Source organism: Brucella sp. MAB-22 (assembly GCF_025908475.1).
Lineage (GTDB): Bacteria > Pseudomonadota > Alphaproteobacteria > Rhizobiales > Rhizobiaceae > Brucella > Brucella anthropi.
The window spans coordinates 343,617-397,870 of sequence record NZ_CP109781.1 but is presented as its reverse complement, the minus strand read 5'-3'; the positions used below and the strand labels follow the sequence as shown (position 1 = coordinate 397,870).

Here is a 54,254-nt window from a genome sequence, read left to right as displayed (position 1 = left end):
TATCGGGTCCAGGACACCGAATGGCACCGCATCACCTGCTTCAACGGCCTCGGCAAGACGGTCCAGCAGCATTGCGACAAGGGCATGAAGGTTCTGGTTCGCGGCCGCATCCACTACACGAAATGGACCGATGCCGCCGGGGTCGATCGCTACGGCTGCGAGATCATCGCCGAGACGGTCGATTTCCTGAGCCGGGCGAAGCAGACCCAGAACGACGACGGCAAGTTCATCGACGACGATGACATTCCGTTCTGATCGGGAACCCGAGGCCCGGCGGCGCAAGCCGCCGGGTTTCCCTCCTGCTTCACCGGATCGCGCCCGCCGCTTCTGGCAAGGTCCGGCGACCGAATCAGACGGGCATGGACGGGAGCGTCGTCTCTCTATCCTTGATAATTGCACCTGAATTTCGGCTGGTGCTCACAGCGAGAACGACTATTATAGTCGTAGTTCTGGAGTGCGTGCGTATCCCGGTGGGAGGTGATCATGTATGATCACCGCTCGCCAATCTCGGGCTGCGCGCGCGTTACTGGGATGGACACAGGAGACGCTCGCCGACAAGGCCCAGGTCGCATTGACCGCACTCAAACGCCTCGAATCCCAAAGCGGGCTCGAGGTGTTCGAGTCCACCCGCGACCAGGTGCGCCGCGCTCTCGAAGCGGCCGGGATCGTTTTCTTGTCGACGGATAAGGGCGAGGGCGTGTTGCTGCAACACGATACGGTCAACACCGACAAACGGTGAAACAGCGGCCAGCGTGATGTCAGGTTCTCGTCAAAAGGAATGGCTATCTTCCGCCGAAGATGGTTAACAAATACGTTACCCGAACGTGAGCGAATGATGGGCCGCGCGACACAGACATATCTCGACACACCACCGTCCAGCCAGACGCTGACGTCTTATGATCGCGAGCATATGAAACTCTACATGCGCCTTCTCGATGCCGAGCGTGATGGCGCCGATTGGCGCGAAGCTGTGCAGGTTCTCTTTGGCCTCGATCCAGAGTGCGATCCCGACCGCTGCCGCTCCATCCATGATACTCATCTCGCTCGCGCGCATTGGATGACCGAACACGGCTACCGCGAACTGGTCCGCGAAAGCCAGCGCAATTCCTGACGCGTGATGCGTGCCGCGCATCACCTGTTGACCATCGCCTGACTTCCTCAATTCAACGCGTGCGGGAATCCTGACCCTTCTCAATTCGTTTGAGTAGACCCGGGAGGCCGCGATGACCCCTGACGCATCGACTTGGCGTTCGTCGGCGCAATACGACCATCTGGATGAACTGACGGCATCCGATCTGGCCTGGGAATGGCTGCGCCGCAATGACGATTATGACGCAGATTTTGAAGCCTCAATTGCCGACCATGGAGACCCCCAACCGCTGACCGAACGGATCCGGCAGCGCTGGGGGTTGCGATTTCCCTGTCGATCCGCTGGTCCCGCCACCCGATGCGCCGGTCTTCTGGCTCCCAGCGGAGGACACAAGTGTGGTGGTGCTGACCGAAGCCCCTTCGGAACTTGACGACAGCACTGACGGCGCTCCGCCGAACTGGCGCCTCGACTTCTCGGTCGAGAACGCTGGCGCGGAGTTCCATGTCCCGCTTGGCAATGGGCGGAAGCTCCAGATCTTCGACGGCGCCATTATGGGGGACGCGATCGCGGTCGCCGTCGTCCCTCTCAGCCTCGCCGGTTTCGACCGGATCGAGGCCATTCAACGCTTCCTTTCGGCCCTGCATGGTCGCGCGATCCCGCCGGATACGCGCCTGACACGCCAGCAACGCGCGCGCCTCCGACGGATGCTGCGGGCCTTCGATGGCCATCGGGCCGGCGCGACGCAGCAGGAGATCGCGCGGGTTCTTCTGAACACCGGCCGGCTTGAGCGGGACGAATGGCAGGCGTCCTCGGCCCGTCATGCCATCAAGGCACTCCTGCGCGACGCCCGTTCCATGGTCGCCGGCGGTTATCGGAAACTCCTGCGTCATCGCCGCCCACGATAACGCGATCCTTTGCCCTGATGGTGGGCGATTTCGATACCCCCCAACTTCGCCCTGCAACTCGCCGCTCTTCCTGCGCCACCGTGGTCATTGCCCGCCGCTGATCCGCAGCGGCCGCTTGCAACCCCACGGAGGCCCGATCATGCCACATGAACCCGTCGTCCTGCCGCCGCGTTTTCTACGGACCAAGGAGGCCGCGACCTTTCTCAGCCTCTCGGCCCGGACCCTCGAAAAGCACCGCACCTACGGAACCGGGCCAGCCTATCGCAAGCTTGGCGGCCGTGTGGTCTATGCCATCGACGATCTTGAGGCCTGGACCGAGCGCGGCGCGGTGACCTCCACCTCCGATCCGCGCGGCTCCGTGCTGCCCGCCAAGCGTCATGCGTTTCCGTCCGGCCCGCAGGCCGGTCGTTACGCCCGCTGATCGCAGCCGGTTCCCTTCATGACGGTGCGACGCCGATCCCTTTCTGAGCGCGGGCAGCTCGACCTGTTCCGGGCGCTCCCCGGCGATTTCGCGCCACGAGACGCGCAGGATCTCATGGCCTATCCCTTCTTCTCCCTCGCCAAGTCGAAGCGCATCGCGCCCATCGACTTCGCCGCCGGCAATGTCTCCATCCGGGTCGAGGCTGTTCCCGATCACGGCATGGCCACGATCTGGGACGCCGATATTCTGATCTGGGCGGCGAGCCAGATCGTCGAAGCCCGCGACAGCGGCCTTCGCACCTCCCGGCTGATGGCCGCCACGCCCTACGAGATTCTCACCTATGTCGGGCGCGGCACCGGCTTGCGCGACTATCAGCGCCTGAAGGCGGCGCTCGACCGGCTGCAATCGACCACGATTTCCACCTCGATCCGCCAGCCGGTCGAAGGGCGCCGGCATCGCTTCTCCTGGATCAACGAATGGCAGGAACGCACCGACCATAGCGGCAGACCCGATGGCATCGAGATGATCGTGCCGGACTGGTTCTACCAGGCCGTCCTCGACGATGCGCTCGTGCTGACCATCGACCGGACCTATTTCGATCTCACCGGCGGCCTCGACCGCTGGCTCTACCGCCTGGTGCGCAAGCACGGCGGCCGCCAGCGCGATGGCTGGCGGTTCGATTTCCGTCACCTTCACCAGAAATCCGGCAGCCTGTCGCCGTTCAAGCGCTTCGCCTTCGAGTTGCGCGACATCATCCGGCGCCAGCCGCTGCCGGGCTATTCGCTGTTTCTCGAGGCCGAGGTCGGCGGGCGAATGCTGCTGGCCTTCGAGCCGCTCGCGCCCTGTGGAAAACCTGTGGATGGCCTCGTGCTATCGGGAACCCGGACTATCGTGCTATCGGGAACCGGAGGCTCGTGCTATCAGGAACCGAAACCGGGCTTAACACCCGGAACCCATTCAGGAAATCGCGCCCTTAACTTAGAGTCTAACAAAGAGTCTAACTTTGAAGAGCGCGCGCGCGATGTGGAAAACCTCATCCGCGACACCGCCAGAAGCCTTGGTAGAGCCGCTAAGAAGAGGGCATCCGACGCCCCGGCATCGCCTCGACCGGCATCTGATCGAGGCGCAACCGAGGCTCCTGAATCTGCAGAAAGACCCCGCCTGCCTCTCGATCTGCCGGGGGGGTGCAAATGATCATCGCGCTCCTCAACCAGAAGGGCGGTGTCGGCAAGACGACGCTGGCGCTGCATCTTGCCGGTGAACTGGCTCAGGGTGGCAAGCGCGTCACCCTGATCGACGCCGATCCGCAAGGCTCCGCCCTCGACTGGTCGCAACAACGCGCGCGTGAGGGCCTGCCACGCGCCTTCGGCACCGTTGGCCTGGCCCGCGACACGCTGCATCGCGAAGCGCCCGAACTCGCCCGCGATGTCGATCGCATCGTCATCGACGGGCCACCGCGCGTCGCCGGCCTCATGCGCTCCGCGCTGCTCGCCGCCGATCTCGTGCTGATCCCGGTGCAGCCATCGCCGTTCGACGGCTGGGCTTCGGCGGAGATGCTCGCCCTCCTGGCGGAGGCGCGCATCTACCGGCCCCAGCTCGTTGCCCGCTTCGTGCTCAACCGCTGCGGTGCCCGCACCGTCATCGCCCGCGAGACCGCCGAGACGCTGGCGGACCACGATCCTCCCGTGCTCACCAGCGCCATCGGCCAGCGCGTCGTCTTCGCCGACGCCGCGCAGACCGGGCGGCTCGTCCGCGAGATCGGGCGCCGATCACCCGCCGCGCGCGAGATTGCCGCCCTGGCCGCCGAGATCGGCCTGCTGGGGATCGGGAGGGTATCGGCATGACGATCCTTACCGGCGACTGCCGCGAAGAAATGCCCTGGCACGCACCCTACGACATGATCATCGCCGATCCGCCCTATGGCGACACTTCGCTCGCCTGGGATCGGCGCGTCGAGGGCTGGGTCGTGCTGGCGCGCGCCGCCCTCAGGCCGACCGGCTCGCTCTGGGTCTTCGGCTCGCTGCGCAGCTTCATGGCGACCGCCGACCGCTTCACTGACGCCGGCTTGCGGATCGCGCAGGAGATCGTCTGGGAAAAGCAGAACGGCACCGGCTTTCATGCCGACCGCTTCAAGCGGGTGCATGAACTGGCCGTCCAGTTCTATCCCGCCGAGACCGCTTGGCGTGACATCTACAACGACGTCCAGACCACGCCCGACGCGACGGCCCGCACGGTGCGGCGCAAGCAGCGCCCGCCCCATACCGGCCAGATCGACGCCGGCCATTATGTCAGCCATGACGGCGGGCCGCGCCTCATGCGCTCGGTCATCTACCTGCGCAACTGCCACGGCCGCGCCATCCATCCGACCGAAAAGCCGTCGGCGCTCCTGGAGATCCTGATCCGCACGAGCTGCCCCGAAGGCGGCCTGGTCGGCGACTGGTTCGCCGGTTCCGGCGCGGCCGGGGAAGCCTGCCGGCTTTCCGGCCGGCGCTATCTCGGCTGCGAGATCGACCCCGACATGGCCGAGTGCGCGCGGGCGCGCATCGCCACCGTGCTGCCATTCCATGACGGAATTTCGTCATGACGGCGCGCACCGAGAAGCGCTGCTTCGCTACGCGCCCGGCCGATCCCGATAGCTGGATCAAGGCCGGCGACGCGCCGCCAAAGCGCACGGATACCGCCGACGCCTATTCGGCGCGGCTGACCGTGGACATCACGCCGGCGCTGCGCGGCCGCATCAAGATCGCGGCCTTCCAGCGCGGCATCACCGTCGCCGACATGCTGCGCGACCTGCTGGCGCGCGAGTTTCCCGACATAGGGGGAGACCGCCCATGATCGGCATCGACGCCCATGACGGCGATCTGACCCGCGCGGAACTGACCTGGGTGGAAGGCAAGACCGAATACTGGATCAGATTCGGCCATGCGACTGGTGAGCAGATCCTCGATCGCAACCGGCGTGTTGTATTCTTCCATCCCGGCACGGTGTTTGCGTTCGTCCGCTGGGCGGCGAACGACCACGGCACGATCATTTCGCGCCTCGACATCCTGCGCGCGGTTGCGCCGGGCCAGTCCTATCAGACGCTGCCCTTCGTCCGTCCAGGCGGCGAAATCCTGCTGAAGATCGAAGGCTGGCCGAAGGTCGAGGCTGTCCTTCGCCATGTCGACGGGATCGAGGCCATAGGTGTCGATCCGGCCCAAGTCGATCCCGATCATTGGCGGCACGTCTCCCACTGGATAAACGCAGGCGAAGCGCCGCGTCCCTACACCGCGGAGCGTCATCAGGCATGGCTCTGGCGGCGGGAGATCGCCCCATGACGCGCTTTCGCTATGTCATGGTGACGACGGTTGCCACGCTCGGGATCGCCTTTGCCGGATTCGTTCCGACTGCGCCAAGGCTGGTCTGGAACGCATCGGCCAGCGTGCCGATCGGGTTCTATACTGTCGCACCCGACGACCGGATCGCGGTGCCCGATCTGGTCGCCGTCATCCCACCCGAACCCTTCGCCTCGTTTATGGTCGAGCGCGGCTACGTCGCACGCGACGTGCCGCTTCTGAAGCACGTTCTCGGCCTGCCCGGACAGCGCCTGTGCCGCGATGGCCGCGCCATTATCGTCGACGGCGTTCCGCTCGGCGAGGCGCGCGACCACGACAGCTTCGGCCGAGACCTGCCGGTCTGGCAGGGCTGTCGCGTCATCGCCGAGGGCGAAGTGTTCCTGATGAACCCGGACGTCGGCGACAGCCTCGACGGCCGCTATTTCGGCCCGTTCCCCGCCTCGGCGGTGATCGGCCACGCGATCCCGCTTTTCACCGACGAAGACGGCGAGGGCCGCTTTGTCTGGCGCGCGCCGATGCGGTGACAGCGCGTCCAGAGCGGGGCCGTTGAGCCGTCCCGCGTCTTCTCCACCGCATAGGAAAGGAGCCTTCCATGGCACAGATCGGCCAGTTTACCCGCACCCCGTCCGGCTATTCCGGGCGACTCCGCACGCTCTCGCTGGACGTCGAGCTGACCTTTACGCCGTCGGAAAATGCGGACGCCGACAAGGCGCCTGCCTATCGCATCCATCTCGGCGATGAGTATGGGCCGGAAGTCGGCGCAGGCTGGAAACATTCCGGCGAGCGCGCGGGACCGTTCGTCTCCGTGCTTCTCGACGATCCAGTTTTCCAGCAGCCGATCCGCGCCCGCCTGTTCCAGTCGGACGAAGACGGCCGCGACTGGGGCTTGCACTGGACCCGCCAAAAGAAGCGCGACGAGCAGGAGTGATCATGGTCACGTCCTGCATCCGTCCCGCCTCGGGGAGATGTGGCGCCCGCCGCCGCATCCTCCTCCTTCTTCTTTCCGGCCTGTTCGTCACAGCCATTGCCCCGCTGCCCGGCCTGGCGCAGATCGCCGTGATGGGTCGTGCCGTCGCCGTGCATCCGCACGGCGCCCATATCGAAGAGGCTTCGCAGCGGTTCGGCATCCCGGCGGCATGGATCATCGCCGTGATGCAGGTCGAAAGCGCGGGCAATATGCACGCCATATCGTCTGCCGGCGCGATGGGGCTGATGCAGGTCATGCCCTCGACTTGGGCGGAGCTGCGCATCCGCCATGCTCTCGGCCGCGACCCCTTCGAGCCGCGCGACAACATCCTCGCGGGCACCGCCTACCTACGCGAGATGTGGGATCGCTACGGCAATGTTGCCGCGATGCTCGCGGCCTACAATGCCGGTCCCGGTCGCTACGATGAATACCGCGCGACGGCTCGTCCGCTGCCTGCCGAGACGCGCGCCTATGTCGCTGCTTTGACGCCGATCCTGCTCGGCGAGCGGCCTTCCGGCAGCGGCTCGACGGTCGCTCCGCCGCCCGACTGGCGCGAGGCGGCGCTCTTCGTCGCGCGTGAAATCGGCGCTTCCGCTGCCGATCCCGCGTCCCCCGACCGCACGCCGGACGATGCCCCTTCGCTCGTCCCGGCGGCACCGGACGCACTCACCGCCTTGCAGTCGGAGGGGCTGTTCGTCGCCCGCGATGCCGGTGGGGACCGGCCATGAGCAGCGGCACCGCAATTCGCATCCCATCGGGCGCTGGCGTGTCATGGAGGGCGCAGAGGGTGGCGGCAGGCACCACGACCGAAAGATGGCGAGATAAAAGGCCGCACGGTGCGGCTGTGGCGGGCGGTTGTTTTTGTTCAGGTTTCCGGCGCGTCCCGCACCGTGCGGCGCTGGCGCGCACCGTGCGCTGCGCGCTCCTCTTCCTGATTTTCCTTGATGATTTGCACCGTGCGGGGGCGCCCCATGTCCGATGACAACGAGTTCCGCATCCGTCCGGGCCGTATCCGCTCGACCCGCGCGCAACAGGCGAGGCCCTTTGTCGCCCAGGCGCTCGCCGCCGCCCAGAAAGCCGGCGGACGCGTCTCGCGCTCCGGCAAGATCACCTCGGGCAACCGCTCACGCTTCGGGCGCGGTCAGCGCGCCAGCATCCAGGCCAACCGGCTTCTCACCGGACGCTCGCGCATCGCCGTCATCAAGACCCGCGTGGTTCGCCAAACGGCACGCTCGGCTCCGCTCGGCGCACACCTTAATTATCTGCGCCGCGATGGCGTGACCCGCGACGGGGAAAAGGCGCGGATGTTCGGCCCGGAAAGGGACGACATGGATGTCGGCGCTTTCGCGGAAAAGTGCCAGGACGACAGGCATCATTTCCGCTTCATCGTCTCGCCCGAAGACGCGGTGGACATGGCCAATCTGAAGGATCACGCCCGCGAGCTGATGGGGCAGATGGAGAAGGATCTCGGCACGCGCCTCGATTGGGTCGCCGTCGATCACTGGAACACCGACAATCCCCATATCCATATCATCCTGCGCGGCCGCACCGACGATGGCCAGGACCTGGTGATTTCCCGCGACTACCTCAAGGAGGGCATGCGCGCCCGTGCGCAGGATCTGGTCACGCAGGAACTCGGGCCCCGCACCGATCTGGAGATCCACCGCAATCTGGAGCGGCAGGTCGAGGCGGAACGCTGGACGCAGCTCGACCGGCAGCTTGTGCGCGACGCCGGCAAGTCCGGCATCATCGACCTTGCCCCGCTTCCCGACCGCCAGCCGGACGAGTTTCATACTCTGAAGGTGGGGCGGCTGCGAACCCTTGAAATCCGCGGGCTTGCCGAAGAGATCGGCCTCTCGCAATGGTTCATCAAGCCCGAAGCCGAAGCGGTCCTGCGTGAACTGGGCGAGCGCGGCGACATCATCAAGCGCATGCACCGTGCCCTGACCGAACGCGGCATCGAACGCGGCTCGGCCAGCTATGTCCTCGCCGGCGAAAGCCTTGACGTTCCCGTCATCGGCCGCCTGGTCGAGCGCGGCCTCGACGACGAGTTGAAGGGCACCGCTTATGCCGTGGTCGACGGCACCGACGGGCGGACCCATCACATCAAGCTGCCGCATCTCGACGCCGCCGGCGACAGTCCGCCCGGTTCCATCGTCGAGTTGCGATCCTGGGAGGACCCGCAGGGGCAGCGCCGCGTCGCGCTCGCCGTCCGCGCCGATCTCGATCTTGGTGCGCAAGTCGGCGCCTCGGGCGCGACCTGGCTCGACCGGCAGGCCATCGCCCGCGATCCGATCGCGCTGTCGGACAGCGGTTTCGGCGCTGAGGTCCGTCAGGCTCTGGACGAACGCGCTGAACATCTGATCGGCGAGGGCTTTGCCGAGCGGCAGGGCGGTCGCGTCGTCTTCGCGCGCCGGCTGCTCAGCACCTTGCGCCAACGCGAACTCGACAACCTCGGCGAGAAGCTCGCAACCGAGACCGGCATGTCCTTCGAGCGCGCAGCCAGCGGCGAATATGTCGCCGGCTCCTATCGCCAGCGTTTCGCGCTCGCCTCCGGCCGCTTCGCCATGATCGACGACGGCCTCGGCTTCCAGCTCGTGCCCTGGTCGCCCTCTCTCGAAAAACAGATCGGCCGTCACGTCTCCGGCGTAGCCCGCGATGATGGCGGCGTAGATTGGGACTTCGGGCGCAAGCGCTCCCTCGGCCTTTAGCCTCAACCAGAAAGGACCATCGCAATGTCCGCGACCAAGATCCTCTGGGGACAGATCACCATCGTCTTCCTCATCATCCTCGCCACCACCTGGGGCGCGACCCAGTATGTCGCCTCGAGCCTCGGTTATCAGGCGCAACTCGGGCCGCCCTGGTTCGTGATGTTCGGCGTGCCGATCTATTATCCGCCCGCGATCTTCTGGTGGTGGTATTTCTACGAAGCCTATGCGCCGCCGATCTTCGCCAAGGGCGGGATCATCGCGGCATCGGGCGGCTTCATCGCCATTGCCGTCGCCATCGGCATGTCGGTCTGGCGGGCGCGCGAGGCGAAAAACGTCGCCACCTATGGCTCGGCGCGATGGGCCGGGAAAGGAGAGATCAAGGCGGCGGGCCTGCTCGATCCCGATGGTGTTGTTCTCGGCCGTTACGAGAAGGACTATCTACGCCATGACGGGCCGGAGCATGTCCTGTGCTTTGCCCCGACACGTTCGGGCAAAGGCGTCGGCCTCGTCGTCCCGTCGCTGCTGACCTGGCCGGGGTCGGCCATCGTCCACGACATCAAGGGTGAGAACTGGCAGCTCACCTCCGGCTTCCGCTCGCAGCACGGCCGCGTGCTGCTCTTCGACCCGACCAACCCGAAATCCTCGGCCTACAATCCGCTGCTGGAAGTGCGCCGCGGCGAGTGGGAGGTGCGCGACGTCCAGAACATCGCCGACATCCTCGTCGATCCGGAAGGCAGTCTCGACAAGCGCAACCATTGGGAAAAGACCAGCCATTCGCTGCTGGTGGGCGCCATCCTGCATGTGCTTTACGCCGAACCCGACAAGACCCTGGCAGGTGTGGCCAAATTCCTGTCCGATCCGAAGCGCCCGGTGGATTCCACGTTGCGCGCCATGATGAAGACCGCGCATCTGGGCGAAGCGGGGCCGCACCCGGTCGTTGCCAGCGCCGCGCGCGAGCTGCGCAACAAGTCCGAGAACGAGCGCAGCGGCGTGTTGTCGACGGCGATGTCGTTTCTCGGCCTGTATCGCGATCCGGTCGTGGCCGAAGTCACACGCCGCTCCGACTGGCGCATCAGCGATATTGTGGGAGGCGATCAGCCGGTCACGCTTTACCTCGTCGTGCCGCCCTCCGACATCAACCGCACCAAGCCGCTGATGCGATTGCTGCTCAATCAGATCGGCCGTCGCCTGACCGAAGACCTGCAGGCGAACGCCGGGCGGCATCGGCTCCTTCTGATGCTGGACGAGTTTCCGGCGCTGGGCAGGCTCGATTTCTTCGAGACCGCGCTGGCTTTCATGGCCGGCTACGGTCTGAAATCATTCCTGATCGCGCAGTCGCTGAACCAGATCGAGAAAGCCTACGGGCCGAACAACTCGATCCTCGACAACTGCCATGTCCGCGTCAGCTTCGCCACCAACGACGAGCGCACGGCGAAACGGGTGTCGGATGCGCTCGGCACCGCCACCGAGATGAAGGCGATGAAGAACTATGCCGGCCATCGCCTGTCGCCCTGGCTCGGGCACCTTATGGTCTCGCGCTCGGAAACCGCGCGCCAGTTGCTGACGCCGGGCGAGATCATGCAGCTTCCCCCACATGAGGAGATCGTCATGGTGGCGGGCATCCCCCCGATCCGGGCGACGAAGGCGCGCTATTACGAGGACGCCCGGTTTCGCGAGCGCGTTCTGTCACCGCCTGAATTGAAAGGTCCCGAAGAAACGCGGCCCGACGACTGGACCAAGCTTCCGATCCCGGCGCGACCGGAAGGCGCCACGGATCACGGCGACCAGAGAACCAATGACGAAGATCCGACCGAATCCGAACGCCGATTGCAGCCTGAACTCAGCCGCGTAAAGCCCGTGGAGAAGAAAAAGCCCCTCGAGAACGAATTCGAGATCGCGCCGCCCGATGAAGTTGAGGAAGAGGCCATGCAAAATCGGCGCATGATCCGCCAGGTGCAGGGCATTGCCCGGCAGGTTGCCATGGACCCGAACGACGGCATGGAGCTGTAGCGCCATGGCCAATCTCCGGAAGAAGAAAAAACTCACCGTCTATCTGGACCCCGATGTCGAAAAAGCCCTGACCGAGTTTGCCGCGCGGCGGGACCGGTCGCAGTCGATGATCGGCGAGGCGGCCATCGCCTCATTCCTGTCTCCCGACGATGCCGAACGCCGAGAGGCGATAATCGCCAAGCGCCTCGATCGACTCGATCGCCGCATGGACCGGCTTGAACGAGACGTCGGCATCGCCGTCGAAAGCCTGGCGGTCTTCATCCGCTTCTGGGTCAACACCACACCGGCCTTGCCTGAGCCGGCGGCAAAGGCCGCGAAGGCCAAATCAGCGGAGCGATACGAGGCGTTCATCACCGCGCTCGGTCGCCGCCTCGCACAGGGACCGAAGCTGCGGCAGGAGGTGTCGGAGGATGTGACGGATCAGAGAGTTGAATTTGGCCGCCTTAGTCGTTGACACGAGTTCCCGCTCCCGGTTGGCTGAGCAGTAACAAGGATCCGCCGGAAGCGGCCTTCGCGACTGTCGCGGTCTTTGGGATTTTCGCGAATTATCCTAAGGTGATGGCTGTATATTCACTCGACTTTGGAGGAACAGCCTTGAGACTTGCCATTGCCAGCCTGTTCGCCATCGGTCTCGCCGTCCCTGCCTTCGCCCAGACGGAACCGCCCGCAGATTTTGACGAAGCCGCATGGCAGGCCGAATGGGACGCGGGCGACACGGATGGCGACGGCAAGCTGAGCCGGGAAGAGGCGAAAGCCGGGAATCCGAACATGACCGATGAAGTCTTCGACCAGATCGACACCGATGGCGACGGTTTCATCAGCCCCGCGGAAGACAAGGCCGCGCTCTTCGAAGCACGCGGCAAAACCACAAATGAATAGGGTATGGGCGGGGGCTTTTGGCGCAACGGTGTTTGTCGCGGCAGCATCCGTGGCAGGCGCGGAGGCGCCCACGTCCGCCAGACCGGCCGGGTTGCCTGAGAACTATGTTCCTGAAATCCCCTCGCATGAGATGGAGCCGGACACCGGCCCGCTTTCGGCCGCCCTACAGGAGCGTTTCCGCGACCGTATCGCCGGTATCTTCATCGAGCGCGAGCCCGATTTCCATGTCGTCGTCAGGCTAACGGGAGACCGGGATGCGGGCACGCTTCAGTACCAATTGGGCGAAGATCGGGTGCGTGTCGAAGTCCTGACAGGCGCATCCCATACCGTCGATCAACTGGTCGCCGCGTTGGATGACCGCCAGATGATTACGCGCGTTCTTCCCGATGGCTACGGCGGATATGTCGATGAGCGCACCGGATATGTGGTTCTTACGGTTCTCCCCGGAACAGAGCTTGCCGGTGGCAGCGAAGCATCCCTTTCGGCTGCTTTGGGCGTGCCGATCCGCATCATCGAAGGGGAACCCGCTACAATCGGTCCAGCACCACAGCAGCGGGAAGAGCGGTAATCCATTGCGGCCCGGATTCCGGGCCGCGACGTGTCGCAAAAATCAGTCGCACAATTTTGACTTTCGCACGCGACATTTGCGACAGAAATTCCCCTGAAAATTCAACGTTGGCCTGACCTGCTACAAAAATCAGGGATCTTCGTGACGGCTTCTCAAAACTTATCGTTGCTTCCCGCTTCTCCTTTGATCGGCCCCCATAACAGCGCGACGAGGGCGAGATTGGCGATGGCGAGAGCTGCCAGCGCCACAAGAGTTTGATCGGTGCCCCCGACCGAAAGCAGGATCGCACCCACGGTTGGGCCGGCAGCTTGGGCGACGAGACTGGGCCGGGCAAGCCGCCCCATGATCGGCGCATAGCGGGAAGGTCCGAACAGGGCGAGCGGGAGCGCACCCTTGGCGATCGAGAAGATGCCATTGCCGGCCCCGTAGAGGATGAGCGACAGGCCGATGATGAGAAAACCTGCCGCGAGCATCGTCACCCCTGCCGCGCTCAGGACGGAGGCGGCCGCGAGTGTCCAGAAGGGATGATGCCTCCCCCCGCTCGCCATTTCGCCAATTCGGCCGGCGACTTGGGCCGGGCCTATCAGCGCGCCGAGGGCTACAGCTTCGCCCAGCGACAGCCCGCGTTGCTGCAACAGGGTCAGCAGATGCACCGATATGATGGTGACGCCCAATCCGGCCAGCACCACGATCGCCATCATGATCAGATAGGCCCGGCGCTCATGGTCGCGCAGCTTGATCGCAGGAGCTTGGTCTTTGCCACCGATCGGCCTGGGCTTGCCGTTGCTCGGAAGGACCAGCAGCACGAGCGGCAGGCAGATCGCGAGATGAATGCCGGCATAGGCCATGCAGGCCCCGCGCCATCCCAGATGCTCCAGAAACAAGGCCGAGAGCGGCCAGCAGACCGTGCTTGCGAAGCCGCCCCACAAGGTCAGTGTAGTGATGGCGGATCGCGCGGAACGGCCATAATAGCCCCCGAGCGTGGCAAATGCCGCATCATAAAGGCCGGCCCCCATGCCGATACCGAGCACGATCCATCCGGCGACGAATACCCATAGGGACGGCGCAGCCGCAAGGATGACGAGGCCGGCAGCGAACAGCAGGCAAGCCAGAGCAAGGATGGGACGCCCGCCGTGCTGGCCAATGGCGTCACCCACGCGCGGGGAAACGACGCCGGCCGCGAGCAGGCCAATGGAGAGAGCGCCGACGATCCATGAAAGCGGCCAACCCGTATCGGCCGCGATCGGGGCGGCGAGAACGGCGAGCAGGTAATAGGAGCTGCCCCATGCAAATATCTGTACGATGCCGAGCGCGGAGATGACGGGCCACCTTCTCGCGTCGGGAGACAGGCCCGTTTGAGCCGGCAGGTTTGTCGTCACCGGACGCGCTTGAGCGCCATACGCTCTTCCAGCTTTTGGGCGGTTTCCTTGCGCTCGCTGTAGCGGTCGGTGAGGTAAGGAGCGACGTCGCGGGTCAGAAGCGTGAACTTCACCAGTTCCTCCATCACATCGACCACCCGGTCGTAATAGGATGAAGGCTTCATTCGACCCGCTTCGTCGAACTCCTGATATGCCTTGGCGACCGAGGACTGGTTGGGGATGGTGATCATCCGCATCCAGCGGCCGAGGACGCGAAGTTGGTTGACGGCGTTGAAACTCTGCGAGCCGCCAGAGACTTGCATCACGGCCAATGTGCGGCCCTGGGTGGGGCGAACTGCGCCAACCGCGAGCGGTATCCAGTCGATTTGCGCCTTGAGGACTCCGCTCATGGCACCGTGACGTTCGGGGCTGGTCCAGACCTGCCCTTCGGACCATTCCGAAAGTTTCCGAAGCTCCTGCACCTTCGGATGATCAACGGGCGCACCATCAGGCAGCGGCAGGCCGTGCGGATCGAACACACGGGTTTCCGCGCCGAAGTGGTTGAGGAGCCGTTCGGCTTCGAGCGTGAGCAGCTTGCTATAGGAGCGTTCACGCAACGAGCCGTAGAGCAGGAGAATGCGCGGCGGATGAGCAGAGGGCGTCGTTCGTAGGCGTTCAGCCGATGGGCTGTCGAGCACCGCGCGGACCACATTAGGAAGGTCGGAAACCGTCATGGCTTGGCCTCGGCCGGAACGGCAACGGGCGTCCCTTTCTCGGGAAACCACTTCGCGCCGAGCCTGAGCGCGACATGAACGAGCAGGATCAGTGCGGGCACTTCCACGAGCGGGCCGATGACGGCGGCGAAGGCCACCGGCGATGCGAGACCGAATGCCGCGATGGCGACCGCGATGGCCAACTCGAAATTATTGCCGGCAGCGGTGAAGGCGATGGCCGTGGTGCGCGGATAATCCGCCTCGATCAGCCGGCCCATCGCGAAGCTGATGAGGAACTGGATGACGAAATAAAGCGCCAGGGGAATGGCTATGCGCAGGACATCGAGAGGCAGCGACACCACGTCCGCGCCCTTGAGGCTGAACATGGCGACAATGGTGAACAGCAGCGCGGCTAGCGTTATGGGGCTGATGCGCGGCAGAAATTCGTGCTCATACCAGCCCGCGCCTTTGCGAGCGATGAGGATGCGGCGCGTCAGGAACCCGGCGAGGAAGGGAATGCCGAGATAGATCAGCACCGCTTCGGTAATGGTCCAGAAGCTCACGTCTATGACGCTGCCCTCAAGGCCGAAGAGGGGTGGCAAGACGGAAAGGAAAAACCACGCATAGGTGGAGAAGAACAGAATCTGGAATATCGAGTTGAAGGCAACCAGACCGGCGACATATTGATTGTCGCCGCGCGCGAGTTGGTTCCAGACCAGCACCATAGCGATGCAGCGGGCGAGTCCGATCAGGATCAGTCCTGTCATGTATTCCGGGTGGTCGCGCAGGAAGATCACGGCCAGCGCGAACATCAGCGTCGGGCCGATGATCCAGTTTTGTACCAGCGAAAGGATCAGCACTCGCTTGTCGGAAAAGACCCGGTGCAGTTCTTCGTAGCGCACCTTGGCGAGCGGCGGATACATCATCAGGATCAGGCCGATGGCGATCGGTATGTTGGTGGTGCCGACCGACATGGCGTTGAGAGCTTCCGGCAAGCCGGTGAATATCGTGCCCAGCACGACGCCGAGTGCCATCGCGGCGAAAATCCACACCGTCAGATAGCGGTCGAGGAAACCAAGGCGGGAAGCTGGCTTGAGGGAAGCCATCAGTATTCTCCAATCGCAGGCTGAAAGTCAGGCGGAAGCAACGCGCCGTCCATGTTCGTCAATGATCCGCTCGCCATCCTCTTTGACGAACTCGCCCCGTTGTGGGGGCAGCAGATCAAGAACGGCTTCGGACGGTCGGCAGAGCTTGACCCCTTGGGGGGTGACGACGAGGGGGCGATTGATGAGGATCGGGTGCGCCATCATGGCGTCGAGCAATGCGTCATCGCTCAATTCTGGATCGCCAAGGCCGAGGTCGGCATAGGGCGTTCCTTTCTCCCGCAAGATCGAGCGGGCCGTCAGGCTGGCGCGCTCGATGAGTTGCGCGAGCAGCGCCCGTGAGGGCGGGGTTTTCAGATATTCGATGATATGCGGCTCGACGCCGGAATTGCGGATCAGGCCGAGCGTATTGCGCGAGGTGCCGCAATCGGGATTGTGGTAGACAATGACATCCATGGATTGCCTCACGCCGCGCCAGAGCGGGGCGAGGCTGCCCCTTCGGATTGACCGATTTCGTTGAGCTTCATATTGAGCGACGATTTATCGAGGCTGGCGACGGGCAAGGCCACGAAGACCGAAATCCGGGTTTTCATGTAGCGAAACGCCGTGACAAAAGCCGCCATGCGCTGAATCTCGGTGCCCTCGACGGTGGCGGGGTCTTCGATACCCCAATGCGCGGTCATCGGCTGGCCCGGCCAGACCGGACAGGCTTCGCCGGCCGCGTTGTCGCAGACGGTGAACACGAAATCCATCACCGGCGCGTCGGGGCCGGAGAATTCTTCCCATCCTTTCGATCGGAAGCCTTCAGCCGGGTAGTCGTAGCTTTCGAGTACCTTCAGGGCGAGCGGGTTCACTTCGCCTTTGGGCTGGCTTCCAGCCGAATAGGCCCGGAAGCGACCCGCACCATCCTTGTTCAAGATGCTTTCGGCAAGGATCGAGCGGGCGGAATTTCCGGTGCAAAGAAACAGCACGTTGAAGATTCTATCGGAGTGATTGGCCATAGGCTCAGGCATGGGTGACGCCTTTCGTCGGTTTGCAGCAGGACAGCGCGGCGACTGCCGGGTTGCACACGTCCGGGTGGCCTTGGCAGCAATCGCGCATGAGAAATTCGAGCAGGCCGGACAGCGCCGGATAGGAGGCGCTGTAGATGATCGAGCGCCCGTCGCGCCGCGACTCGATGAGGTCGGCTTGTTCAAGGTGGCTCAGGTGGAAGGACATGCGCGACGACGATGCGCCGTCCATCGCTTCCCCGATCGCGCCGGCCGGCATCCCTTCCGGGCCGGCCGTCACCAGCAGGCGCACGATGCGCAGCCGGGTTTCCTGCGAGAGCGCCGCGAAGGCAGAGAGGGCTTGCTTTTCGTTCATGTATGCCTCAACATCTCAAGAGTAGTTGAATCATGGATACACGGACATGAACGCTTACGCCAGCCCCTTAATCACAGAATTTCCTGATGTTGCCTCGCTCGGGGCGATCCTCGATATTTTGGAGGGCCATGCCGACAAGGTTCTTGTGCTCGCCTATGGCGACGGGCAGCAGGTGCAGGCCGGCTATCACATCACGGAGGTCAAGGCCGGTTCCTTCGTCACGCTCGATTGCGGCGGCAATCCCGATGCGTGGCGGGAGACGGTCTTGCAGGTCGAGGATATTCCCCCGACCGAAGGCAGCATGCCGATGACCGTCGCCAAGTTCCGGTCAATCTTGGGAAAGGTCGGCAGCAGGGTCCAGCTTGACACGGACGCGCGGTTGACATGGGAGGTGAGCCGGCCCGGTGAGCCGATGCAGGTCTATGACGGGGCCGGAATCGAGATCGAGAAAGACCGGACGATTGTGCGTCTCAGCCCGCGCCCCGCAATCTGCAAGCCGAGGCATCGCGCGCAGCAGACGAGAGCGTCTGCCTGCTGCGGCTAAGCCCGCCCGAGCCATTGCCATGTCGCACTACTTCTAAATCCCGCTACGTTGCAGGTTCCGGGAATTTTGCGGCGATAGTTTCGGATAGCTGGCGAGGACTTCTGTTCATGCAGCCTTTGTTTTGCCTCGTGCCAGAACGCTCTCCACCAGCAAAAGCCCGACCCCACAGACAATCGCCACGTCGGCAAGGTTGAAGGCGGGCCAATGATAGCTGCCAATGTAAAAATCCAGGAAATCCGCCACCGCACCCTGCCGCAGCCGGTCGAGCAGATTGCCGAGCGCCCCCCCAACCACGAGCCCGAGGGCGGATGCCGTCAGGCGGCTGTCGCTTCGATGGATCCAGACAAGGAGGCCAGCGACTATAGCGAGCGTGAACGCCATCAGGAGCCAAGCCGGCGCCTGGCCGAACAATCCGAAGCTCACGCCGGTATTGAAGCCGAGCACGAGATTAAAGAAGCCGGTGACGGGGATGACCTGAGGCGGGTTCATAACATGGTTCAGGACCCACCACTTCGTCGCCTGATCAAGGAAAAATCCGCCAAGGGCGATGGGAAGGCCGAGCCTGAGCATGTCCAAATGTCCTTTAAACTCCGGCTTAGCCGATCCGGCCGAGGGCCGGGAAAGTCTGGAGCAGCCATATCGCAAAGCTGGTTAGATGGCCGGTGATCATGGCGATGCCCATCACCACCATCACCCCACCAGCGACGATTTTGAGCACCCGGCCAGTACGGCGCATCGACATCATCCGCGCCATGAACCCGCGCATGAACAAAGCGGCCAAGATGAAAGGGAGGCCAAGGCCGAGCGAGTAGACGGCGAGCAGCGTCGTTCCGCTTGCGACCGTGGCGTTGGCGGCGGACAGGGTCAGAATCGCGCCCAGCACTGGTCCGATGCAGGGAGTCCAGCCGAACGCGAAAGCGAGACCGAGGAGATAAGCCGCGCCGGCGCTTCCGCTGCCCGGATTGGCATGGAACCGCGCTTCACGATTGAGCCAGGGCATTGGTACGAGGCCTGTCGTGAACAGACCGAAGAGGACGACGATTACGCCTCCGATCAGGTTCGCTTCGAAAAGATACATGCGCAGGAGCCGGCTCAACACGGTTGCGCTGGCCCCAAGGAGGACGAACACGGTCGTAAAGCCGAGCACGAAGCAGAGGCTGAGGCCGAGAGTTCGGCTTGCCGCCTTGAATTCGGCATCGGCCGCAGTGCCATCCGGGCTAATCGTGCGGCCTGCGACGTAGGAGATATAGCCCGGCACCAGCGGAAGGACGCAGGGCGACAGGAAGGATACGACACCTGCGGCGAAAGCCGTCGCTATTCCGATACTGGAGAACTCCATCAGCCAATCTCGCCCGCCAGGCGGCGGAGCTTCTGCAATCGAATCTCACGCGGCTCGTGCATGTCGAGCGTGCCGACGAATTGGCTCTCGGCATCCATTAGGTAAACGCCGGCGGTATGATCCATTGTGTATTCGCCCCCTTCCAGAGGCACTTTTCGCGCATAGGCCGCAAAGGCCTTCACCACAGCGTCCGTTTCCTGTCGATTTCCCCGCAGTGCGAGGATGCGGTTATCAAAGGCTGTCATGTACTGAGCCAGCAATTCTTGTGTGTCCCGTTCGGGATCGACGGTGAAGAACAGGACGTTGAACTGGTCGGCCACCGGCCCGAGCTCGTTCATGAGATCGCTCAGTTCATAGAGCGTCGTCGGGCACACATCGGGACAATGGGTGAAGCCGAAGAAGGCGAGATAAGGCTTTCCGGCCAGCGCAGCATTGTCGATCGTTTCGCCTCGATGGGATGTGAGCTGGAACGGGCCGCCGATGGCTGCCGTGCCTGTCGAGGACGCGACCGCCACGGTTTGCTGTTGCCAAGGCTTGGATACGGACAGGCCGATGAAAAGCCCGCCGACAGCGGCGACGGCAACCCATGCAACAAGGCGGAAAAGTTTGACGCCGCTCATTGGACAGCCTCTCCGTGTCCGTCATGTTCGTTCGCAGATTCCGGACGAGCGCCCATGTTCTGCACAACGAACTCAACGTCGATCGCAGCGGCCTGCTCGAACACAAGAGTCGCGGCAAACCGCTCCCCATCCTTCAAAGGGCGCGATGGCTTCAAGAACATGATGTGCATACCGCCAGGTTGAAGCTCGACGGTCTCGCCAGCTCCAATTTCGATGCCATTTTGCACAGGCCTCATGCTGGCAACCCCATCGCTCACGGTCGACTCATGGATTTCCACCCGGTCTGACAGAGGTGATGAGATTGAAACCAGGCGATCGGCCATATCGCCATCGTTTGTCAGCGTCAGATAGCCGCCGGCTACCGGCGTGACCGGCGGAGTCGCGCGTGACCACGGGTGATTGATGGTGATCGAACCAGCTTGGAAGTCGTGACCCACAGCAGGAGAGATCGACACTGCAAGGGCAAGGAAGGCGGCGGATAGGGCTCGCAAACTAGTCATGTTCCTTTTCTCCTTTTCCAGCTTCGCCGGCCTTCTCAAGGATTTCGAAGCCGCTTCTGACAACGACTACAACCACACCCAAGCCAATGATCAGATCCGGATAAGGCGAATTGAAAAGAATTACTGCAAGACCAGAAACAGCGATCGCCGAGTTCACGAGCATATCGTTTGTCGTGAATATCCATGAGGCTTGCAGATGCACGCCACTTTCCCGATGTGATTTCAGGAACCACATGCAGATCATATTCGTAAGCGCGCTCGCGATTGCCACGGCGATCATGACCGGCCCGATCGGATCGGAGCCAGTGAAGAAGCGTCGGCCAACCTCAAACAGAAGCAAACCGGCGAATACTATCAGGAGCATACCCGACAGCCGCGCAACGCGAACCTTCGCCGCCAAACCGCGACCTACGACGAAAAGGCTGATGGCGTAGACACCGGCATCGCCAAGATTATCGAGTGCAGAGCCCATCAATCCTGTTGACTGAGCCCACCAACCTAATCCTCCCACAATGGCTGCCTGGGCAGTATTAATCGCAAGTACCCATGCGAGCGCCCATTGTTCGCTCTTCTCGGATGAATTGGCACTGCCCTGGGACTGATTACTCATAAATTATACCTCGGCTTTCTTGGCGAGAAGTGGAAGCCGCGACCTGCATGTGCGCACTGTTCAAGCTCATTTGTCGCGGGTGCCGCGCCAGGTCAGCAGGCGCAGCGCATTGGCCGTAACGAGGACAGTAGCGCCCGTATCGGCGAGGATGGCCATCCAGAGCGTGGTAATGCCGAATAGAGTCGTCACGAGGAAGACAGCCTTCAGACCAAGCGCTATTGCGATGTTCTGCCAGATATTGCCGAGCGTCGCCTGCGACAATCCGATGAGATCAGCGATACCCGTCACCCGGTTTCTGAGCAGCGCGGCATCAGCGGTTTCCAGCGCGACGTCGGTGCCCGCACCCATGGCAACGCCAACGGAGGCAGCAGCGAGCGCCGGAGCGTCGTTGATACCGTCTCCCACCATGGCAATCGGTCCATCAGCCCTGAGGCGGCCGATCTCGGCGAGCTTGGCGTCGGGCAGAAGTTCGGCGCTCGCCTCAAGGCCGAGATGAGCCGCAATGGCGTCGGCCGTGCGCTTGTTGTCGCCGGTCAGCATCAGAGGGCGCACGCCGCGATCTGTCAGCCGCTTCACACCTTCGATAGCGTCGTCGCGCGGCTCGTCGCGCAAGGCGATCAATCCCTCGATGGTCTTGCCCTTGATGAGCACGACGACCGTCTTGCCCTGGCTCTCCAGCCCGGTGATCGTGTCAACGATGCTCTCTTCGAGGCCCGTTTGTTCGGCGGCGTGACGGGGAGACCCGACCGAAGCGAAGCCGTCCTTCAACCGCGCTGTGACCGCTTTGCCGGGTGTGGCAACGCCGCCCCCGAAGGTGGCGGGCAGTTCGAGCCCCCGCACCTTTGCCGCCTCCACGATTGCAATCCCGAGAGGATGGCTGGTGCTGCGCTCGACGGCCGCCGCGATGGCAAGGACGGAGTTCTCATCACCATTGATCGGCACAATGTCCGTCACCTGGGGGTGGCCACGCGTCAGCGTTCCCGTCTTGTCGAAGGCAACGGTTACGACCTTGCCAAGTGTTTCCAGCGTCGCGCCGCCCTTGATCAACAGTCCCTGACGCGCACCGGCGGCAAGACCCGAAGCAATAGCCGCCGGTGTGGAAATCACGAGCGCGCAGGGACAAGCAATCAGCAACGTCGCGAGACCCCGATACACCCATGTCATCCAGTCACCGCCGAAGGCGAGCGGCGGCACGACAACGATCAGAGCCGCGACGACCATCGCGCCCGGCGTGTACCAGCGGCTGAAACGGTCGATCATACGCGCCGTCGGGGCCTTTGATTCCTGGGCTTCCTCGACCATGTGGATGATACGGGCGATGGTGTTGTCGGCCGCGACATGGCTGATCGACACCCGCAACTCGCCATTTGCATTGATGCTGCCGGCATAGACGTTTGCGCCGGCTTCTTTCAGCACGGGCACGGATTCGCCTGTCACCGGGGCCTCATCGACCTCAGAAACGCCGTCAATCACCGTGCCGTCAGACGGCACACGGTCACCAGGCCGAACAACGACAACATCACCGACGGCCAGATCTTCTGCGGCGACCTTCTCAACAACACCATCACGCTCGCGGAACGCGGCCCGAGGCACGAGATCGATCAGTGCTTCAATGCCAGCGCGCGCACGGCCGGCCGCCACGGTTTCAAGCAATTCGCCCACTGCGAACAGAAAGATCACGACAGCAGCTTCTTCGGCCTCGCCGATGGCGACCGCGCCGAGTGCCGCGACCGTCATCAGCGTCTCGATGGTGAAGGGGGAGCCGGACATCGCGCCGGCGACCGCCCGCCTCGCGAACGGGATGATGCTGATCAATGCAGCGCCCGAGTATAGCCATTGCTCCGATTCGGGCAGGACACGCGCGAGGGCGAAGGCAAGGATGAACAACGCGCCGGTAAGGAGCACAAGCCGACCCTTGCTGCCTTTCCACCACGCCTCCGTGCTGCGTTTCCGAGGTGGGCTCGCCTTTGCCTCGGTCTGCTCGATCACTGGTGTGTAGCCGAGCGCTCGGATCTTTTGCTCAATGGTGCCGAGAGCCGTACGGTCCTCATCCAGTTGCAATGCGAGCGTCTCGTTGGCGTAGCTGACATGAATGTCGCTAACGCCCGGCAGGCGTTGCATCACCGTTTCAATTTTCAACGCGCAGGAGGCGCAGTCCATGCCTTCTACACGCAGTCTGTAAGGGCTCGCTGCCGCCATGATGTCACCTCGACTTTCCCGATGTGACATTGTAGATAGACCCTGTAGTAACTATAGGGTCAAGAGATGAACGACAGAATTCTGATGATCGGCCAATTGGCTAGACGAACGGGGACCAAGGTCGAGACGATCCGGTTCTACGAGAAGAACGGTCTCCTGCCCGCACCCTCGCGTACCGATGGCAACTACCGTGCATATGAGCCGGGCCACCTCAACCGCCTCAGCTTCATCAGGCGTGCGCGCGAGCTTGGTTTCTCGCTCGATCAGATCAGGGAGTTTCTCAAGCTGGCCGACGATCGTTCGCAGTCCTGCGCGGCGATTGATGCGATTGCAAAGGAGCACCGGAAGGAAGTCGAGCGAAAAATCGAAGACCTAACTGCGCTCAAGTCGGAACTGGACAGGATGATAGACCAGTGTGGATGCGGGCTGGTCGCAGATTGTAGGATAATAGAGAGCCTGTCTCCGCTGCCAGCCAGAACCTAATGACTGCTCACCGCAGCGCCGGGCCTCTCGATGCCAAAATCTTTGCGGCGATCGGTGACGTAATCATCTGGATCACAGCGAAGAAGGCGGCAGGCACGGCGATTTCCGAGGGCAACCCGGACGCCGCTACGAACGCCGCCGCAATGGAGAACTCCTTTTTGCTCACCGTGAACAGGTAGGCGATCAGCTCTTGCCGGTCGGCCACAAAGACTTTTGCGATGGACCCGACCGCATAGCCGATCAGGTTCAGCGTGAGCGCGGCCAGCGCGATTAGGAGGGCGAACCAGCCATAGCCGAGGATTGTTTCGGCGTTTGGACCCACGACCGCCAGAAGCAGGAGCAGGTAGAGCACCGAACCAAGAGAGGGATAGAGGCCATCGTGTCGGCCGACCGCTTCCGGGTATCGCGTGCGTAGGTAGACCCCGATCACGGTCGGCAGCACCACGATCAGCACTAATTCCATGATGATCGCCCCGATGGGAACTTGCAGCTCGATTCCGGTGAGAAGCAGGAACAGGATCGGCACGATGAAGGGCGAAAGCACTGTGTTGACCGCATTGAGGACCGCCGCGAGGGCGACATTGCCGCGTGCGAGCAGGACCAGCAACGGAGCGGAAACGTCAGTCGGCAGAGTGCCGACAAGGGTTTGACCGGCGGCCAGCGGCCCAGAGCCGAAGAACAGCCGCCCGGTGAGCCATCCGGCGAGCGACATGGGACCATAGACGAGGCCAAGCGCCCAAAGCTGCCGGCTCGGCTTCCGGAAAACCAGCTTCACGGCGTGAGCGTCGAATGTCAGGCTGATGACCAGCATCAGCAATGCCAGAAGCGGGCTTATGCCGCTTTCAAGGACCATGCCGAGCGAAGGGACGAGCAGGCCAAGCGCGGCCGTTACAACGGCCAGCAGCAGGAGATTGTTTTCAACAAAGGCGAGGGCTTTCTGCATCGGCAGTCCTATTCGCAGCGGATCGTACCGGTTGGGCGGCCCTCGCATTTCGCGAACAGGGCAATCGCTTGATCGCAATATTTGCAGTGACCTTGGCAGCAGTCGTGCATGAGGAAGGCGACGAGATCGGAGAGCGCCGGCCAGTTGGCGCTGTAGATGATCGACTTGCCATCTCGCCGCCCCTGCACGAGTCCGGCACGCTCCAGTTCCTTGAGATGGAAGGAGACGCGCGACGGCGGCGCATCATCGAGCGCGCCGGCGATGGCACCAGCGGCCATGCCGTCAGCCCCCGCGACGACCAACATGCGGATTATCCGCAAGCGGTCCTTGTGAGAGAGCGCGGCGAAGCCCGCGAGCGCGTCGTTTTCGTCCATATCATTTCAACGTTTCATGTTTTGTTGAAATTATTGCTTATAGATGGAGCGCGCGCGCCTCAATCTCGCGCAATTCCTGAAACCCGCAATAGATCGGCTGCACCCGGAAAGTCGCGGCTATTCGTTTCACAAGACTTTATCGCAAGTGCTAAGCCACTTGCGACATGATTTCCGAGAGCGGACCACCTGGGGCGAACGTCGGCTCGGTCCCGGCGAGGCGGCCTGACGCCACGGGCCGGTCGAATCAGTCGAGAGCATGCCGGTGTGCCTGCAGATCATCCGACTGGTCAGGCACACCGCCGTTCTCCTGTAATTTTATCCCACACTACTACGACGACCGAAACTTGTTGAAACGACCTGTTTTGTGTCTCTTTTAGTGATCCCCATCCGGGGATCGTCTCTCGCCTCCCCGGTGGAACGGGGACGAGATGCCAGGCATCAACCACAAACAGGCAAATGTGGACCGCGGCGCGCGCATGCTCCGGACAGCGCTCGGGCCTGCCATCTCAACCCTGCTGCAAGACCCGTCTGTCGTCGAGGTCATGCTGAACCCGGACGGACGCATCTGGGTGGACCGGCTGTCCGAAGGGTTGGCCGATACGGGCGAAATACTGTCCGCCGCTGACGGTGAGCGCATCGTGCGGCTGGTCGCCCACCATGTCGGCGTCGAAGTCCATGCGCGCAGCCCGCGCGTCTCGGCCGAACTGCCCGAAACCGGCGAGCGCTTCGAGGGGTTGCTGCCGCCGGTCGTGTCCGCACCCGCCTTCGCCATCCGCAAGCCCGCGGTCGCAGTATTCACGCTAGACGACTATGTGGCCGCCGGCATCATGTCCGCCGATCAGGCGGAAACGCTCCGCGCGGCCGTCGCGTCCCGCGCCAACATCCTTGTCGCAGGCGGCACGTCCACCGGTAAAACGACGCTGACCAATGCGCTGCTCGCCGAGGTGGCGAAGACGCAGGATCGGGTCGTCATCATCGAGGACACCCGCGAACTGCAATGCGCAGCGTCGAATCTCGTGGCGATGCGCACCAAGGATGGTGTCGCCACCTTGTCGGAACTGGTGCGGTCTTCGCTGCGCCTGCGTCCGGACCGCATTCCGATCGGTGAGGTGCGCGGCGCCGAGGCGCTCGATCTCCTCAAAGCCTGGGGCACCGGCCATCCGGGCGGCATCGGCACCATCCATGCTGGTTCCGGCATCGGCGCCCTGCGCCGCCTCGAACAACTCATCCAGGAAGCCGTCGTCACTGTGCCGCGCGCGATGATCGCGGAGACCATCGACCTCGTGGCCGTCCTCGCTGGCCGCGGCTCCGCGCGCCGGCTGGCCGAACTTGCCTGCGTCGAAGGGCTCGGCCCCGACGGCGATTACCGGATTTCCCTCGCTTTTCCCGACACCTCAATCCCTCACGTTCCAGGAGAACCTGCATGATCCGTTGCGCCGTTCGTATCCGTCATCATCTGGCGACCGCCGCCGCCTTCACCTGGGCGAGCCTGATGACTGCCCCCGCCCAAGCGTCTGGCTCCTCCATGCCCTGGGAAGCGCCGCTGCAATCCATCCTTGAATCCGTCGAAGGCCCGGTGGCCAAGATCGTGGCAGTGATCATCATCATCGTCACCGGCCTGACGCTCGCATTCGGCGATACCGGCGGCGGCTTCCGTCGCCTCATCCAGATCGTCTTCGGTATCTCCATCGCCTTCGCGGCGTCCAGCTTCTTCCTCTCGTTCTTCAGCTTCGGCGGCGGAGCGCTGGTCTGATGGCGGTGAGTTTCGAGGCGCTCGACGCGGTTCCGGGATTCAGTGTGCCGGTTCACCGCGCCCTGACCGAACCGATCCTGCTTGGCGGAGCGCCACGCTCCGTCGCGATCCTCAATGGCACGCTGGCCGGAGCCGTGGGCCTCGGCCTCCAGCTCTGGCTGGCCGGCATCCTGATCTGGGCCGTCGGTCACATCGCCGCCGTCTGGGCCGCCAAGCGCGATCCGCTCTTCGTCGAGGTCGCGCGCCGCCACCTCCGCATCCCCGGTCATCTTTCGGTGTGAGGAAGCCCATGATGAATCTCGCCGAATACCGCCGTACCGCATCCCGCCTCGCCGATTACCTTCCCTGGGTAGCGCTGGTCGGCTTCGGCGTTGTCCTCAACAAGGACGGCTCGTTCCAGCGCACCGCGAAGTTTCGCGGTCCCGATCTGGATTCCGCCGTCGCGGCCGAGCTGGTCGCGGTCGCTGGCCGCCTTAACAATGCCTTCCGTCGCCTCGGCTCCGGCTGGGCGATCTTCGTCGAAGCACAGCGGTCGGAAGCCGCCACCTATCCGGCGAGCCGCTTCCCCGATCCCGCATCGGCGCTGGTCGATGCCGAGCGCAAGGCCGATTTCGAGGAGAAAGGCAGCCATTTCGTCTCTGGCTATTTCCTGACCTTCCTCTGGCTTCCGCCCGCCGAGGATGCCGCCCGCTCCGAGTCCTGGCTTTACGAGGGCCGCGAAACGTCGAGCGTGAACCCTTGGGAACTGGTGCGCGGCTTTGCCGACCGCACCGACCGCGTGCTGGCGCTGCTCGACGGTTTTATGCCGGAATGCCGCTGGCTCGATGACGCCGGGACGCTGACTTACCTGCATTCGACGATTTCGATCAACCGGCATCGCGTCCGCGTGCCCGAAACCCCGACCTATCTCGATGCGCTGCTGGCCGATCAGCCGCTGACCGGCGGGCTGGAGCCGCGCCTGGGCAATCAGCATCTCCGGGTGCTGACGATCACCGGCTTTCCGGCAACCACCACCCCCGGCCTGCTCGACGAAATGAACCGGTTGGCCTTTCCCTATCGCTGGTCGACCCGCGCCATCCTCATGGACAAGACCGATGCGACCCGGCTGCTGACGAAGATCAGGCGCCAGTGGTTCGCCAAGCGCAAGTCGATTGCCGCCATCCTGAAAGAGGTGATGACCAACGAGCAATCCGCGCTCGTCGACACCGACGCCGCCAACAAGGCGGCCGATGCCGACATGGCCCTGCAGGAACTTGGCGCCGACATGGCGGGCATGGCCTATGTCACGGCGACCGTCACCGTTTGGGACGAGGACGCCCGCCGCGCCGACGAAAAGCTGCGGCTGGTCGAGAAGATCATCCAGTCCCGCGATTTCAGCGTCATGGTCGAAACGGTCAACGCCGTCGACGCCTGGCTCGGCAGCTTGCCCGGACATGCCTATGCGAATGTCCGGCAACCGCCGGTCTCGACGCTCAACCTTGCCCACATGGTCCCTTCGTCCGCCGTGTGGGCGGGACCGGAACGGGACGATCACTTCGGCGCGCCCCCGCTGCTGTATGGCAGGACCGAAGGATCGACCCCGTTCCGGTTTTCCCTCCATGTCGGCGATGTCGGCCATACGCTTGTCGTCGGGCCGACGGGTGCCGGCAAATCGGTGCTGCTGGCGCTAATGGCCTTGCAGTTCCGGCGCTACGCGCGCTCACAGGTCTTTGCCTTCGATTTCGGCGGCTCGATCCGGGCCTGCGCCCTCGCGATGCAAGGTGACTGGCACGATCTTGGTGGCGAGCTGACCGACGCTTCCGAAACATCCGTCTCGCTGCAACCTCTGGCGCGCATTCACGAGACGGCCGAACGCGCCTGGGCCGCCGACTGGATCGTGGCGATCCTGACGCGCGAGAACATCCAGATCACCCCGGAGGTGAAGGAGCACATCTGGACGGCCCTGACCTCGCTCGCCTCCGCCCCGGTCGGGGAACGCACCATCACCGGCCTCGCCGTGCTGCTCCAGTCGAATGATCTGAAACAGGCGCTCCGCGCCTATTGCGTCGGTGGTCCCTATGGCCGGCTGCTCGATGCGGAGACCGAACATCTTGGTTCAGCAGACGTGCAGGCATTCGAAATCGAGGGCCTTGTCGGGACCGGCGCGGCGCCCGCGGTCCTCTCTTATCTCTTCCACCGCATCGGCGACCGGCTAGACGGGTGGCCCACGCTGCTGATCATCGACGAGGGCTGGCTGGCGCTCGACGACGAAGGCTTCGCGGACCAACTCAGGGAATGGCTCAAAACCCTGCGAAAGAAGAACGCCAGCGTCATCTTCGCCACGCAGTCACTGTCCGACATCGACAATTCAGCCATCGCGCCGGCGATCATCGAAAGCTGCCCAACGCGGCTGTTGCTGCCCAACGAGCGCGCCATCGAACCCCAGATCACCGCGATCTATCGCCGTTTCGGCCTCAATGACAGGCAGATCGAGATCCTCGCACGGGCCACGCCCAAGCGGGACTACTACTGCCAGTCGCGGCGCGGCAACCGCCTGTTTGACCTCGGATTGTCGGAAGTCGGGCTGGCGCTTTGCGCCGCATCGGCCAAATCCGATCAGGCCCTGATCAGCGAAATCCTCACCGAGCATGGCCGCGACGGGTTCCTCGCCGCCTGGCTCAAGGCGCGTGGCGTCGAATGGGCCGCAGAACTGATCCCGGACCTCAGCAATCTCGCGACCGAAAGCGAGGATCTGCCGTCCGTCATTTTCGATGAGGACGCGTTCGAGCTCACCCTGGAAGAAGAGGAAAGTACCCCATGACGCGCACAAAGACCCGGATTTCCCGCATGGCCAGCGCTTCGGCGCTCGCCCTTTCGCTTGCCGCGCCGCTGGCGCTCGCGCCGGACTTCATCACCCCGGCCCATGCCTTCTTCGGCGGGTTCGGCCGGATCGTCTATGATCCGACCAACCACGCGGAGAATCTGCTGACCGCCGCCCGTACGCTGGAGCAGATCAACAACCAGATCACCTCGCTTCAGAACGAGGCGCAGATGCTGATCAACCAGGCCCGCAATCTCGCGAGCCTGCCTCACAGCTCGCTTCAGGCGCTTCAGCAGAACGTCCAGCGGACCCAGCAGCTTCTCGGGCAGGCCCAGAACATTGCGTTCGACGTTCAGAACATCGATCAGATGTTCCAGCAGGACTACGGCAAGCTGTCTTTGACCGCGACCGACACCCAGATGATCGCCGATGCGCGCTCGCGCTGGGAAAACACCGTCGGCGGCCTGCAGGACGCCATGCGCGTCCAGGCCGGCGTCGTCGGCAATATCGACAGCAATCGCACGCAAATGTCGGAGCTTGTCGGCCAAAGCCAGGGGGCGACCGGCGCGCTTCAGGCGACCCAGGCTGGCAACCAGCTTCTCGCCCTCCAGTCGCAGCAGCTTTCGGACCTGATCGCTGTCATCTCGGCCAATGGCCGGGCGAATGCCTTGACCGAGGCCGAACGCGCCACGGCAGCCGAACAGGGACGCATTCAGCGCGAGCGTTTCCTGACGCCGGGGTCAGGCTATCAGCCCGGCAACGCGCGAATGTTCAACTGAGGAAAGGAGGCGGAGTATGGAGGGGAAGGTGCTGGCCCGGATCGCGGCCATTGTGTTCGTGGCCGTGGCCATCACGGCGGCGATCATCGAGATGTCGCGTGAGGAAGGCCCCGCGCCAGCACCTTCCGTCCCAGCGCTTCAGCCCGCCACCGATCCGCTGCGTCTGGAACAGCGGCGTTGCCAGGCATTGGGCGAGGCGGCGGCCAATGATGCCGACTGCCTCCGAACCTGGGCCGAGACCCGCGATCGCTTCCTCGGCAAGACACCCGCGCCAGCGACCCCCGCACAGAACGGGAGACCGTGAGCCATGGGCGGAACGGGGGTCATCGATAATTTTCTCGGCATCTTCACCAGCTATATCGACTCCGGCTTCGGCCTGCTCGGCGGCGAGGTGGCGTTTATCGCCACGACGCTGATCGTCATCGACGTGACGCTCGCCGCACTGTTCTGGGCCTGGGGCGCCGACGGCGACATCATTGCGCGGTTGGTGAAAAAGACGCTGTTCGTCGGCGTCTTCGCCTATCTCATCAGCAACTGGAACAATCTCGCACGGATCGTCTTCGAGAGCTTCGCCGGGCTCGGGCTCATGGCGTCCGGCACTGGCTTCTCGGTTGCCGATCTGCTGCGCCCCGGCCGCGTTGCCCAAACCGGGCTGGACGCCGGTCGCCCGCTGCTGGAATCTATTTCGGACCTGATGGGCTGGATCGCCTTCTTCGAGAACTTCATCCAGATCGCGTGCCTGTTGTTCGCCTGGGCGCTGGTGGTGCTGGCCTTTTTCATCCTGGCAATCCAGCTTTTCGTCACGCTGATCGAGTTCAAGCTGACCACGCTGGCCGGCTTCGTGCTGATTCCATTCGGCCTGTTCGGCAAGACCGCCTTCATGGCCGAGCGGGTGCTGGGCAATGTGATCTCCAGCGGTATCAAGGTGCTGGTCCTCGCCGTCATCATCGGCATCGGCTCCACGCTCTTCGGCCAGTTTACCGCAGGCTTCGGCGGTGCGACCCCGACAATCGACGACGCCATGGCGATCGTGCTGGCAGCCCTTTCCCTTCTCGGCCTCGGCATCTTCGGCCCCGGCATCGCCACCGGCCTCGTCTCCGGAGGCCCGCAACTCAGTGCCGGCGCCGCCGTCGGGACTGGCCTTGCGGTTGGCGGCGCTGCGATCGCAGCCGGTGGCGCGACCATGCTCGCGGCGCGGGGTGGCGCAGCCGCACTCTCGGGCGGGGCAGCACTTGCCCGCGGCGGTGCCTCGGCCGCCGGTGCGGCTTCGTCCGCCTATACCCTCGGCTCCTTGGGCGGGTCCGGCACGGCCGGGGTCGCCTCCGGCCTTGGCGGTGTGGCGCGCGCCGGAGCCTCCGCCGCCGTTTCACCACTCAAGCGCGCCGCCTCCCGCGCCAGCGACAGCCTGAAATCCAGCTATTCCGATGGTGCGAAAGCCGGATTCGCGGCATCCGGCGGCACGTCGACCATGGGCACCGTCGGCAGAGATTCGTCGCCTGCGCCGTCAACCCCCTCAACCCCTGATGGGCCGCCGGCCTGGGCGCAGCAGATGCGGCGTGGCCGGGCCATGAGCCACGGCGTCACGGCTGCTGCTCATGCTGTCCGATCCGGCGACAGCCACGGCGGCGGCTCCTCCGTCAGCCTTTCCGAAAGTGACCGCACATGAACATCTTCAAACGACCGACGACCCATTACGGCAAGGTGCCGGAACCCGAGACTCCCTATCAAAAAGCCGCACAGGTCTGGGACGAACGCATCGGCTCGGCCCGCGTGCAGGCGAAGAACTGGCGCTATATGGCGTTCGGCTGTCTGATCCTCTCGGCCGGCTTTGCCGCCGCGCTCGTCTGGCAATCGGCGCGTGGAACCGTCGTGCCCTGGGTGGTGCAGGTGGACAATCTCGGTCAGGCGCAGGCTGTCGCGCCCGCGAACGCCGATTATCGCCCGACCGATCCGCAGATCGCCTTCCATCTCGGCCGCTTCATCGAGCAGGTCCGCGCGATCCCGGCGGACGCGATCATCGTCCGGCAGAACTGGCTTCGGGCTTACGAGTTCACCACCGACCGGGGCGCGGCGGCCTTGAACGATTATGCGCGGGCCAACGATCCCTTCACCAAGGTCGGCCGCCAGCAGATCGCCGTCGAGGTGTCGAGCGTCATCCGGGCTTCGCCGGACAGTTTCCGCGTCGCCTGGACCGAACGCCATTTCGAGAACGGCCAGCTTTCCACGACCGAGCGATGGACCGCGATCCTGACTGTCGTGATCCAGCCCCCGCGCGATGCCGAACGATTACGCGCCAATCCGCTGGGAATCTACATCAACGCAATTTCATGGTCGCGGGAGATGAGCCAATGACCCGCACGACTTTCCGTAGAGCCGGTTTTCCGGTTTTCCGTAAACCCGCTTTCGCGGCTTTGCTGCTTTCCGCGACCATGTTGGCCGGCTGCGCGACCAACCGGACGCCGCAATTCAACTATGACGCCGACGTGCCGCCGCTGCCCACCGTGCAGACGGTCGCCACCGACGACCGGCCCCGGCCGCTTCACACGCCGCCGGCCTGGACGGTCGCGCGGGGCGGAACTGCTGCCAGCACTCCGGACGGCCGTGTCGAAAACGCCAATGCCGCCGCCCGTGTCGAACCTCGCCGTGAGGGCTATTACAACGCCATCCAGATTTATCCGTGGAGCGAAGGCGCGCTCTATCAGGTCTATGCGGCCCCCGGCCAGATCACAAATATCGCGCTGGCGCCGGGCGAAAGCCTGACCGGCGCGGGACCTATTGCGGCCGGGGATACGACACGATGGATCATTGGCGACACCGAATCCGGTTCGGGCGCGAACCGCCGCGTCCACATCCTCGTGAAGCCGACACGCCCGGACATTTCCACCAACCTTGTCGTGACCACCGACCGGCGCACCTACATGATCGAGCTGCGCGCGCGGGAATCGCTCTACATGCCTTCCGTCGCATGGGCCTATCCCTCGGCGCCGGCGGGAAGCCGTGCCACCACGCCCGCCGCGCCCATCATCCCCGCCGAGGCGGCGCGGAACTATCGCTACGGATTGCAGGTGCGGGGCGACAGCCCGCCATGGCGGCCGCTCTCCGTCTTCGACGATGGCCGCCGCGTCTATGTCATTTTCTCGCGCGGCATCGTGCAGGGCGAAATGCCGCCTTTGTTCGTCATCGGGTCGGACGGAGAAACGCAGATCGTCAACAGCCGTGTCCACCAGAATGTCCTGATCGTGGACCGCCTGTTCGGTGCGGCCGAACTGCGCCTTGGCAGCGGCGATCGGCAGCAAGTGGTCAGGATCGTCCGCATCAACCCGACGCAGGCCGCAGCAGAACCAGCCAGCACGACCACGGGAGGATCGTCGTCATGAGCGATACCGATACCGCCGCCCCCATGCGCCTGCGCGCCGAGCCGCCTCGTGTCACCCGCCTGTCCCGAAAGTTGCTGGCAAGCGTTGGCGCGGTCGCGCTTCTCGGCATCGCCGGAACCTTGATCTATGCGCTCCAGACCCGCGATGCGGGGCCGGGTGGCGGCGAACTCTATTCGACCGAAAACCGACCCACGGCTGACGGCCTCGCCGGTCTGCCGCGCGACTATACCGGCCCCGTCCTGGGACCGGCATTGCCGGGCGACCTTGGCCGTCCGATCCTCGACGCGCAGAACCGGGGGCAGCCAGTCGCGCCTCCGGCAATCACCACACCAGCCGTCGATCCCGAAGAGGAGCGCCGCCGCGCCGAGGAAGAGGCCGCGCGCTTGAGCAACGTGTTCTTCCAGTCCGGGTCGCGTTCTGGCGGGACAGCGGGAACGGCCATGCCAGGAATAGCCGGGATAGGCTTGCAGCCGGACGGCACAGGGCAGAACAGGCACGCGGCTTTCCTCAATAGCCCGGTCGACCGACAGACGGTTGCGCCAGATCGCGTCACGCCGCCGGCATCGCCCTACATCCTTCAGGCTGGAGCCGTCATTCCGGCCGCACTCATCACCGGAATCCGCTCCGATCTGCCGGGCCAGATCACCGCGCAGGTCACCGAAAACGTCTATGACAGCCCGACCGGCTCGCTGCTTCTGATCCCGCAGGGAACGCGCATCATCGGCCAATATGATGACGGCGTGACCTTCGGCCAGCGCCGCGTCCTGCTGGTGTGGAATCGCCTGATCCTGCCGGGCGGCCGCTCCATCGTTCTGGAGCGCCTGCCGGGCGCGGACGCTTCCGGTTACGCCGGGCTTGAGGATGGCGTCGATTATCACTGGTGGGATCTGATGAAAGCGGCAGGGCTTTCCACACTGCTCGCGGTCGGTACAGAGCTGGCGACCAGCGACGAGGACCGGTTGATCCGCGCCATTCGCGACGGCGCACAGGATACCGTCAATCAGGCCGGGCAGCAGATCGTCCAGCGCCAATTGCAGGTCGCGCCGACGCTCACCATCCGGCCCGGCTTTCCGGTCAGGATTATTGTGACCCGCGACCTGGTATTCGAGCCCGCAGGAGGTTGAGCATGACAAAACTGAAACTCGGTCCCATCGTCGAGGACAAGCCCGTCAAGGTTACGGTAGAGCTGCCGGGGCCGCTTCATCGCGATCTTGCGACCTATGCCGAGGTGCTGGCCCGCGAGACCGGCCAACCCGCCGCTGATCCTGTCAGGCTGATCGTGCCAATGTTGGAGCGCTTTATCGCCACTGACAGGGGGTTCACGAAAGCACGGCGCTCCGTCCTGTCTCCGAAGTCGCAGGTCTGACGGCCATTGCTTTCGCCAGACTGAGAAAGCGACGGAAGGCGGGATTGTCGTTGCTCGCCGACCAGACGGCCGAAAAGGGCAGAACCTCGCCGAGGATCGGTCGGTAAACCACACCCGGAAATTGTGCGACGGTGATGGCTTCGCTCACCAAAGTCAGCCCTCGGCCGAGGGCGACAAGCGGCACCAGATTATCCCGACCGACATATTGCACCTGGATCTCGGGATGCCTGCCGAGATCCGCCAGCCGCCGCACCAGATGATCGTAAATTTCCTGTCCCGGAGCAGTCTCGCTGACGATAAAGGACTCGTCGGCCAGATCGCGCCATACGACTTCCTCCCTGTTGGCTAAGGCATGATGGTCAGGCAAGACCACGAACACACGCTCCGACCACAAGAGGACGCGTTCGCAATCCGGCCAGTCTCGTGTTCCAGTGATGAAGGCGACGTCGAGATTGAGTTGCCGGATCGCTGCGACATGCTCTGCGGGGTTCCCGTCAGCCACTTCGATTCTCACCGCGCTATGTCGCCTGCCGTAAACTTCCAGCAACTCCGCCAAAAAGCCGGAAGCGATCGAGGAATAAATACCGATCCGGACACGTCCCTTTTCAGAACGACCTGCGGAGGCAACCTCTCGAGCGCCTTCTCCAACAGTCCTGATGACCCTGCGGGCGTGTACGAGGAATCGCTGGCCGGCATAGGTTTGCGATACGCCCCATGTATGCCGGTGAAACAAGGAGGCGCCAATCTCGTCTTCCAGCTTGGCAATGGACCGACTGATTGCAGCTTGCGACCGTCCAACCGCAGCTCCTGCTTTGCGAAAGCTGCCATGCTCGACCACAGCCACGAAATAGCGGAGATGGCGAAGCTCGACTTTATCCGAACACTTGACCCCTTTCCGCATTATGCGGCCACCTTGCTTCTGGTCGCCAACATCAATGTCTGGAGAAAGCCCAAACGAATCCGTATGTCGGCACCATCATCGAGGTCCGCGGCATCATCTGCATAAACGTACCCTTCCGCGATCAGCGAGCCGAATAATTTGTCGACGGACGAACGGTTCTTCGCTTGGTCCTTCATTTCTGCCGCCTTGCATTGACGAAACGGGTATCAAGCAAGATCGTGCAGCCTCCAACCATTGGAAGGTCAAGACCGAAATTGCTTAAGTCCCGGTCTTAACCGCAGCGTGAAGATTGCCGTGTCGGCGATAAGTGCTGCTGCCTGCTTCAACGAACGCATTAGCGGCCCGCTCTTCAGCGGTACAGGCATCACATCGCCAAGAAGCCTTGTTTGTCAGTCATCAAAGTGCTCCTCGTCGATGTGGGTTGCCATGTCGATCAGCATGTCGCTCACGTGACTGTCTGCCACTTCGTAGAAAACCTGCTTTGACCGACGCTCCCCCCTGACGAGCCGTGCACCTCTGAGCAGGCGTAAATGGTGGCTAACCAGTGTCTGCGACAGTCCCAGGCTCTCAACAATGTCGCCGACGGACTTTGGACCCGGCAGGCAAAAGAGCAGAATTCTCAGCCGTGTAGGATCGCCCAGCAGGCGAAAAGTCTCTGCCAGTACGGTTACGTCGTTCTGCGACAGGGACGGGGCTTGCTTCAACGTTCATGCTCCTGCTTGCTGTGGACATGCTCAGGCCCATGGTTGTGGTGATGCCCATCATGGTCGTGTCGATCCCCATGCGCGTGCCCCGTCAAGGCAGAGGCTTGCGACAGGCTGCACGCGTCCGCATCGTCATTCCAGTCGATGGCGATGGTCGGATGTTCGATCTTAAACTGTGACTTCAACTCACGCTCGACCGCGCGCATCACCGAGCGAGCATCGACATCGGCTTTCGGCCGCACATGTAGGGTGGCCAAGGTCCGCCCGGACGTGATCGACCAGACATGGATGTGGCTCACCGACGCCACGCCAGCGATGTTCTCGACAAGATGGCGTTCGATCTTCTCGGGCGTCGCGTTATCTGGCGCACCTTCAAGCAGGATATGTATCGACTTGCCGAGGAGATTCCACGCGGCGCGCAGGATCAGCAGGGAGACAAACACCGAGAGGATAGGATCGATCAGCGTCCAACCCGTGTACATGATCACGATGGCGGCTGAAACCGCTGCCACAGAGCCGAGGAGGTCGCCCAACACATGAAGGATGGCACCCTTGATGTTCACGTGCTCGGTATCTCCGCGCGTCAGAATCCAGAACACGAGAATATTGATGAGGAGCCCCGCAATGGCGACGCCAAGCATCGGACCCGCGAGGATAACATGCGGTTCCTGAAAGCGCTGCCAGGCTTCATAGACAATCCAGACGACGATCGCGAATAGCGTGATTGCGTTGATAAAACCGGCAAGGACCTCGAAACGCAGATAGCCAAAGGTCCGCTTGGAGTCTGCCGCCCGCCGTCCGAACCGAAAGGCGGCATAAGCTAGCGCCAGCGCAGCCGCGTCGCTCAGCATATGTCCAGCGTCGGCGAGCAGCGCCAGCGATCCTGAGATCAGACCGCCGATCACCTCCACGATCATGAACGTGAGGATCAGGAAGAACGAGAGAAGGACCTTGCGCTCATTATCGCTCGTGACGGTCGGCGCATGGGAGTGATCATGGGAATGGTCATCATGAGAATGACCATGGCTGTGTGAATGGGACATTTCAGGGCTCATGCGGTTGACATACAACACATGAATATGTGTTCATATGTTGTATGTCAACCGCTCCGCTTGCAATTCGTCCAAGCAGGCGTCTGCGCAAGGCCTACGGCGGGTAGCGCGCCACGGAACCGCGCCGTAGGCTTAATGACTATCCTGTCAATGGACAGCGATCGTGCCGGTAGAAACCTGTCCCCTCTTAGCGTTGACCAGAACCGCGGCAATGACTGCGGCAATCACGAGGGCAGCTCCAGCTCCCGCAAGCGCAAGACCATAACCGTGGATCAGCGCATCGCTGGCCGATCTCACTAGCCCGGCGTCACCCGTCTCCCGCCCGCGATAGAGGGCGGCGAGTGCACCCGGCAACCTGCCAGCCGTGGCAGAGACTGCGATGGTCGAAAGGACGGCCAGCCCCAAGGCGACGCCGATCTGTTGCGAGGCGTTGAAGAGCGCCGATGCGATGCCCGTCTCCTGTGTCTGCACGCCTTTGACGGCGGTCAGCGCCAGTGCAATCACGGCCCCCACGAAACCGAAAGCGGTGAGGAAGGCCGCGGGCATGAAGTGCCACATATAGTTGAGTTCCTGTCCGATATTGGCGAGCCAGAACAAGGCAGCGCCGCCTATTAGTGCGGCGGGCGCTGCCACCTCGCGCGGCGCAAACCGCGTGACAAGCTTGGAACTGACAATGGCCCCAACGATAATACCCGCACCGAATGGCAGGAACGCCAGCGCGGTCATGATCGGGCTGTAGCCGAGGATGTGCTGCAAATAGAGCGTCAGCAGATAGATCATCCCCATCGGACCGAAGCCCAGCAGCAGCATGGCGAGGTAGGAACCCGCCCGGTTGCGCTCCTTGAACAGACGTGGCGGCAGAAGCGGGTCTTTGCTGCGCGACTGCAAGATCAGGAACAGCGGCAGCAGGATCGCGGCGGTAGCGAACGAGGCGAGCGTGATGCTGTCCGTCCAGCCATGTTCGCCGCCACGGGTGATCCCATAGACGAGCGCGGCCATGCCCACAATGCTGGTGAGCGCGCCGGTGAAGTCCGGGCGGCCTTTGTGCAGTTCCGCCTCGACAAGCGTTCTTGACCCCGCCAGCACAGCCAGGCCGATGGGAATGTTGATGAAGAAGGCCCAGCGCCAGCCCAGCAGCCCCGTCAGCAGCCCGCCGAGGATCAGCCCGGCGATGATACCAAGGCCGGACATTGCTCCGTAAACGGCCATCGCTCCGTTGCGCGCCTTGCCTTCGGGGAAGGTCGTCGCGATCAAGGCAAGAGCATTGGGGGCCGTCAGCGCCGCACCCACGCCCTGTAGACCGCGTGACGCGATTATGCTCATGCTGTCCTGGGCAAGCCCGACGAACAGGGAAGCAATGGTGAAGATCGCCATGCCCGCCTGCAGCATGCGCCGCCGGCCATAGATATCGCCCAACCTGCCGCCGAACAGCAGCAGTCCACCAAAGGCGAGAACGTAGGCGTTGATCACCCAAGGCAGGCTCGCAGCCGACATTCCGAGTTCGTTCTGGAGTGTCGGCAGGGCGATGTTCGCGATGGTATCGTCAAGCACCACCATGAGCTGAGCCGTCGCAATGACGGCCAGCGGCAATGTCGTGCTTGCAGGTGACGAAGCCACCGGAGGCTTCGGCGTTTGGGGGGAGAGCGTAGACATCCGGAGTTCCTGTTATTTTTCATGGGGCGTTCAGATGTCGCAGACCCCTAATCCTTCCAACGGCTGGAAGGTCAAGAACAAATTGCTTCCCAAATCCGCTGAAACTTGATCTATAAGCCGATGAGCTGCACATCGCCCACATTTTGCATGCGAGAAGCGCCGATCAGGCAATGGCGATCAGTGGTCTAGCTGGCCATGACATGACCAGATTCGTCGTTCACGGACGGGCCGAGCGGCCTGGCGCGGCAGGAACGGGCGGCGGTCAGACGGTCCTAGCAGCAAATTCGCCGGAACAAGGTTCGTCTTGACATGCTTCCTTCCTGATCCATTGCACCCCAGATGGGGCTTCCAACAATGGGAAGGTCAAGGCCGCCTTGGCCGCGATATCATTTTTCCTCGTTGACCCTTGACCTTGCCAACGTGGCAAGGACCAGATTTGTCCGTGAACGCCCAACAGAGGAGAGTTCGCATGTTCCGATTCACTGCTCCCGACATGACTTGCGGCGGCTGCGCGCGCCGGGTCAACAACGCGCTTCTGAGCGTCGATCCGGCGGCTGATGTCACCACCAATCCACCCACCCGCGAAGTGACGGTCACCACGAAGGTGGACGAGCAGGTACTCCCCGCCGCCTTAACCGAGGCAGGCTATCCGGCCGAACGCAAGGACCAGTCGGCGGCCGCGTGAGGCTTCTGGGCGCGGTGGCGGCTCGGCTGCGCCCCTTCGTCTCCGCCATTCTCAACAGCTCGACTCGACGTGCAAGTACACTCAAGAACCGCTCCACCAGAGAAATGCGCCGGCGACAAAGAGATAGCGTGCCGCTTTGCCGATCGACACGAATATGAGAAAACGAGAAAGGTCAACTCGCAGTGCTCCTGCCACAACTGTCAGCGGATCGCCGATAATCGGCAGCCAGGACAAGAGTAGAGACCACACGCCATAACGTCCGTACCAATCTGATGCACGGCTAAATGACCTGTCGTCAATCGGAAACCAGCGATGGTCTCGAAACCCTGAGAGGAACCTGCCCAGCGCCCAGTTCACCAAGGAGCCGAGCACATTTCCTGCCGTTGCGACGCCCACTAGGGTGACGAGGTTGGCCTGTCCCATTGTTAGAAGAGTCAGGAGCGCTGCCTCGGACGACCCTGGTAGGAGGGTCGCCGACGTGAACGCGCTTACGAAAAGGGCGGCATATGCGACAAGATCAGTTCCGATGTCTGCAACCAATGCCGTGCTGCCTCGAAGTTCGTCATGCACGCCGGCTCTGCTCATCGACGCCAATAGCTATTCTCAATTCTCAAGTCTGGCGCCAGAGCTGTTTCGCTCCGGCGCCGCGCTGCTTACTGGTTCGATCCGGCGTAGACTATGCCGTTCGGGCGATCGCCGACCGGCACGGTCTTGAGCACTTCCTGGCTCGCCACGTCGATGATCGAAACGCTGTCATCGGCAATGTTCGTTACGAACACGAATGCCCCGTCAGCCGATGCCGAGACGCCGTGGGCGCCGCTCCCGGTGGTGATCGTCTCGATCACGTTTCCGGACTCAATCTCGATCACGGAGACCGTGTCGTTCGGTTCCGCCTCGGTGCCCTGATTGGCCACATAGACGTAGGCTCCATCCGGGGTGGCGAACATCTGGATCGGGTTCGGCCCGACGTCGATCCTGTTCGTCACCTCGCGGGATGCGGTGTCGATGACGGCCACCCGGTTCTCGTCTCGAAGAGAGACGTAGACCTGATCGCCCGAGGGCGTGAACCCGACCTGAACAGGCGCTGCGCCCACCGGAATGCGCGCAACCTCGGTCAGCTCCTGCGTGTCGATGACGGAGACCGAGCCGTCCTCGACATTGGCCACATAGAGCTCGCTCTCATCCGGGTTGAGGCGCAGCCCGTGCGGATAGGCTCCGGTCGTGATGTGCTCGATCACCGAAGCCGCTGCGAGATCAACGACCGCAATCTCGTTCCCGCCGGACAGCGAAACATAGGCGCGGCCGCTACGATCGGCGACGACATGCGCCGGATGCGCACCGACTTCTACAGTGCCGACGGGTTGTGACAGCTGCTGCGGATCGAGCACCACCAGAAGCCCGTTGCCGGCATCGGCATGTCCCTGGTCATCCGATCCGTGAGCGTGATCGGAGGCAGCGCTCCCGACGGCGAGCAACAGCCTCCCGTCCGGTGTCCGATCGACATTGTGCGGTGAGACTCCGATCTGCACCGTCTCGACCGAACCCGTGCCGAGTTCGATGGCGCTGATCGAATTGTCGCCCTCGTTGGCGGAGTACACGGTTCCGCCTGTCTCGACCAAGCCGGCAGGCTGCTGGCCGGCATTCCTGTCCAGCCACGCCTGCATTTCGGCGATCTCACGTTCCTGTGCTTCAATGATCTGAGACGCCCACTCTCTTGTCTGCGGGTCATCTCCGTATCGCTGCACGATCTTCGCCATGTCGACCGCACCCTGATGGTGCGGGATCATGCCCCGGATGAAAGCGACGTCCGGGTCCTCGGCCATGACGCCCTCCATCATCGGACCGTGCATCTCCTCCATCGCATCGACATAGGCCTTGGTGAAGTCGGCGACATCGGCGTCGGCTGGAGCCGACTCTCCGCCTTGGGGAGCGGCCATCCCACCGTGCATCATGCCGCCCTGCATCATCTGCTGCATGGCGTCCATGCACGCTTGGGGCATGGTCTCCATCATGGCCCGGCATTCCTTCGGCATGTCCTGCATCGAAGGCATCTGTCCTGAAGGGGACATGGAGGCAGGGGCCCGTTCCTCCTGGGCCTGCGGCGTCTGAGGGTGATGGGCGTCATGCTCTGCCTGCTGCGCCAGAGCAGCGCCGGAGACTCCCATCAAGAGACTGGCAGAAAGGGCAACTATTGTTCGGTACGTCATGGTTCATCCTTTGGCACCGGAGAGCCGCGTCTAATTTCTGGACGCGCGCCTACCGTGGCTTCGTCTGACTGTTTGCTGCTTGAGTGCCGAGAAGAACACCTCCCGGCCGATGCGTTCACTACGCAGGGGCGGTCAGACGCGGTGGTGTCAGGAGGACTGAAGGATTTCGGCCCAGATCGCTGGCCTGGAAACCGAGCAATGGCTCGCCGTCCGAGGATGGCATCACAGGCGGCGCCTCGGGTAGCAGGGCAACAATGGTGCAGAGCTGGCCGCAATCGCGGTCCGGCGCCGTTTCAGTGTGACAGCATCGTTCGTCCGCAGCCTTGCTTCGGTCGTCGGAGTAATTCGAATGGGCCTCATGCTGTGCACCCGCAACGGTCTGATCCTGATACGAGCCGTGTGTGCCCGGGCTGGCATGCGCCGCTGCCAGGAAAACAAAAGCGCTGAACGCAAGCAGCAGCAGGCCTGTCAGGAACTGGCGGAGCCAGTCGCCTTTCGATCCGAAAGCCGCAGTCGAGCTCCTGCTCATGGCTTGGCTTCTTTGTCGAGGTCGGGATGGAGAGTTGCCACGCACCAGATGACATCCTTGCGGCCGTCAGTATCCGAGCCCAGGCAACCAGAGCTCCTGACAAAGGCAGGGTCTGCCCCGCAGGCCCGGTTCTGGATCGGACTGATGGCGACCGGATGGATCATGAGCACCGTTCCACTCAGATCTCCCGCGCGCCGCGGAAACGCCCGAAGGTTTTCTGGACGGAAGGGCCGAACAGGAACACCTCGTATGGCTCGGGGACCACGCCGGGAAAGTCCATGCCGGGGGAGCCGGCGGGCATTCCGGGAACCGCAAGCCCTGTCGCGAGCGGGCGCGCGGCCAGGAGGCGGCGAAGCGCGGCGGCCGGCACATGTCCTTCGATGACATAGCCGTCCACTTCGGCCGTATGGCAGGAGTACAACGCCGCCGGGACGCCGAGCCGCTGCTTGAGGCTTTCGACCTCGCTCGATTCCACGACGCTCACCGGGAAGCCGGCCGCCTCGATATGCTCGACCCATGCGCCGCAGCACCCGCAATTCGTATCCTTGGTGACGGTCACCAGAGGCAGTCCTGCCGAGCGAACCGTTCCCGCCGTTGAGAGCAGGAGGGGGAACGCGGTGGCGCTGGCGAGGAAGGAGCGCCTGCTGATCATATGGATGGTTTGCATCTCAGTTCCTCCATCTGGGCCGCAACTTCGTCAAAGCTGGATCACCGGAAAAATACGTATTTGATCAAAGCGGCGGCGGTAAGGAGCACGAGCACCAGAAGAACGATGCCCCACATCATCCCGCCCGACATCATGACATTGCATCATGGCCTGTTCTGCCCTTCCGTCGCAAAGATACTCATAGCGGCCCCCTTCGCCGCAGACTTTGACTTAGCGCAAGGATGGGACGGTATCCGGGCTGTTGGCGCCACCATCGTCACCAATTTTTCCAGATGGAGGACCTTCGCCCACGTCAGCCTCCTACAATCTCGTGACCCGCAGCCGGGAGGCGTTCGCGATGACGCTCACCGACGACAGCGCCATGGCGGCGGCCGCGATGATCGGCGACAGCAGGATGTCGAAGAACGGGTAGAGCACCCCGGCCGCCACCGGCACGCCGAGCGCGTTGTAAATGAAGGCGAAGAATAGGTTCTGGCGGATGTTGCGCATGACAGCCTCCGAGAGCCGGCGCGCGCGGACGATGCCCGTGAGATCGCCCTTGAGCAATGTGACGCCTGCGCTTTCCATTGCCACATCGGTACCGGTGCCCATGGCGATGCCCACATCGGCCGCCGCCAGCGCCGGTGCGTCGTTCACGCCGTCGCCTGCCATCGCCACCACCTCGCCTGCCGCCTTGTGACGCTGCACGACCGCGCTTTTCTGGTCGGGCAGGACCTCGGCCTCGACCTCGTCGATGCCGAGCCGGCGGGCGACCGCCTTGGCCGTGGTCCAGTTATCACCCGTAAGCATGACAACGCGGATTCCCTGCGCCTTCAGCGCGGCAAGCGCCTCGGGCGTCGAGGGCTTGACCGGATCGGCGATGGCGAAGATGGCAGCGATGCGGTTGTCCACTCCCATGAAGATCGCGGTTGCCCCGTCCTCGCGCAGCCGGTCGGCCTCATCCGCCAGTGGGGCGACATCAACGCCTTGCTCGGCTAGGAACTTGGCATTTCCAAGGGGAATGCGCTTGCCTTCGACCGTGCCGTAGGCGCCTTTGCCGGTCGGCGAGTCGAAATCCGCGACCGGTGCGGTCACGATCCCCCGCTCCTCGGCAGCGCGAACGATGGCCAGCGCCAGCGGATGCTCGCTGGCCCGCTCCACGCTGGCGGCAAGCCGCAAAGCCTCGTCCTCGGTGAACCCCGGCGCCGGCACGATTGCGGTGACGGCGGGTCGTCCCTCGGTCAGCGTACCGGTCTTGTCGACTATGATGGTATCGACCTTCTCCATATGCTCCAGCGCCTCGGCGTTCTTGATCAGCACGCCCGCCTGTGCGCCACGCCCGACGCCGACCATGATCGACATCGGCGTTGCCAGCCCGAGCGCACAGGGACAGGCGATGATCAGCACGGAAACCGCCGCGATCAGACCGAAGGAGAAGCGCGGCTCCGGACCCCAGATCGACCAGGTTATGAAGGCAAGGATTGCGACCACGATCACCGCCGGCACGAACCAGCCCGACACCTGATCGGCGAGGCGCTGGATCGGCGCGCGACTACGCTGCGCCTCGGCGACGAGCTGGACGATCTGCGACAGCATGGTGTCGCGGCCGACCTTCTTCGCCTCGATCACCAGCGCGCCGGACTGGTTCATGGTGCCGCCGATGGCGGTGGCGCCGACCTCCTTGGTGACCGGCATCGACTCGCCAGTCACCATCGATTCATCGACGGCGCTGCGTCCTTCCAGAACTTCGCCATCGACCGGCACCTTCTCGCCGGGACGCACCCGCAGGCGGTCGCCGACCCGAACGGTGTCGAGTTGAACCTCCTCCTCGGTGCCGTCGTCACGAATGATCCGGGCGGTCTTGGGGGCGAGGTCGAGCAGCGCCCGGATCGCGCCGCTGGTGCTCTCGCGCGCCCGCAATTCCAACACCTGCCCGAGCAGCACGAGCACAGTGATGACCGCGGCCGCCTCGAAATAGACCGCGACCGAGCCGTCATGCTGGCGGAATGCATCTGGGAAGATGCCCGGCGCCAGCGTGGCGACGACGCTGTATATCCACGCCGTTCCCGTGCCCATGGCGATCAGTGTAAACATGTTGAGGCTGCGGTTGACGAGCGACTGCCAGCCACGCTGGAAGAACGGCCAGCCCGCCCAGAGAACGACCGGCGTTGCGAGGATCAGTTGCAGCCAGTTCGAGACCTGCTGCCCGATGGCATGAGTCAGCCCGAACAGATGCCCGCCCATCTCGAGAATGAACACCGGGATCGCCAGAACGAGGCCGATCCAGAAGCGGCGTGTCATGTCGATCAGTTCGACATTGGGCTCGGCCTCAAGGCTGACCAGTACCGGCTCCAGCGCCATGCCGCAGATCGGGCATGATCCGGGGCCGTCCTGCCGGATCTCAGGATGCATCGGGCAGGTATAGACCGTCCCCTCGAGAATCGGTACTACCTCCGCCGCCGCCGGATCGAGATAGCTTTCGGGCTCGGCCAGGAACTTCGCGCGGCACCCGGCCGAGCAGAAATAATAGGGCCGGCCCGCATGCTCGGCCTTGTGCTGGGCCGTGTGGGGATCGACAATCATGCCGCAGACCGGGTCCTTGACCTTGTGCGTGTCGTCCTGCGCGACGGCCCCGTGATCATGCGCATGACCTTGGGCGGAATGAGCGTGACTCTGATTCTGGTGATCGTGTTCGGTCTTGCTGGCCATTTTCACGCCTCCTCGGCGTCTTATCCTAAGCTTGCTCTTCGCCTATTCTGCGCCTTCCAACCGTTGGAAGGTCAAGAGGTGATCGGAATCCGGGGTTCCTGCCAATCAGTGATTGTCGTGGATCTTTCCGATGCTGGTCCGTTCTTGCCCCGTCTGAGACTGCATGATGTCAATCTCGGCCGCAGAGTCCTCGCCGTCGAGGCAGTATTCCTCGATCTGCAACGTCGAGAAGTAGATGTTGAAACGCTCGCGCAGGAGATTGCTTGCTTGTCGCAGCACCCGTTCGCCTTCCTGAAAGTCCCCAACGCAGACGTGGCTTGAGAATACATTGCGCCCGGATGTCAGACTCCAGGCATGGACGTGGTGCACGTCGGTAACCCCCTCTAGCTGCCGTATGGCCTCGATGGCGGCCTCCAAGTCGAGGTCTTCGGGCGTGCCTTGCAGCAGGATGTGCAATGCCTCGCGCATAATACCCCAGGAAGCCCAGAGCAGCAGCAGTCCGAAGGCCATGCCAAGCAGCGGATCGATGGCCACAAAGCCCGTGAATCGGATCACCAGCGCCGAGACGATGATGAGGAAGCTGCCGACGAAGGTCTGCAGGATGTGCCAATACGCACCCCGCATATTCAGGTTGTCCTTCTGGCGCTCGTACATGAGCCAGAGCGCGACAAGCTCGGTGGCGATGCCGCCCGCTGCGGCGATCAACATCGGCGTCGTGGCCAGTTCGATGGGCTCCATGAGGCGCATCGCGCCCATCCACAGCACGTAGAGAGCCATGGCGACGAGGAAGAGGCCGTTGAAGAGGGCCCCCAGGATCTCCGCCCGAATGTAGCCGAAGGTGCGCGAGGGGCTGGATTTTCGCTCACCCAGACGCATGGCGACCAGCGCAATGAGCACGCCGCCCACGGCCGAGAAGGTGTGGAAGGCATCCGACATGACGGCGACTGAGCCCGTCCAGATGCCGATCCCGAGTTCCACGATGAAGTAAAGGCCGGTAAGCCAGCCCGAAATGACGAGCGCTTTGCGATCACCACTCGCCGGCATGTGGCCGGCATGACCGCCGTGAGACATTGACATAGGGTTCACCTCCTTGTTGCACAGGAGGACGCCGGTGCCGGCGTCCTCCTGCCAGCACGCTGCCTATGCGCTGACCGCGAATTCGGTCATCATGCCTGTTTCAAGATGCGGCATGTGATGGCAATGCAGCATCCAGCGCGCGGCTTCTCCGGCATCGAGTGCCACGTCGACCATCGACATCGGCGGCACATACACCGTGTCCCGCTGCGCGCCCGTGACCGCACGTCCATTCAGCCCGACGACCTGGAACACATGGCCGTGGAGATGCATCGGGTGACCCATCATCGACATATTGTGGAAGGACAGCACGATCCGTTCGCCGCGCCTCGCGGTAACCGGGCGATGCTGGCCCCAGACGGCACCGTTGATCGTCCACACATAGGGCTGCATCGAGCCGCCCAGCATCACCATGTGGCTGCGGTCCACCGGCCGCTCCGGCAAGGATTCGGAAGCGATCAGGCGCGTCTCCTGCGCAAGGTCGGTGTCAAAGGCCGGTGCTTCGGTCTCTGCCAAAGCATCAATGTGCCGTATCTCGGCGCCCGGAGTGGCAAGGATCAGACCGGTGCGCTCCCGCGCGCCTTCTCGCAGCGCGAGGATCGGCCAGGCACCGCCCTCCGAAGGCAGGTCGATCTCAAGGTCGAGCCGTTGGCCCATGGCCAGACCGAACCTCGTGCCGGAGAGCGGCTGAACGGCATGGCCATCAACCGCGACGAGCCGGGCCTGCGCTTCGCCGGTGTCGAGCCAGAACACCGTCGCCGCAGCGGCGTTGATGACCCGCAGGCGGATACGCCCGCCGCGCTCGACCTGCACCACTTCCGGGTCCGAGAGCGTACGATCATTGGCAAGATAGGCGTCCCAGTCGTAGTCGTTGAGGTCCATCGTCATGCCGTCCATGGTCCCCATTCCCATCATGCCGCCCTTGGCGCCGTGATCCATGCCAGTCATCGGCATGTTTCCCATCGCGCCGTGGTTCATACCTGACATTCCGCCCGTGCCTGTGCCTGTGCCGCTTCCGTGATTGCCCGTGGCACCATGGCCGGACTTGATCTCCGCCATCACCTCTTCGGGTGCCTTGAATGAGAAATCATGCAGAAACAGTACCACCTCCTGCCGGTCAGCGGCGACATCCTCGGCGCTGCGCACGATCAGGGGCGCGGCCAGAAGGCGCATCTCGTGCAGCGGAACATGCGCGTGCATCCAATAGGTGCCGGGCAGCGGTGCGAAGTCATAGGCGCGAGTCTCGCCGGGGGCGAGCATCGGCAAGGGCATGTCGGGCACGCCATCCTGCGCATTGGGCGGGATCTGGCCGTGCCAGTGGATCAGTGTGGCGGTGTCGAGTTCGTTCGTTAGATCCACCCGGAACGGCATGCCGGGATCGAGTGTCAGGCCCTGTCCGGATGGCCCGGCAAGGCCCCAGACAGTGGCGGCGCGTCCGTCGATGTCGAGCGTGCGGCTGGCGGCGCGAAGCGATAGCGGCGTGGCGTCCTGCGCTGCCGCCATCCGGGGCACCTGAGCGTAGGCCAGCATGGCCGCGCCAGCGGCGAGAAAGCCGCGTCGTGAAAGGGTATTCATGGTCGTCTCCTCGGGACCGCAGTCCCGTTCCTCAAAGCTGTCGGAAGGCCGCGGGCCGAATGCCCGGGCGCGATCAGAGGAGACGGATCTTCGGAGGGCGTTCGTTCAGTCCGAGCGCCCGACCGGGAATGCTGGCATCAGGCGGCAGAACATAGGCGGTTGACGTGTATTGGTTTCCAGAACCACCGCTCGGTGATACGAGAAAGATTGAAAAACCTGCACAAACCAGTTCACAGGTTCCCGCATCCATGTCTGCCGATCCGCAGTGTTTGCTGGTGCATGCAGGCTCAATGCCGGCTGCAGAGTTTGTAATCTCGCCCACATGCACAGCCTGTTCCGGCGGTATGCTCATTCGTGCCGCGTGCGCGGAGAATGCCATCGTCATGACGGCGACGCCGATTATGGCAAGCATGGAGACAACGCGCGCAAACATACTGGAACGATAGGTACTACTCACCGGAATGTCTATTGCAAATGGTGTCGCACCACTGGCAAATCCTCCTTGCCATCTCGTGCGTTGCAATTCCTCGTTACTGAACATGCGTGCCATGCGAAAGAAGCTCCTAAATACATTCTGGGCAGGGTCGCTCCTCGCAGGTGCGATCGTGGCGACATTGGCTGGGTGGCATTACGCCCGTTCCGAATCCATCGCTGCGGCATCAGCGGAGGTCGTCGAGCAGGGCCGACAAGTCTATGCGGATCAATGCGCGTCTTGCCACGGTGCGAATCTCGAAGGGCAGCCGGACTGGCGCTCGCCGCCTCCCTCCGGTCGGCTGCCCGCACCGCCGCACGACGAGAGCGGCCACACCTGGCACCATGCCGATGAGATGCTGTTCCGCATCGTCAAGGAGGGTACAGCGGCCATCGTCGGAGGGAGCTATGAGAGCGACATGCCTGGTTTTGCCGATGCCCTGAGCGACGGCGAGATCCGGGCTGTCCTCGCTTTTATTAAGAGTACTTGGCCGGAACGAGAGCGCGGATATCAGGAGGAGGTCTCCCGCCGCCGCTGAGTTTCGGAGTCCCGCCTACGCGGGCAGTTGTTGACCTGCGAAGTCGGCATTGACCCGTCCCGTTTCCGGCTCATCCATCCTTGGGCCTCATTGAACGGATGATGTCCTAGTGATGCCGCTGACATTTTTTCGGAGGCACAGGAAGTTCTCCGATAGCCAGATAAGCTTGAGACAACGGCTTGTGCGAAGCTGCGACGCCGAGCCCTCGCGCATCAATCAGTTCAAGAGCCTGCAATAGCTTCTCGGCAACTTCCATGTCGCCGTCCGAACATGCCCGTTTGAACAGGTGCAGGATTTCGCCGGCAAGCGTCATGGCTATTGCTCCCTGGCACCGTGACCGCTTCTTTCCGCCTTCGCCGACACGACGGGCCTCGTGTGCTCGAACCTGTTCCCTGTCGCGCCGGAACGATCGCGGGTGTGTGTGGGGCTGGTCTCAGGGTCATCAGTCGTCGCCAACTCATCGATGATCGGGCAGTCCGGCCGGGCATTGCCCCGGCAGTTCTCGGCAAGGTGCTTGAGCGTCATGCTCATCTCCCTGAGTTCACGCGCCTTCCGTTCAAGTTCTTCGACATGCTCGAGCGCCACGCGCTTGACGTCCGCGCTCGCCCGGTCTCGGTCTCGCCAGAGCGCAAGCAGTTCCGTCATTTTCTCGACCGAGAAACCGAGATCGCGCGCACGCCTGATAAAACGCAACGTATGCACGTCCTTATCGGAGTAATCCCGGTATCCGCTATCCGTCCGCGACGCTTCCGCGATCAATCCGATCGATTCGTAGTAGCGGATCATCTTCGCCGAGACGCCTGATGCCGCCGCTGCTTTACCGATGTTCATCGCTGGTTCCTTTCTTCGACTTATGTAGGCGCTTCTTCGGGCGTAAAAAACACGTCCGCATGTATGTCCTCGCCGCGCAAGCCCAGTTCGCGAAGCATGATGCCGGAAGCATCGATCATGGCAGGCGGTCCGGCCATATATGCCTTCCAGCCATTGAGGTCCTGCACGTCACTCACGATCGCATCCGTTACCAGGCCGGTTCGGAAGTGATCGGATCGGCTCACCTCCGAAAGCACGGGCATGAAGGTGAGGTTGTCGTAGGTGCTCGCCAGAAGACTGAAATGATCGACGAGATAGAGATCACGTTCCGTCCGTGCCCCGAAATAGAGATGGATCGGCTGCCGCAGGCCGCTTGCCAGCGCCGTTTCGACAATCGACTTGATCGGCGCCAGTCCCGATCCGCCGGCGACCGCCAGAATTGGACCCGTATGCTGTTCGCGCAGAAACGAACTGCCGAGCGGCCCGCGAACCGAAACCTCGTCGCCGACCTTGAGTGACCTGGCGACGTGTTCGCTCGTCGCTCCACCGGGCACATGCCTGATGTGGAATTCGAGATGGTCTCGACCCGGCTGGTTCGCCATCGAATAGTCGCGCGCCGGAACGCCATCGAACGTCACCTGCGCATACTGGCCCGCCTTGAACGCGACGGCCTCTCCCGTTTCGACCTCCAGCCTGATTTGCCGGATGTCGTGGGTTGCGTCATCGATCGCGACAACCCGCGTGCGATAGGTGCGGACGGGAAGATCAAGCTGTTCTTCCTCCTCATCGAGCCATGCGACCGTGCAATCCGTGAGCGGCTGCGCGCGGCATGCAAGGATCAGTCCCTGAGACCGCTCATCGTCCGTCAGGGCAAAGCGCGTGTGCGGCAGAAGATCGACCTCGCCGCTGACCAGTCGGGACTTGCACGAGCCGCAGCGGCCCGAACGGCATCCATGAGGATATGCGATCCCTTCTTCTAGCGCTCTCTCCAGAATGGTTCGGCCATCCGGCACGTCGATGATGCGCCCCGCCTGCCGAATTTCGATTTGTCTTCCCATGACAATCTCCCTCAGGCGGCGCCCGATGACAGGGCTTCCGCCAGACGAGGTTTCTGGTCAGCAAAGGTGCCATAGAAGACCTGTTCGTTGACAATCGTGATCGGGGCAACGCGCACGCCGGTCCGCGCTTTCGCCTCTTCGGCGATCTGCGGATCTGACAGGTCACGCTCTTCGAATGGGACACCCTGGTCAGCAAGCCATCGCTTGACGGCATGGCAATCGGGGCAGGTTGGCGTGGTATACAGCACCACTGACGGAGTTCCCGTATTGGTCATCGCTTCATTCCTTTACATGTGGCGAGCCTGCCGAAGCAGGCTCGCCTGTTTCTCATTCCGCAGGCGCAAGTTCAGGCTGACGGGGCCGGACTGCGCCGCTTTCCGCCTGCGCGGGCGCGCGGAAGGTCTTGAGCCTCAGCGCGTTGCCGAGGACGAAGACGCTCGACAGGGCCATCGCGCCGGCGGCAAAGACCGGCGACAGCAGGATGCCGTAGGCCGGATAGAGCAGACCGGCGGCAACGGGGATCAGAGCCGTGTTGTAGGCAAAGGCCCAGAACAGGTTCTGCCGGATGTTGCCGATCGTCGCCTTGGACAGTGCGATCGCGTTCGGCACGCCTTGCAGGCTGCCCGACATCAGCACCACGTCGGCTGCCTCGATGGCAATGTCCGTACCCGTGCCGATGGCAAGGCCCACATCCGCTTCGGCCAGCGCCGGAGCGTCGTTGATGCCATCGCCGACGAAAGCGACCTTGCCATGCTGGGCTTTGAGGCGGCGTACAGCGTCGACCTTGCCGTCCGGCAGCACTTCCGCCACCACCTCGTCGATCCCCAGCCGAGCCGCGATGGCTTTTGCCGTGCGGGCATTGTCGCCGGTGATCATCGCGACCTTGAGGCCGAGATCGTGCAGCGCCTTGATCGCTGCGGGCGTCGTCTCCTTGATCGGATCGGCCACGGCGATAATCGCCGCGAGCTTGCCGTCGATGGCGGCATAGAGCGGTGACTTGCCCTCATTGCCGAGACGTTCGGCAATCTTGGCGAAGGCAGCTACGTCGTGGCCGAGGTCTGCCATGTAGCGGTCAGCGCCAATTTCGACTTGGCTGCCGCCGACCATGGCCTTGACGCCGAAACCCGTCACCGACTCGAAGTCCGACACGGCCGGCAGCGGGATGTCCTCCCCGGCGGCCGCATCCACGATCGCACGGGCGATCGGATGCTCCGACTTCGCTTCGACGGCCGCAACCAAACCGAGGACATTTGCCCGGTTGAATCCGATGGCCAGTTCCAGATCGGTGAGCGCAGGCTTGCCTTCGGTCAGTGTGCCCGTCTTGTCGACGGCGACGACCCTGGCGTCCTTGAGCAGCTGCAACGCTTCGCCCTTGCGGAAGAGCACGCCCAGTTCCGCACCGCGGCCCGTGCCCACCATGATCGAGGTCGGCGTCGCCAGACCCATGGCGCAGGGGCAGGCGATGATCAGGACGGCGACGGCATTGACCAGAGCGAAGGTCAGCGCGGGCGACGGGCCGAACCACATCCATGCGGCGAAGGTGAGGATCGCTACCGCAAACACCGCCGGCACAAAATACATCGTGACCTTGTCGACCAGCGCCTGGATCGGTAGCTTTGAGCCTTGCGCTTCCTCGACCATGCGGATGATCTGCGACAGCACCGTGTTGCCGCCGACCGCCGTCGCACGGATGGCAAAGGCGCCCTTCTGGTTCACCGTTCCGGCCACGACCTCGCTGCCATTCGTTTTGGACACCGGGATCGGTTCGCCCGTGATCATCGATTCGTCGACATAGCTCTGGCCTTCGATGACCTCGCCATCCACCGGGATGCGATCGCCGGGACGAACCTCGACGATGTCTCCCGACAGCACGGCGTCGATCGGCAGTTCGATCGTCTTGCCGTCCCTGCGCACGCGCGCCATCTTGGCCTGAAGGCCGACGAGACGCTTGATCGCCTCGGAGGTGCGTCCCTTGGCACGAGCCTCCAGCAAACGGCCGAGCAGGATCAGCGTCACGATGACGGCGGCAGCCTCGAAATAGACGTTCACCGTTCCGGCAGGCAGGAAACCGGGCGCGAAGGTCGCGACCAGCGAATAGCCATAGGCGGCGAGCGTGCCGACCGCGACCAGCGAGTTCATGTCGGGGGCGAGCCGCCACAGGGCGGGCAGCCCCTTGTCGTAAAAGCGGATACCCGGAACGAACAGGACGATGGTCGTCAACACGAACTGGATATACCAGTTCGTCTGCATGCCGATGGTTGAAGCGATCAGGTCATGCATGCCCGGAATGACGTGTGAGCCCATCTCCAGGATGAAGACAGGCACCGTCAGCACCGCCGCGATGGTGAAATCGCGGGTCAGTTCACGACGTTCCGCTTCCTTCTTTTCGGTACGATCATCCGTCTCGCCCTGGCTGGTTCCTGCCGCCGTGGCGATCACCCTGGCGTCGTATCCCGCGCCCTCGATGGCAGCCACCAAATCCGCCGCATCGGCGCTGCCCTGGATCGTGGCCTTCTCGGTCGCGAGGTT

General features: G+C 63.3%; 65 protein-coding genes and 2 pseudogenes (2 of these 67 cut by a window edge). 35 read left to right on the top strand and 32 right to left on the bottom strand.

Features of this window, described 5'->3' with window-relative positions; translation table 11 throughout:
• From OHI65_RS01845 to OHI65_RS01755, 19 genes are all read left to right on the top strand, one after another.
• Positions 1–255 carry the 3' portion of a single-stranded DNA-binding protein gene (locus OHI65_RS01845; RefSeq protein WP_012092621.1) on the top strand. It extends 147 nt beyond the left edge of the window, so 255 of the gene's 402 nt are visible here — the last part of the coding sequence; its start codon lies off the left edge, out of view; the stop codon is at positions 253–255.
• Between the two features lie 232 nt (positions 256–487).
• Positions 488–739 (top strand): helix-turn-helix domain-containing protein, encoded by a 252-nt coding sequence (locus tag OHI65_RS01840; RefSeq protein ID WP_012092622.1) that lies wholly within the window; start codon positions 488–490, stop codon positions 737–739.
• A gap of 93 nt (positions 740–832) precedes the next feature.
• Positions 833–1,111 carry a DNA -binding domain-containing protein gene (locus tag OHI65_RS01835; protein ID WP_012092623.1) on the top strand — a complete coding sequence of 93 codons (279 nt, stop codon included), beginning with the start codon at positions 833–835 and terminating at the stop codon, positions 1,109–1,111.
• Positions 1,112–1,223: 112 nt separating this feature from the next.
• Entirely contained in the window at positions 1,224–1,520 is a 297-nt protein-coding gene (locus OHI65_RS01830) for a transcriptional regulator domain-containing protein (protein ID WP_012092624.1), read from the top strand.
• Complete coding sequence (locus OHI65_RS01825; protein ID WP_036749067.1) at positions 1,486–1,995, top strand: DUF2285 domain-containing protein; 510 nt, start codon at positions 1,486–1,488, stop codon at positions 1,993–1,995. The genes OHI65_RS01830 and OHI65_RS01825 overlap by 35 nt, the downstream gene beginning before the upstream one ends.
• 139 nt (positions 1,996–2,134) lie before the next feature.
• Complete coding sequence (locus OHI65_RS01820) at positions 2,135–2,416, top strand: helix-turn-helix transcriptional regulator (protein WP_012092626.1); 282 nt, start codon at positions 2,135–2,137, stop codon at positions 2,414–2,416.
• A gap of 18 nt (positions 2,417–2,434) precedes the next feature.
• Positions 2,435–3,610, top strand: a complete 1,176-nt coding sequence (locus tag OHI65_RS01815; RefSeq protein WP_012092627.1) for a replication initiator protein A — start codon at positions 2,435–2,437, stop codon at positions 3,608–3,610.
• Positions 3,607–4,260: a ParA family partition ATPase gene (parA, locus tag OHI65_RS01810; protein ID WP_012092628.1), complete on the top strand. Its 654-nt coding sequence runs from the start codon at positions 3,607–3,609 to the stop codon at positions 4,258–4,260. The genes OHI65_RS01815 and parA overlap by 4 nt, the downstream gene beginning before the upstream one ends.
• Entirely contained in the window at positions 4,257–5,000 is a 744-nt protein-coding gene (locus OHI65_RS01805) for a DNA-methyltransferase (protein ID WP_012092629.1), read from the top strand. The genes parA and OHI65_RS01805 overlap by 4 nt, the downstream gene beginning before the upstream one ends.
• Positions 4,997–5,251, top strand: coding sequence for a hypothetical protein (locus OHI65_RS01800; RefSeq protein ID WP_012092630.1), 255 nt, complete (start codon positions 4,997–4,999; stop codon positions 5,249–5,251). Before OHI65_RS01805 ends, OHI65_RS01800 begins: the two co-directional genes overlap by 4 nt.
• Positions 5,248–5,733 carry a DUF2840 domain-containing protein gene (locus tag OHI65_RS01795; RefSeq protein ID WP_012092631.1) on the top strand — a complete coding sequence of 162 codons (486 nt, stop codon included), beginning with the start codon at positions 5,248–5,250 and terminating at the stop codon, positions 5,731–5,733. The genes OHI65_RS01800 and OHI65_RS01795 overlap by 4 nt, the downstream gene beginning before the upstream one ends.
• A complete protein-coding gene (locus tag OHI65_RS01790; RefSeq protein ID WP_012092632.1) occupies positions 5,730–6,275 on the top strand; it encodes a S26 family signal peptidase in 546 nt (181 codons plus the stop codon). The genes OHI65_RS01795 and OHI65_RS01790 overlap by 4 nt, the downstream gene beginning before the upstream one ends.
• Before the next feature lie 68 nt (positions 6,276–6,343).
• Positions 6,344–6,679, top strand: a complete 336-nt coding sequence (locus tag OHI65_RS01785; protein WP_012092633.1) for a DUF736 domain-containing protein — start codon at positions 6,344–6,346, stop codon at positions 6,677–6,679.
• 2 nt (positions 6,680–6,681) lie between these two features.
• Complete coding sequence (locus OHI65_RS01780) at positions 6,682–7,446, top strand: lytic transglycosylase domain-containing protein (RefSeq protein WP_012092634.1); 765 nt, start codon at positions 6,682–6,684, stop codon at positions 7,444–7,446.
• 243 nt (positions 7,447–7,689) lie between these two features.
• Positions 7,690–9,429, top strand: a complete 1,740-nt coding sequence (locus OHI65_RS01775) for a relaxase/mobilization nuclease domain-containing protein (protein ID WP_012092635.1) — start codon at positions 7,690–7,692, stop codon at positions 9,427–9,429.
• A gap of 24 nt (positions 9,430–9,453) precedes the next feature.
• Positions 9,454–11,439, top strand: coding sequence for a conjugal transfer protein TraG (locus OHI65_RS01770; protein WP_012092636.1), 1,986 nt, complete (start codon positions 9,454–9,456; stop codon positions 11,437–11,439).
• A gap of 4 nt (positions 11,440–11,443) precedes the next feature.
• A complete protein-coding gene (locus tag OHI65_RS01765; protein ID WP_012092637.1) occupies positions 11,444–11,893 on the top strand; it encodes a CopG family transcriptional regulator in 450 nt (149 codons plus the stop codon).
• Positions 11,894–12,033: 140 nt separating this feature from the next.
• Entirely contained in the window at positions 12,034–12,318 is a 285-nt protein-coding gene (locus tag OHI65_RS01760) for a hypothetical protein (RefSeq protein ID WP_036749074.1), read from the top strand.
• Positions 12,311–12,886 carry a hypothetical protein gene (locus OHI65_RS01755; protein ID WP_028034399.1) on the top strand — a complete coding sequence of 192 codons (576 nt, stop codon included), beginning with the start codon at positions 12,311–12,313 and terminating at the stop codon, positions 12,884–12,886. Before OHI65_RS01760 ends, OHI65_RS01755 begins: the two co-directional genes overlap by 8 nt.
• Positions 12,887–13,038: 152 nt before the next feature.
• On the opposite strand, the gene OHI65_RS01750 is transcribed toward OHI65_RS01755, so the two are convergent.
• The 6 genes from OHI65_RS01750 to OHI65_RS01725 are packed head-to-tail and all read right to left on the bottom strand — an operon-like array spanning position 13,039 to position 17,425.
• Positions 13,039–14,265 carry an MFS transporter gene (locus OHI65_RS01750; protein WP_012092639.1) on the bottom strand — a complete coding sequence of 409 codons (1,227 nt, stop codon included), beginning with the start codon at positions 14,263–14,265 and terminating at the stop codon, positions 13,039–13,041.
• A complete protein-coding gene (arsH, locus tag OHI65_RS01745; RefSeq protein WP_012092640.1) occupies positions 14,262–14,978 on the bottom strand; it encodes an arsenical resistance protein ArsH in 717 nt (238 codons plus the stop codon). Before arsH ends, OHI65_RS01750 begins: the two co-directional genes overlap by 4 nt.
• On the bottom strand, positions 14,975–16,063 hold the full coding sequence (gene arsB, locus OHI65_RS01740) for an ACR3 family arsenite efflux transporter (protein WP_012092641.1): 1,089 nt from the start codon (positions 16,061–16,063) through the stop codon (positions 14,975–14,977). The genes arsH and arsB overlap by 4 nt, the downstream gene beginning before the upstream one ends.
• A 27-nt stretch (positions 16,064–16,090) precedes the next feature.
• On the bottom strand, positions 16,091–16,516 hold the full coding sequence (gene arsC / locus OHI65_RS01735) for an arsenate reductase (glutaredoxin) (RefSeq protein WP_012092642.1): 426 nt from the start codon (positions 16,514–16,516) through the stop codon (positions 16,091–16,093).
• Between the two features lie 8 nt (positions 16,517–16,524).
• The gene (locus OHI65_RS01730; RefSeq protein ID WP_012092643.1) at positions 16,525–17,073 is read right to left on the bottom strand and encodes an arsenate reductase ArsC; all 549 of its coding nucleotides are present in this window, start codon (positions 17,071–17,073) and stop codon (positions 16,525–16,527) included.
• Complete coding sequence (locus tag OHI65_RS01725; RefSeq protein ID WP_012092644.1) at positions 17,066–17,425, bottom strand: ArsR/SmtB family transcription factor; 360 nt, start codon at positions 17,423–17,425, stop codon at positions 17,066–17,068. Before OHI65_RS01725 ends, OHI65_RS01730 begins: the two co-directional genes overlap by 8 nt.
• Positions 17,426–17,471: 46 nt before the next feature.
• Between OHI65_RS01725 and OHI65_RS01720 the strand changes: the two genes are divergently transcribed.
• Positions 17,472–17,969 carry a DUF6428 family protein gene (locus OHI65_RS01720; protein ID WP_012092645.1) on the top strand — a complete coding sequence of 166 codons (498 nt, stop codon included), beginning with the start codon at positions 17,472–17,474 and terminating at the stop codon, positions 17,967–17,969.
• Positions 17,970–18,074: 105 nt separating this feature from the next.
• On the opposite strand, the gene lspA is transcribed toward OHI65_RS01720, so the two are convergent.
• From lspA to OHI65_RS01690, 6 genes are all read right to left on the bottom strand, one after another.
• On the bottom strand, positions 18,075–18,539 hold the full coding sequence (gene lspA, locus OHI65_RS01715) for a signal peptidase II (protein ID WP_012092646.1): 465 nt from the start codon (positions 18,537–18,539) through the stop codon (positions 18,075–18,077).
• Between the two features lie 25 nt (positions 18,540–18,564).
• Complete coding sequence (locus OHI65_RS01710; protein ID WP_012092647.1) at positions 18,565–19,308, bottom strand: cytochrome c biogenesis CcdA family protein; 744 nt, start codon at positions 19,306–19,308, stop codon at positions 18,565–18,567.
• Positions 19,308–19,928: an SCO family protein gene (locus OHI65_RS01705; RefSeq protein WP_012092648.1), complete on the bottom strand. Its 621-nt coding sequence runs from the start codon at positions 19,926–19,928 to the stop codon at positions 19,308–19,310. The genes OHI65_RS01710 and OHI65_RS01705 overlap by 1 nt, the downstream gene beginning before the upstream one ends.
• On the bottom strand, positions 19,925–20,428 hold the full coding sequence (locus OHI65_RS01700; protein ID WP_012092649.1) for a copper chaperone PCu(A)C: 504 nt from the start codon (positions 20,426–20,428) through the stop codon (positions 19,925–19,927). The genes OHI65_RS01705 and OHI65_RS01700 overlap by 4 nt, the downstream gene beginning before the upstream one ends.
• A complete protein-coding gene (locus OHI65_RS01695; RefSeq protein ID WP_012092650.1) occupies positions 20,421–21,038 on the bottom strand; it encodes a cation transporter in 618 nt (205 codons plus the stop codon). Before OHI65_RS01695 ends, OHI65_RS01700 begins: the two co-directional genes overlap by 8 nt.
• A gap of 66 nt (positions 21,039–21,104) precedes the next feature.
• Complete coding sequence (locus tag OHI65_RS01690) at positions 21,105–23,237, bottom strand: heavy metal translocating P-type ATPase (protein ID WP_028034401.1); 2,133 nt, start codon at positions 23,235–23,237, stop codon at positions 21,105–21,107.
• A 66-nt stretch (positions 23,238–23,303) separates the two neighbouring features.
• Between OHI65_RS01690 and OHI65_RS01685 the strand changes: the two genes are divergently transcribed.
• Entirely contained in the window at positions 23,304–23,720 is a 417-nt protein-coding gene (locus tag OHI65_RS01685; protein ID WP_012092652.1) for a MerR family transcriptional regulator, read from the top strand.
• Positions 23,721–23,727: 7 nt separating this feature from the next.
• On the opposite strand, the gene OHI65_RS01680 is transcribed toward OHI65_RS01685, so the two are convergent.
• A complete protein-coding gene (locus OHI65_RS01680) occupies positions 23,728–24,663 on the bottom strand; it encodes a bile acid:sodium symporter family protein (protein WP_012092653.1) in 936 nt (311 codons plus the stop codon).
• A gap of 8 nt (positions 24,664–24,671) precedes the next feature.
• Positions 24,672–25,037 (bottom strand): ArsR/SmtB family transcription factor, encoded by a 366-nt coding sequence (locus OHI65_RS01675; protein WP_012092654.1) that lies wholly within the window; start codon positions 25,035–25,037, stop codon positions 24,672–24,674.
• A gap of 428 nt (positions 25,038–25,465) precedes the next feature.
• Here OHI65_RS01675 and trbB point away from each other — a divergent pair, with 428 nt between their 5' ends.
• From trbB to OHI65_RS01620, 11 genes are read left to right on the top strand one after another with little or no spacing between them, the layout of a single operon-like run.
• Positions 25,466–26,464, top strand: coding sequence for a P-type conjugative transfer ATPase TrbB (trbB, locus tag OHI65_RS01670; RefSeq protein WP_012092655.1), 999 nt, complete (start codon positions 25,466–25,468; stop codon positions 26,462–26,464).
• On the top strand, positions 26,461–26,790 hold the full coding sequence (locus tag OHI65_RS01665; RefSeq protein ID WP_012092656.1) for a TrbC/VirB2 family protein: 330 nt from the start codon (positions 26,461–26,463) through the stop codon (positions 26,788–26,790). The genes trbB and OHI65_RS01665 overlap by 4 nt, the downstream gene beginning before the upstream one ends.
• Positions 26,790–27,071, top strand: a complete 282-nt coding sequence (locus tag OHI65_RS01660) for a VirB3 family type IV secretion system protein (RefSeq protein ID WP_012092657.1) — start codon at positions 26,790–26,792, stop codon at positions 27,069–27,071. The genes OHI65_RS01665 and OHI65_RS01660 overlap by 1 nt, the downstream gene beginning before the upstream one ends.
• Positions 27,072–27,079: 8 nt before the next feature.
• On the top strand, positions 27,080–29,590 hold the full coding sequence (gene trbE / locus OHI65_RS01655; RefSeq protein WP_012092658.1) for a conjugal transfer protein TrbE: 2,511 nt from the start codon (positions 27,080–27,082) through the stop codon (positions 29,588–29,590).
• Positions 29,587–30,369: a P-type conjugative transfer protein TrbJ gene (trbJ, locus tag OHI65_RS01650; protein WP_012092659.1), complete on the top strand. Its 783-nt coding sequence runs from the start codon at positions 29,587–29,589 to the stop codon at positions 30,367–30,369. The genes trbE and trbJ overlap by 4 nt, the downstream gene beginning before the upstream one ends.
• Before the next feature lie 16 nt (positions 30,370–30,385).
• Entirely contained in the window at positions 30,386–30,673 is a 288-nt protein-coding gene (gene trbK-alt / locus OHI65_RS01645; RefSeq protein ID WP_012092660.1) for a putative entry exclusion protein TrbK-alt, read from the top strand.
• A gap of 3 nt (positions 30,674–30,676) precedes the next feature.
• Positions 30,677–32,035, top strand: coding sequence for a P-type conjugative transfer protein TrbL (trbL, locus tag OHI65_RS01640; RefSeq protein WP_012092661.1), 1,359 nt, complete (start codon positions 30,677–30,679; stop codon positions 32,033–32,035).
• Positions 32,032–32,721, top strand: coding sequence for a conjugal transfer protein TrbF (gene trbF, locus OHI65_RS01635; RefSeq protein WP_012092662.1), 690 nt, complete (start codon positions 32,032–32,034; stop codon positions 32,719–32,721). The genes trbL and trbF overlap by 4 nt, the downstream gene beginning before the upstream one ends.
• Positions 32,718–33,746, top strand: coding sequence for a P-type conjugative transfer protein TrbG (gene trbG, locus OHI65_RS01630; protein ID WP_264358720.1), 1,029 nt, complete (start codon positions 32,718–32,720; stop codon positions 33,744–33,746). The genes trbF and trbG overlap by 4 nt, the downstream gene beginning before the upstream one ends.
• Positions 33,743–34,870: a TrbI/VirB10 family protein gene (locus OHI65_RS01625; protein WP_012092664.1), complete on the top strand. Its 1,128-nt coding sequence runs from the start codon at positions 33,743–33,745 to the stop codon at positions 34,868–34,870. Before trbG ends, OHI65_RS01625 begins: the two co-directional genes overlap by 4 nt.
• A gap of 2 nt (positions 34,871–34,872) precedes the next feature.
• Positions 34,873–35,112 carry a DUF2274 domain-containing protein gene (locus OHI65_RS01620; RefSeq protein WP_012092665.1) on the top strand — a complete coding sequence of 80 codons (240 nt, stop codon included), beginning with the start codon at positions 34,873–34,875 and terminating at the stop codon, positions 35,110–35,112.
• Here the strand turns inward: OHI65_RS01620 and OHI65_RS01615 are convergent.
• From OHI65_RS01615 to OHI65_RS01600, 4 genes are all read right to left on the bottom strand, one after another.
• Positions 35,066–36,013 (bottom strand): LysR family transcriptional regulator, encoded by a 948-nt coding sequence (locus OHI65_RS01615; protein WP_012092666.1) that lies wholly within the window; start codon positions 36,011–36,013, stop codon positions 35,066–35,068. The genes OHI65_RS01620 and OHI65_RS01615 overlap by 47 nt on opposite strands.
• On the bottom strand, positions 36,013–36,189 hold the full coding sequence (locus OHI65_RS01610) for a hypothetical protein (protein ID WP_012092667.1): 177 nt from the start codon (positions 36,187–36,189) through the stop codon (positions 36,013–36,015). Before OHI65_RS01610 ends, OHI65_RS01615 begins: the two co-directional genes overlap by 1 nt.
• Before the next feature lie 213 nt (positions 36,190–36,402).
• On the bottom strand, positions 36,403–36,717 hold the full coding sequence (locus tag OHI65_RS01605) for an ArsR/SmtB family transcription factor (protein ID WP_012092668.1): 315 nt from the start codon (positions 36,715–36,717) through the stop codon (positions 36,403–36,405).
• Positions 36,714–37,760 carry a cation diffusion facilitator family transporter gene (locus OHI65_RS01600; protein WP_034658511.1) on the bottom strand — a complete coding sequence of 349 codons (1,047 nt, stop codon included), beginning with the start codon at positions 37,758–37,760 and terminating at the stop codon, positions 36,714–36,716. The genes OHI65_RS01605 and OHI65_RS01600 overlap by 4 nt, the downstream gene beginning before the upstream one ends.
• 388 nt (positions 37,761–38,148) lie before the next feature.
• Here OHI65_RS01600 and OHI65_RS22995 point away from each other — a divergent pair.
• Positions 38,149–38,256: pseudogene (locus tag OHI65_RS22995) on the top strand (hypothetical protein); the annotation flags it as partial.
• Here the strand turns inward: OHI65_RS22995 and OHI65_RS01595 are convergent.
• A pseudogene (locus OHI65_RS01595) lies at positions 38,229–39,326 on the bottom strand (MFS transporter); the annotation flags it as partial. The pseudogenes OHI65_RS22995 and OHI65_RS01595 sit on opposite strands and share 28 nt — an antisense overlap.
• Positions 39,327–39,891: 565 nt before the next feature.
• Here OHI65_RS01595 and OHI65_RS01590 point away from each other — a divergent pair.
• A complete protein-coding gene (locus OHI65_RS01590) occupies positions 39,892–40,107 on the top strand; it encodes a heavy-metal-associated domain-containing protein (RefSeq protein WP_012092671.1) in 216 nt (71 codons plus the stop codon).
• A gap of 81 nt (positions 40,108–40,188) precedes the next feature.
• Here OHI65_RS01590 and OHI65_RS01585 read toward each other — a convergent pair whose 3' ends face one another.
• The 8 genes from OHI65_RS01585 to OHI65_RS01550 form a co-directional block, all read right to left on the bottom strand.
• Positions 40,189–40,692 (bottom strand): YqaA family protein, encoded by a 504-nt coding sequence (locus OHI65_RS01585; RefSeq protein WP_012092672.1) that lies wholly within the window; start codon positions 40,690–40,692, stop codon positions 40,189–40,191.
• Between the two features lie 68 nt (positions 40,693–40,760).
• A complete protein-coding gene (locus tag OHI65_RS01580) occupies positions 40,761–42,119 on the bottom strand; it encodes a DUF305 domain-containing protein (RefSeq protein ID WP_231771507.1) in 1,359 nt (452 codons plus the stop codon).
• Positions 42,120–42,432: 313 nt separating this feature from the next.
• Entirely contained in the window at positions 42,433–42,843 is a 411-nt protein-coding gene (locus OHI65_RS01575) for a hypothetical protein (protein ID WP_028034404.1), read from the bottom strand.
• A gap of 178 nt (positions 42,844–43,021) precedes the next feature.
• Positions 43,022–43,510, bottom strand: a complete 489-nt coding sequence (locus OHI65_RS01570) for a DUF411 domain-containing protein (RefSeq protein WP_012092675.1) — start codon at positions 43,508–43,510, stop codon at positions 43,022–43,024.
• 300 nt (positions 43,511–43,810) lie between these two features.
• Positions 43,811–46,198, bottom strand: coding sequence for a heavy metal translocating P-type ATPase (locus OHI65_RS01565; RefSeq protein WP_012092676.1), 2,388 nt, complete (start codon positions 46,196–46,198; stop codon positions 43,811–43,813).
• Positions 46,199–46,303: 105 nt separating this feature from the next.
• Complete coding sequence (locus OHI65_RS01560; RefSeq protein ID WP_012092677.1) at positions 46,304–47,275, bottom strand: cation diffusion facilitator family transporter; 972 nt, start codon at positions 47,273–47,275, stop codon at positions 46,304–46,306.
• Positions 47,276–47,338: 63 nt separating this feature from the next.
• A complete protein-coding gene (locus tag OHI65_RS01555) occupies positions 47,339–48,847 on the bottom strand; it encodes a multicopper oxidase family protein (RefSeq protein WP_012092678.1) in 1,509 nt (502 codons plus the stop codon).
• A 73-nt stretch (positions 48,848–48,920) separates the two neighbouring features.
• Complete coding sequence (locus OHI65_RS01550) at positions 48,921–49,397, bottom strand: hypothetical protein (protein ID WP_197057541.1); 477 nt, start codon at positions 49,395–49,397, stop codon at positions 48,921–48,923.
• Between the two features lie 55 nt (positions 49,398–49,452).
• Between OHI65_RS01550 and OHI65_RS01545 the strand changes: the two genes are divergently transcribed.
• Positions 49,453–49,857: a c-type cytochrome gene (locus tag OHI65_RS01545; protein WP_244471115.1), complete on the top strand. Its 405-nt coding sequence runs from the start codon at positions 49,453–49,455 to the stop codon at positions 49,855–49,857.
• Between the two features lie 106 nt (positions 49,858–49,963).
• Here OHI65_RS01545 and OHI65_RS01540 read toward each other — a convergent pair whose 3' ends face one another.
• The 5 genes in view from OHI65_RS01540 to OHI65_RS01520 are tightly spaced (at most 52 nt apart) and all read right to left on the bottom strand, a layout consistent with a single transcriptional unit that may run on beyond the window.
• A complete protein-coding gene (locus OHI65_RS01540) occupies positions 49,964–50,170 on the bottom strand; it encodes a hypothetical protein (RefSeq protein WP_028034408.1) in 207 nt (68 codons plus the stop codon).
• 2 nt (positions 50,171–50,172) lie between these two features.
• Positions 50,173–50,688: a Cu(I)-responsive transcriptional regulator gene (gene cueR, locus OHI65_RS01535; RefSeq protein ID WP_012092680.1), complete on the bottom strand. Its 516-nt coding sequence runs from the start codon at positions 50,686–50,688 to the stop codon at positions 50,173–50,175.
• Positions 50,689–50,708: 20 nt separating this feature from the next.
• Positions 50,709–51,725 carry a 2Fe-2S iron-sulfur cluster-binding protein gene (locus OHI65_RS01530; protein WP_012092681.1) on the bottom strand — a complete coding sequence of 339 codons (1,017 nt, stop codon included), beginning with the start codon at positions 51,723–51,725 and terminating at the stop codon, positions 50,709–50,711.
• Positions 51,726–51,736: 11 nt separating this feature from the next.
• Positions 51,737–52,000: a glutaredoxin family protein gene (locus tag OHI65_RS01525; RefSeq protein ID WP_012092682.1), complete on the bottom strand. Its 264-nt coding sequence runs from the start codon at positions 51,998–52,000 to the stop codon at positions 51,737–51,739.
• 52 nt (positions 52,001–52,052) lie between these two features.
• A protein-coding gene (locus OHI65_RS01520; protein WP_012092683.1) for a heavy metal translocating P-type ATPase crosses the window boundary here: on the bottom strand, positions 52,053–54,254 show its 3' portion. Its footprint extends 357 nt past the window's final position; 2,202 of the gene's 2,559 nt are visible here — the last part of the coding sequence; its start codon lies beyond the right edge, outside the window — the gene reads right to left on this strand; it ends in the stop codon at positions 52,053–52,055.

Bases quoted from the DNA above. Each gene is read 5' to 3' on its own strand.
- OHI65_RS01530 (WP_012092681.1), bottom strand. From the start codon at position 51,725: ATGGGAAGACAAATCGAAATTCGGCAGGCGGGGCGCATCATCGACGTG.
- OHI65_RS01725 (WP_012092644.1), bottom strand. From the start codon at position 17,425: ATGAACGAAAAGCAAGCCCTCTCTGCCTTCGCGGCGCTCTCGCAGGAA.
- OHI65_RS01580 (WP_231771507.1), bottom strand. From the start codon at position 42,119: ATGATGGAGACCATGCCCCAAGCGTGCATGGACGCCATGCAGCAGATG.
- OHI65_RS01695 (WP_012092650.1), bottom strand. From the start codon at position 21,038: ATGAGTAATCAGTCCCAGGGCAGTGCCAATTCATCCGAGAAGAGCGAA.
- arsC (WP_012092642.1), bottom strand. From the start codon at position 16,516: ATGGATGTCATTGTCTACCACAATCCCGATTGCGGCACCTCGCGCAAT.
- OHI65_RS01835 (WP_012092623.1), top strand. From the start codon at position 833: ATGATGGGCCGCGCGACACAGACATATCTCGACACACCACCGTCCAGC.
- OHI65_RS01555 (WP_012092678.1), bottom strand. From the start codon at position 48,847: ATGAATACCCTTTCACGACGCGGCTTTCTCGCCGCTGGCGCGGCCATG.
- lspA (WP_012092646.1), bottom strand. From the start codon at position 18,539: ATGCTCAGGCTCGGCCTTCCCATCGCCCTTGGCGGATTTTTCCTTGAT.
- OHI65_RS01830 (WP_012092624.1), top strand. From the start codon at position 1,224: ATGACCCCTGACGCATCGACTTGGCGTTCGTCGGCGCAATACGACCAT.
- OHI65_RS01790 (WP_012092632.1), top strand. From the start codon at position 5,730: ATGACGCGCTTTCGCTATGTCATGGTGACGACGGTTGCCACGCTCGGG.
- trbJ (WP_012092659.1), top strand. From the start codon at position 29,587: ATGACGCGCACAAAGACCCGGATTTCCCGCATGGCCAGCGCTTCGGCG.
- OHI65_RS01700 (WP_012092649.1), bottom strand. From the start codon at position 20,428: ATGACTAGTTTGCGAGCCCTATCCGCCGCCTTCCTTGCCCTTGCAGTG.
- OHI65_RS01820 (WP_012092626.1), top strand. From the start codon at position 2,135: ATGCCACATGAACCCGTCGTCCTGCCGCCGCGTTTTCTACGGACCAAG.
- OHI65_RS01660 (WP_012092657.1), top strand. From the start codon at position 26,790: ATGGCGGTGAGTTTCGAGGCGCTCGACGCGGTTCCGGGATTCAGTGTG.
- cueR (WP_012092680.1), bottom strand. From the start codon at position 50,688: ATGAACATCGGTAAAGCAGCGGCGGCATCAGGCGTCTCGGCGAAGATG.
- OHI65_RS01565 (WP_012092676.1), bottom strand. From the start codon at position 46,198: ATGGCCAGCAAGACCGAACACGATCACCAGAATCAGAGTCACGCTCAT.
- parA (WP_012092628.1), top strand. From the start codon at position 3,607: ATGATCATCGCGCTCCTCAACCAGAAGGGCGGTGTCGGCAAGACGACG.
- OHI65_RS01625 (WP_012092664.1), top strand. From the start codon at position 33,743: ATGAGCGATACCGATACCGCCGCCCCCATGCGCCTGCGCGCCGAGCCG.
- OHI65_RS01525 (WP_012092682.1), bottom strand. From the start codon at position 52,000: ATGACCAATACGGGAACTCCGTCAGTGGTGCTGTATACCACGCCAACC.
- OHI65_RS01795 (WP_012092631.1), top strand. From the start codon at position 5,248: ATGATCGGCATCGACGCCCATGACGGCGATCTGACCCGCGCGGAACTG.
- OHI65_RS01585 (WP_012092672.1), bottom strand. From the start codon at position 40,692: ATGAGCAGAGCCGGCGTGCATGACGAACTTCGAGGCAGCACGGCATTG.
- OHI65_RS01675 (WP_012092654.1), bottom strand. From the start codon at position 25,037: ATGGACGAAAACGACGCGCTCGCGGGCTTCGCCGCGCTCTCTCACAAG.
- OHI65_RS01765 (WP_012092637.1), top strand. From the start codon at position 11,444: ATGGCCAATCTCCGGAAGAAGAAAAAACTCACCGTCTATCTGGACCCC.
- OHI65_RS01600 (WP_034658511.1), bottom strand. From the start codon at position 37,760: ATGTCCCATTCACACAGCCATGGTCATTCTCATGATGACCATTCCCAT.
- OHI65_RS01755 (WP_028034399.1), top strand. From the start codon at position 12,311: ATGAATAGGGTATGGGCGGGGGCTTTTGGCGCAACGGTGTTTGTCGCG.
- OHI65_RS01620 (WP_012092665.1), top strand. From the start codon at position 34,873: ATGACAAAACTGAAACTCGGTCCCATCGTCGAGGACAAGCCCGTCAAG.
- OHI65_RS01575 (WP_028034404.1), bottom strand. From the start codon at position 42,843: ATGAGCAGGAGCTCGACTGCGGCTTTCGGATCGAAAGGCGACTGGCTC.
- OHI65_RS01840 (WP_012092622.1), top strand. From the start codon at position 488: ATGATCACCGCTCGCCAATCTCGGGCTGCGCGCGCGTTACTGGGATGG.
- OHI65_RS01815 (WP_012092627.1), top strand. From the start codon at position 2,435: ATGACGGTGCGACGCCGATCCCTTTCTGAGCGCGGGCAGCTCGACCTG.
- OHI65_RS01615 (WP_012092666.1), bottom strand. From the start codon at position 36,013: ATGCGGAAAGGGGTCAAGTGTTCGGATAAAGTCGAGCTTCGCCATCTC.
- OHI65_RS01770 (WP_012092636.1), top strand. From the start codon at position 9,454: ATGTCCGCGACCAAGATCCTCTGGGGACAGATCACCATCGTCTTCCTC.
- trbK-alt (WP_012092660.1), top strand. From the start codon at position 30,386: ATGGAGGGGAAGGTGCTGGCCCGGATCGCGGCCATTGTGTTCGTGGCC.
- OHI65_RS01730 (WP_012092643.1), bottom strand. From the start codon at position 17,073: ATGCCTGAGCCTATGGCCAATCACTCCGATAGAATCTTCAACGTGCTG.
- OHI65_RS01680 (WP_012092653.1), bottom strand. From the start codon at position 24,663: ATGCAGAAAGCCCTCGCCTTTGTTGAAAACAATCTCCTGCTGCTGGCC.
- trbB (WP_012092655.1), top strand. From the start codon at position 25,466: ATGCCAGGCATCAACCACAAACAGGCAAATGTGGACCGCGGCGCGCGC.
- OHI65_RS01720 (WP_012092645.1), top strand. From the start codon at position 17,472: ATGAACGCTTACGCCAGCCCCTTAATCACAGAATTTCCTGATGTTGCC.
- OHI65_RS01800 (WP_012092630.1), top strand. From the start codon at position 4,997: ATGACGGCGCGCACCGAGAAGCGCTGCTTCGCTACGCGCCCGGCCGAT.
- trbG (WP_264358720.1), top strand. From the start codon at position 32,718: ATGACCCGCACGACTTTCCGTAGAGCCGGTTTTCCGGTTTTCCGTAAA.
- arsH (WP_012092640.1), bottom strand. From the start codon at position 14,978: ATGACGGTTTCCGACCTTCCTAATGTGGTCCGCGCGGTGCTCGACAGC.
- OHI65_RS01590 (WP_012092671.1), top strand. From the start codon at position 39,892: ATGTTCCGATTCACTGCTCCCGACATGACTTGCGGCGGCTGCGCGCGC.
- OHI65_RS01785 (WP_012092633.1), top strand. From the start codon at position 6,344: ATGGCACAGATCGGCCAGTTTACCCGCACCCCGTCCGGCTATTCCGGG.
- OHI65_RS01805 (WP_012092629.1), top strand. From the start codon at position 4,257: ATGACGATCCTTACCGGCGACTGCCGCGAAGAAATGCCCTGGCACGCA.
- trbF (WP_012092662.1), top strand. From the start codon at position 32,032: ATGAACATCTTCAAACGACCGACGACCCATTACGGCAAGGTGCCGGAA.
- OHI65_RS01690 (WP_028034401.1), bottom strand. From the start codon at position 23,237: ATGGCGGCAGCGAGCCCTTACAGACTGCGTGTAGAAGGCATGGACTGC.
- OHI65_RS01780 (WP_012092634.1), top strand. From the start codon at position 6,682: ATGGTCACGTCCTGCATCCGTCCCGCCTCGGGGAGATGTGGCGCCCGC.
- OHI65_RS01550 (WP_197057541.1), bottom strand. From the start codon at position 49,397: ATGGCACGCATGTTCAGTAACGAGGAATTGCAACGCACGAGATGGCAA.
- OHI65_RS01560 (WP_012092677.1), bottom strand. From the start codon at position 47,275: ATGTCAATGTCTCACGGCGGTCATGCCGGCCACATGCCGGCGAGTGGT.
- OHI65_RS01665 (WP_012092656.1), top strand. From the start codon at position 26,461: ATGATCCGTTGCGCCGTTCGTATCCGTCATCATCTGGCGACCGCCGCC.
- OHI65_RS01705 (WP_012092648.1), bottom strand. From the start codon at position 19,928: ATGAGCGGCGTCAAACTTTTCCGCCTTGTTGCATGGGTTGCCGTCGCC.
- arsB (WP_012092641.1), bottom strand. From the start codon at position 16,063: ATGGCTTCCCTCAAGCCAGCTTCCCGCCTTGGTTTCCTCGACCGCTAT.
- OHI65_RS01610 (WP_012092667.1), bottom strand. From the start codon at position 36,189: ATGAAGGACCAAGCGAAGAACCGTTCGTCCGTCGACAAATTATTCGGC.
- trbL (WP_012092661.1), top strand. From the start codon at position 30,677: ATGGGCGGAACGGGGGTCATCGATAATTTTCTCGGCATCTTCACCAGC.
- OHI65_RS01540 (WP_028034408.1), bottom strand. From the start codon at position 50,170: ATGACGCTTGCCGGCGAAATCCTGCACCTGTTCAAACGGGCATGTTCG.
- OHI65_RS01570 (WP_012092675.1), bottom strand. From the start codon at position 43,510: ATGCAAACCATCCATATGATCAGCAGGCGCTCCTTCCTCGCCAGCGCC.
- OHI65_RS01685 (WP_012092652.1), top strand. From the start codon at position 23,304: ATGAACGACAGAATTCTGATGATCGGCCAATTGGCTAGACGAACGGGG.
- trbE (WP_012092658.1), top strand. From the start codon at position 27,080: ATGATGAATCTCGCCGAATACCGCCGTACCGCATCCCGCCTCGCCGAT.
- OHI65_RS01775 (WP_012092635.1), top strand. From the start codon at position 7,690: ATGTCCGATGACAACGAGTTCCGCATCCGTCCGGGCCGTATCCGCTCG.
- OHI65_RS01710 (WP_012092647.1), bottom strand. From the start codon at position 19,308: ATGGAGTTCTCCAGTATCGGAATAGCGACGGCTTTCGCCGCAGGTGTC.